45 protein-coding genes and 1 pseudogene (2 of these 46 running past the window's edge) are annotated in these 57,671 nt (G+C 61.5%); 28 read left to right on the top strand and 18 right to left on the bottom strand.

Annotated features, from left to right (window positions below; all coding sequences use genetic code 11):
• Positions 1–1,351: the 5' portion of a type VI secretion system-associated FHA domain protein TagH gene (tagH, locus tag AC19YS_RS07800; RefSeq protein WP_500601382.1), read on the bottom strand. The gene continues 14 nt to the left of window position 1, outside the view; only the first 1,351 of its 1,365 coding nucleotides appear in the window; the start codon lies at positions 1,349–1,351; its stop codon lies beyond the left edge, outside the window.
• Positions 1,352–1,755: 404 nt separating this feature from the next.
• Here tagH and tssA point away from each other — a divergent pair, with 404 nt between their 5' ends.
• From tssA to AC19YS_RS07870, 14 genes and pseudogenes are all read left to right on the top strand, one after another.
• A complete protein-coding gene (tssA, locus tag AC19YS_RS07805) occupies positions 1,756–2,775 on the top strand; it encodes a type VI secretion system protein TssA (protein WP_106575883.1) in 1,020 nt (339 codons plus the stop codon).
• A 54-nt stretch (positions 2,776–2,829) separates the two neighbouring features.
• Positions 2,830–3,336: a type VI secretion system contractile sheath small subunit gene (tssB, locus tag AC19YS_RS07810; RefSeq protein WP_017135823.1), complete on the top strand. Its 507-nt coding sequence runs from the start codon at positions 2,830–2,832 to the stop codon at positions 3,334–3,336.
• Positions 3,337–3,338: 2 nt separating this feature from the next.
• A complete protein-coding gene (gene tssC, locus AC19YS_RS07815; RefSeq protein WP_119737190.1) occupies positions 3,339–4,835 on the top strand; it encodes a type VI secretion system contractile sheath large subunit in 1,497 nt (498 codons plus the stop codon).
• A gap of 169 nt (positions 4,836–5,004) precedes the next feature.
• Complete coding sequence (locus AC19YS_RS07820) at positions 5,005–5,493, top strand: Hcp family type VI secretion system effector (RefSeq protein WP_005792512.1); 489 nt, start codon at positions 5,005–5,007, stop codon at positions 5,491–5,493.
• Positions 5,494–5,586: 93 nt separating this feature from the next.
• The gene (gene tssE / locus AC19YS_RS07825) at positions 5,587–6,102 is read left to right on the top strand and encodes a type VI secretion system baseplate subunit TssE (protein WP_005792513.1); all 516 of its coding nucleotides are present in this window, start codon (positions 5,587–5,589) and stop codon (positions 6,100–6,102) included.
• The gene (gene tssF / locus AC19YS_RS07830) at positions 6,099–7,958 is read left to right on the top strand and encodes a type VI secretion system baseplate subunit TssF (RefSeq protein ID WP_200622623.1); all 1,860 of its coding nucleotides are present in this window, start codon (positions 6,099–6,101) and stop codon (positions 7,956–7,958) included. Before tssE ends, tssF begins: the two co-directional genes overlap by 4 nt.
• Positions 7,922–8,965, top strand: coding sequence for a type VI secretion system baseplate subunit TssG (gene tssG / locus AC19YS_RS07835; protein ID WP_500601383.1), 1,044 nt, complete (start codon positions 7,922–7,924; stop codon positions 8,963–8,965). Before tssF ends, tssG begins: the two co-directional genes overlap by 37 nt.
• Complete coding sequence (tssH, locus tag AC19YS_RS07840) at positions 8,958–11,615, top strand: type VI secretion system ATPase TssH (RefSeq protein ID WP_500601385.1); 2,658 nt, start codon at positions 8,958–8,960, stop codon at positions 11,613–11,615. Before tssG ends, tssH begins: the two co-directional genes overlap by 8 nt.
• 158 nt (positions 11,616–11,773) lie before the next feature.
• A complete protein-coding gene (locus tag AC19YS_RS07845; protein ID WP_119737181.1) occupies positions 11,774–13,714 on the top strand; it encodes a type VI secretion system Vgr family protein in 1,941 nt (646 codons plus the stop codon).
• A 15-nt stretch (positions 13,715–13,729) separates the two neighbouring features.
• Positions 13,730–14,164: a DcrB-related protein gene (locus AC19YS_RS07850; RefSeq protein ID WP_500601386.1), complete on the top strand. Its 435-nt coding sequence runs from the start codon at positions 13,730–13,732 to the stop codon at positions 14,162–14,164.
• Between the two features lie 12 nt (positions 14,165–14,176).
• Positions 14,177–18,523 carry an RHS repeat-associated core domain-containing protein gene (locus AC19YS_RS07855; RefSeq protein ID WP_500601388.1) on the top strand — a complete coding sequence of 1,449 codons (4,347 nt, stop codon included), beginning with the start codon at positions 14,177–14,179 and terminating at the stop codon, positions 18,521–18,523.
• Positions 18,523–19,113: a hypothetical protein gene (locus tag AC19YS_RS07860; protein WP_200624079.1), complete on the top strand. Its 591-nt coding sequence runs from the start codon at positions 18,523–18,525 to the stop codon at positions 19,111–19,113. Before AC19YS_RS07855 ends, AC19YS_RS07860 begins: the two co-directional genes overlap by 1 nt.
• A 55-nt stretch (positions 19,114–19,168) precedes the next feature.
• Positions 19,169–19,695: pseudogene (locus tag AC19YS_RS07865) on the top strand (RHS repeat domain-containing protein); the annotation flags it as partial.
• Positions 19,696–19,920: 225 nt separating this feature from the next.
• Entirely contained in the window at positions 19,921–20,286 is a 366-nt protein-coding gene (locus tag AC19YS_RS07870; protein ID WP_500601390.1) for a hypothetical protein, read from the top strand.
• An 86-nt stretch (positions 20,287–20,372) separates the two neighbouring features.
• Here the strand turns inward: AC19YS_RS07870 and AC19YS_RS07875 are convergent, their stop codons facing one another.
• The 3 genes from AC19YS_RS07875 to AC19YS_RS07885 form a co-directional block, all read right to left on the bottom strand.
• Complete coding sequence (locus AC19YS_RS07875) at positions 20,373–20,648, bottom strand: HU family DNA-binding protein (RefSeq protein WP_003213368.1); 276 nt, start codon at positions 20,646–20,648, stop codon at positions 20,373–20,375.
• Positions 20,649–20,839: 191 nt separating this feature from the next.
• The gene (locus AC19YS_RS07880) at positions 20,840–21,988 is read right to left on the bottom strand and encodes an NAD(P)/FAD-dependent oxidoreductase (protein ID WP_106575895.1); all 1,149 of its coding nucleotides are present in this window, start codon (positions 21,986–21,988) and stop codon (positions 20,840–20,842) included.
• Between the two features lie 36 nt (positions 21,989–22,024).
• Entirely contained in the window at positions 22,025–22,192 is a 168-nt protein-coding gene (locus AC19YS_RS07885; RefSeq protein ID WP_003213373.1) for a rubredoxin, read from the bottom strand.
• A gap of 195 nt (positions 22,193–22,387) precedes the next feature.
• On the opposite strand from AC19YS_RS07885, the gene AC19YS_RS07890 reads away from it, so the two are divergent.
• Positions 22,388–22,951 (top strand): chorismate--pyruvate lyase family protein, encoded by a 564-nt coding sequence (locus tag AC19YS_RS07890; protein WP_119741104.1) that lies wholly within the window; start codon positions 22,388–22,390, stop codon positions 22,949–22,951.
• Positions 22,951–23,841, top strand: a complete 891-nt coding sequence (ubiA, locus tag AC19YS_RS07895) for a 4-hydroxybenzoate octaprenyltransferase (protein ID WP_106575897.1) — start codon at positions 22,951–22,953, stop codon at positions 23,839–23,841. Before AC19YS_RS07890 ends, ubiA begins: the two co-directional genes overlap by 1 nt.
• 233 nt (positions 23,842–24,074) lie before the next feature.
• Here the strand turns inward: ubiA and AC19YS_RS07900 are convergent, their stop codons facing one another.
• Positions 24,075–24,455, bottom strand: coding sequence for a COG4315 family predicted lipoprotein (locus AC19YS_RS07900; RefSeq protein ID WP_106575898.1), 381 nt, complete (start codon positions 24,453–24,455; stop codon positions 24,075–24,077).
• A 153-nt stretch (positions 24,456–24,608) separates the two neighbouring features.
• Between AC19YS_RS07900 and phoB the strand changes: the two genes are divergently transcribed.
• The 3 genes from phoB to AC19YS_RS07915 all read left to right on the top strand — a co-directional run bounded on the left by phoB (position 24,609) and on the right by AC19YS_RS07915 (position 28,329).
• Positions 24,609–25,298 carry a phosphate regulon transcriptional regulator PhoB gene (gene phoB, locus AC19YS_RS07905; RefSeq protein WP_003195617.1) on the top strand — a complete coding sequence of 230 codons (690 nt, stop codon included), beginning with the start codon at positions 24,609–24,611 and terminating at the stop codon, positions 25,296–25,298.
• 134 nt (positions 25,299–25,432) lie between these two features.
• Positions 25,433–26,719 (top strand): phosphate regulon sensor histidine kinase PhoR, encoded by a 1,287-nt coding sequence (phoR, locus tag AC19YS_RS07910; RefSeq protein ID WP_500601497.1) that lies wholly within the window; start codon positions 25,433–25,435, stop codon positions 26,717–26,719.
• A 269-nt stretch (positions 26,720–26,988) separates the two neighbouring features.
• Positions 26,989–28,329, top strand: a complete 1,341-nt coding sequence (locus AC19YS_RS07915) for a hemolysin family protein (protein ID WP_010207573.1) — start codon at positions 26,989–26,991, stop codon at positions 28,327–28,329.
• 179 nt (positions 28,330–28,508) lie between these two features.
• On the opposite strand, the gene AC19YS_RS07920 is transcribed toward AC19YS_RS07915, so the two are convergent.
• The 7 genes from AC19YS_RS07920 to AC19YS_RS07950 form a co-directional block, all read right to left on the bottom strand.
• Positions 28,509–29,405 (bottom strand): response regulator, encoded by an 897-nt coding sequence (locus AC19YS_RS07920; protein ID WP_106575900.1) that lies wholly within the window; start codon positions 29,403–29,405, stop codon positions 28,509–28,511.
• Positions 29,406–29,573: 168 nt separating this feature from the next.
• On the bottom strand, positions 29,574–30,335 hold the full coding sequence (gene phoU / locus AC19YS_RS07925) for a phosphate signaling complex protein PhoU (RefSeq protein ID WP_053258703.1): 762 nt from the start codon (positions 30,333–30,335) through the stop codon (positions 29,574–29,576).
• A 111-nt stretch (positions 30,336–30,446) separates the two neighbouring features.
• Positions 30,447–31,280 carry a phosphate ABC transporter ATP-binding protein PstB gene (gene pstB / locus AC19YS_RS07930; protein WP_056860879.1) on the bottom strand — a complete coding sequence of 278 codons (834 nt, stop codon included), beginning with the start codon at positions 31,278–31,280 and terminating at the stop codon, positions 30,447–30,449.
• A 206-nt stretch (positions 31,281–31,486) separates the two neighbouring features.
• Positions 31,487–33,157 carry a phosphate ABC transporter permease PstA gene (gene pstA, locus AC19YS_RS07935; protein WP_448198594.1) on the bottom strand — a complete coding sequence of 557 codons (1,671 nt, stop codon included), beginning with the start codon at positions 33,155–33,157 and terminating at the stop codon, positions 31,487–31,489.
• Between the two features lie 15 nt (positions 33,158–33,172).
• Positions 33,173–35,206, bottom strand: coding sequence for an ABC transporter permease subunit (locus AC19YS_RS07940; protein WP_200624195.1), 2,034 nt, complete (start codon positions 35,204–35,206; stop codon positions 33,173–33,175).
• A gap of 485 nt (positions 35,207–35,691) precedes the next feature.
• Complete coding sequence (locus AC19YS_RS07945) at positions 35,692–36,678, bottom strand: phosphate ABC transporter substrate-binding protein PstS (protein ID WP_106575903.1); 987 nt, start codon at positions 36,676–36,678, stop codon at positions 35,692–35,694.
• A 263-nt stretch (positions 36,679–36,941) separates the two neighbouring features.
• Positions 36,942–38,231: an MFS transporter gene (locus AC19YS_RS07950; RefSeq protein WP_200624083.1), complete on the bottom strand. Its 1,290-nt coding sequence runs from the start codon at positions 38,229–38,231 to the stop codon at positions 36,942–36,944.
• A gap of 454 nt (positions 38,232–38,685) precedes the next feature.
• Between AC19YS_RS07950 and AC19YS_RS07955 the strand changes: the two genes are divergently transcribed.
• Together AC19YS_RS07955 and AC19YS_RS07960 are read left to right on the top strand one after the other, a co-directional pair.
• Positions 38,686–39,090: an acyl-CoA thioesterase gene (locus AC19YS_RS07955; RefSeq protein ID WP_003176975.1), complete on the top strand. Its 405-nt coding sequence runs from the start codon at positions 38,686–38,688 to the stop codon at positions 39,088–39,090.
• Positions 39,091–39,147: 57 nt separating this feature from the next.
• Positions 39,148–40,047 carry a D-hexose-6-phosphate mutarotase gene (locus AC19YS_RS07960; RefSeq protein ID WP_500601394.1) on the top strand — a complete coding sequence of 300 codons (900 nt, stop codon included), beginning with the start codon at positions 39,148–39,150 and terminating at the stop codon, positions 40,045–40,047.
• A gap of 119 nt (positions 40,048–40,166) precedes the next feature.
• On the opposite strand, the gene AC19YS_RS07965 is transcribed toward AC19YS_RS07960, so the two are convergent.
• From AC19YS_RS07965 to AC19YS_RS07985, 5 genes are all read right to left on the bottom strand, one after another.
• A complete protein-coding gene (locus tag AC19YS_RS07965) occupies positions 40,167–40,703 on the bottom strand; it encodes a DUF3299 domain-containing protein (RefSeq protein ID WP_106575906.1) in 537 nt (178 codons plus the stop codon).
• Between the two features lie 77 nt (positions 40,704–40,780).
• The gene (locus tag AC19YS_RS07970; RefSeq protein ID WP_010168336.1) at positions 40,781–41,026 is read right to left on the bottom strand and encodes a GlsB/YeaQ/YmgE family stress response membrane protein; all 246 of its coding nucleotides are present in this window, start codon (positions 41,024–41,026) and stop codon (positions 40,781–40,783) included.
• A gap of 106 nt (positions 41,027–41,132) precedes the next feature.
• Positions 41,133–42,218, bottom strand: a complete 1,086-nt coding sequence (locus tag AC19YS_RS07975) for a 5-(carboxyamino)imidazole ribonucleotide synthase (protein WP_106575907.1) — start codon at positions 42,216–42,218, stop codon at positions 41,133–41,135.
• Between the two features lie 12 nt (positions 42,219–42,230).
• Positions 42,231–42,722, bottom strand: coding sequence for a 5-(carboxyamino)imidazole ribonucleotide mutase (gene purE / locus AC19YS_RS07980; RefSeq protein ID WP_003195648.1), 492 nt, complete (start codon positions 42,720–42,722; stop codon positions 42,231–42,233).
• A gap of 346 nt (positions 42,723–43,068) precedes the next feature.
• A complete protein-coding gene (locus tag AC19YS_RS07985; protein ID WP_106575908.1) occupies positions 43,069–43,992 on the bottom strand; it encodes a LysR substrate-binding domain-containing protein in 924 nt (307 codons plus the stop codon).
• 182 nt (positions 43,993–44,174) lie between these two features.
• Here AC19YS_RS07985 and aspA point away from each other — a divergent pair, with 182 nt between their 5' ends.
• The 7 genes from aspA (at position 44,175) to AC19YS_RS08020 (ending at position 56,700) form a co-directional block, all read left to right on the top strand.
• Positions 44,175–45,599 (top strand): aspartate ammonia-lyase, encoded by a 1,425-nt coding sequence (gene aspA, locus AC19YS_RS07990; protein ID WP_053258714.1) that lies wholly within the window; start codon positions 44,175–44,177, stop codon positions 45,597–45,599.
• 393 nt (positions 45,600–45,992) lie between these two features.
• Positions 45,993–47,444, top strand: a complete 1,452-nt coding sequence (locus AC19YS_RS07995) for an alanine/glycine:cation symporter family protein (RefSeq protein WP_106575909.1) — start codon at positions 45,993–45,995, stop codon at positions 47,442–47,444.
• 86 nt (positions 47,445–47,530) lie between these two features.
• On the top strand, positions 47,531–48,508 hold the full coding sequence (locus AC19YS_RS08000) for an asparaginase (RefSeq protein WP_169367864.1): 978 nt from the start codon (positions 47,531–47,533) through the stop codon (positions 48,506–48,508).
• A 50-nt stretch (positions 48,509–48,558) separates the two neighbouring features.
• Positions 48,559–49,551 carry an AraC family transcriptional regulator gene (locus tag AC19YS_RS08005; RefSeq protein WP_200624087.1) on the top strand — a complete coding sequence of 331 codons (993 nt, stop codon included), beginning with the start codon at positions 48,559–48,561 and terminating at the stop codon, positions 49,549–49,551.
• A 132-nt stretch (positions 49,552–49,683) separates the two neighbouring features.
• Positions 49,684–50,718: a histone deacetylase family protein gene (locus tag AC19YS_RS08010; protein WP_124418780.1), complete on the top strand. Its 1,035-nt coding sequence runs from the start codon at positions 49,684–49,686 to the stop codon at positions 50,716–50,718.
• Positions 50,715–51,806: a polyamine ABC transporter substrate-binding protein gene (locus tag AC19YS_RS08015; RefSeq protein WP_119741130.1), complete on the top strand. Its 1,092-nt coding sequence runs from the start codon at positions 50,715–50,717 to the stop codon at positions 51,804–51,806. Before AC19YS_RS08010 ends, AC19YS_RS08015 begins: the two co-directional genes overlap by 4 nt.
• Before the next feature lie 301 nt (positions 51,807–52,107).
• The gene (locus AC19YS_RS08020; RefSeq protein WP_500601397.1) at positions 52,108–56,700 is read left to right on the top strand and encodes a dermonecrotic toxin domain-containing protein; all 4,593 of its coding nucleotides are present in this window, start codon (positions 52,108–52,110) and stop codon (positions 56,698–56,700) included.
• On the opposite strand, the gene pdxR is transcribed toward AC19YS_RS08020, so the two are convergent.
• Positions 56,656–57,671: the 3' portion of a MocR-like pyridoxine biosynthesis transcription factor PdxR gene (gene pdxR, locus AC19YS_RS08025; RefSeq protein ID WP_500601398.1), read on the bottom strand. The gene runs 577 nt beyond the window's last position; 1,016 of the gene's 1,593 nt are visible here — the last part of the coding sequence; its start codon lies off the right edge, out of view; it ends in the stop codon at positions 56,656–56,658. The two genes, AC19YS_RS08020 and pdxR, sit on opposite strands and share 45 nt — an antisense overlap.

Genomic DNA, 57,671 nt, shown 5'->3' on the forward strand with positions numbered 1-57,671 from the left:
GTGCGCTGTGTTCTTCGTAGGCTCGGCTGAATTCGCGACCGAACAGGTCCTGGAAATCTTCCTGGGCTTCGCGCGAAATATTGCTGTAAAGCTCGGTGAACTGCTGCCAGTACTGGGCCTGGCGCGAGCCGTTGAAAATGCTCGACAGCCCGCCGGGCTTGCCCATGCGCTCTTCGAGTTGCGCCGGTTCAAAGCGCGCGAGCAAGTGCTTGATGGCTGCTTCTACACCGGCCATCACCGCCAGTTGATGGGCGCGCAGGTCGTCGAAACTGTCGCGCACAGCGATATCCGGCGCCATAAACGCTTGGTTTCCATGCCGAAGCAGCAGCAATAAGGCTTCGTCGGCATTGGGCGCGAACTTCAACGGATTGTTTTCGGCGGGCCGGATCATCGTCTGCTGCATACGGAACTCGCCCTTGAGGCTGGCGCGGGCGCGCAATACGTCGATCAGGCCTTCGACCATCAACCGGTAGCTGCGCCCGATGCTCTCCATCTGCGCGCAGGCGTCAGCCTTGTCCAGGCGCAGCTGGTCGAGGCCGGCGCCGCGCAGGAAGGCTTGCAACAGGTCGGGCTGTTGGCTGTCCGCCACGGGGAGCGCGGGCTCGAGCACGGGCGGCGACTGGATGACTGGCGGCGCGGGTGGCGACTGGATGACCGACGGCGCGGGTGGCGGTGCAACGGGCGTCGGGGTACTGGCCACAGGCATGGGTGTGTCGCCAAACACGTCCCAGTCTTCGGGAATCACCGAACCAGACACCGCCGGCTTCTCCACCACCGGCACGGCAACGGGGGTCGGCGGGCGAAAGTCGTGTTGCTCGGACGGCACATGGTCCGCCACGGTCGGTGGTGGCACGGCGGTGGGCGTGAGGAAATCGAACAGGTCCGGTAGCGTGTCCATCGACGAGGCGCCATGAAACTGCGGCGCGATCACCGGCGTCGGCGCGGGCGCGTTCACCACCGCGCCCATCAACGCCTCGAAGCTGTTCGGCGAATCGCCGGCAAACGGCTGGCTATCGATGGTTTGCACGTTGAAGTCGATACGCGCCTGGATTTCGTAGTCGCCGATGCGGATCAATTCACCGTCTTGCAACGGTTCGCTGTTCCCTCGGCGCATACGAATACCGGCGTTAACCAATTCAACGCCGTTGGTGCTGTTATCGGTTAAATAGTAACGGCCATCTTTGTATTGAATAACGCAGTGTTGCGAGGAGACAAGGCGCTCTGGATCAGGCAATACCCAGTCATTATCAGAACTGCGGCCAATAGCCATCACGCCCTGATTCATGGACTTTTCAGGGCATTGCCCAGGGGTGATCTTGTGATAACTAGTGATAGTCAAACACAGCGACATCTTGCCTCCTTGCTGATACATCGCGCGCGGTCTATCCAAGGGTCTACCTGAAGGAACCAGACTTCCCGAGAGATACCGCCAGTCGCGTTAACGACCGTAAAAATATGCTTTTACCAGCATGATCGCTGATCTTAACTGGCCTCTATGACAAAAATCCTGTCCCGGTGCGCAGTTCGACCCGCCAGTCGCGCAGGGTGTTAAGCACCGCACATCTGTCACAGAGGGCGAATAGCTTACCTTGACAAGGCGTAACTACTACACCAAAAATGCACAACTTCTTGAACATCAGTGGTGGCACGGTAGTGGCACTCTGACTGTATGATCAAGAAAACATGCAAAGTTCATCGCGCAACTAATGCATGCATTGCCCGGCATCTAACGGGCTGATAGGGAGATCGAATCAAGTGGATGTGCCGTTGCTGCTCGCCGCCGTTTCCGCGACTTCGCCATGTGGCGAAGACATGGAATATGACGCGCAATTTCTCCAACTGGAGCGTGACGCCAAGGGCCAACCCGAGCGCAGCATGGGCGACTCTATCCTGCCCGCGGAGCCACCGGAATGGCGCAGCATCCAGCAGCAAAGCCTCGACTTGTTGCAGCGCAGCAAAGACCTGCGCATCACCCACTTTCTGTTGCAAAGCTCCCTCGCCCTTCAGGGTGTGGCCGGGCTGGCCGAAGTCCTCACGCTGATCAACGCGCTGCTGCGCGAGTACTGGGCCGACCTGCACCCGCGCCTGGATGCCGACGACGATAACGACCCCACCGTACGCATCAATGCCTTATCCGGCCTGACCAGCGACGCAACCATTCGTCTACTGCGCGAAAGCATCCTCACGCGCTCGCGCACGTTCGGGCCGGTGAGCCTGCGTGCCGCGCTGAACGCCAGCGGCCTGATGAGCTTCCCCGATGAACAGCTCGGTGCCCAGCAACTCAACGCGGCATTTCTGGACAGCGATCCCGAACAACTGCAAGCCACGCGCGATGCCTTGAGCGCCGCGCGCGCCGCCTGCGAAGCCATCGAACAACAGGTCAGCGACCAGGTCGGTTCGGCCCAGGGCGTGGACCTCAGCCTGTTGAAGCAACCGCTCAAGCAGGCGCTGCAAGTCCTCAACCAATTCGTACCGAACAGTGATACCAGCAGCGAACCCGAGGCCGTCAGTGACGACAATGCCCCCTCGGTCGATTTCGCCGCTGCCCCCGCCGCACCGCGCCCCACTGGCGACATCGCCAGCCGCGATGACGTGCTGCGCAGCCTCGACAAGATCCTTGCGTACTACACCCGTCACGAGCCTTCGAGCCCGCTGCCGGTGCTGTTGAACCGGGCGAAGAATCTGGTGCACGCCGACTTCGCGGCCATCGTGCGCAATCTGATTCCCGACGGCATGTCCCAATTTGAAAACCTGCGCGGCCCGGACGGCGAGTAAGCCGCCCGGCTGTGCAGTAACAACACCGTCGCTCAAGCGACCAGGAGCAGCAACGTGGCGAAGCAAAGTTCTCAGAAATTCATCGCGCGCAACCGTGCGCCTCGAGTGCAGATCGAGTACGACGTCGAGCTTTACGGCGCCGAGAAAAAGGTCCAGCTGCCCTTCGTGATGGGTGTGATGGCCGACCTCGCCGGCAAGCCTGCCGAACCGCTCGCACCCGTGGCCGACCGCAAGTTCCTTGAGGTGGACGTCGACAACTTCGACTCGCGCCTCAAGGCCATGCAGCCACGCGTAGCGTTCCACGTACCGAACGAGCTGACCGGCGAAGGCAACCTGAGCCTGGACATCACTTTCGAAAGCATGGACGACTTCAGCCCGGCCGCCGTGGCCCGCAAGGTCGATTCGCTCAAGCAACTGCTCGAAGCCCGCACCCAGCTGGCCAACCTGCTGACCTACATGGACGGCAAGACTGGCGCTGAAGAAATCATCATGAAGGCGATCAAGGACCCGGCACTGCTTCAGGCACTTGCCAGCGCGCCTAAGCCTGCAGGGGACCAGTAATCATGACTGACAATACCGCCCGCGAAGGCTCCCAGATCCTGGGTGCCACCGAAGAAGCCAGCGAGTTCGCCAACCTGCTGCTGCAAGAATTCAAACCCAAGACCGAGCGTGCCCGCGAAGCCGTGGAAACCGCTGTGCGCACCCTGGCCGAACAGGCCTTGGCACAGACGGACCTGGTGTCCAACGACGCGATCAAGTCGATTGAGTCGATCATCGCCGCCATCGACGCCAAGCTCACCGCTCAGGTCAACCAGATCATCCATCACCCGGACTTCCAACAGCTGGAAAGCGCCTGGCGTGGCCTGCACTACCTGGTCAACAACACCGAGAGCGACGAGCAACTGAAGATTCGCGTGCTCAACATCTCCAAGCCGGACCTGCACAAGACCCTGAAGAAATTCAAGGGCACCGCGTGGGACCAGAGCCCGATCTTCAAGAAGATGTACGAAGAAGAATACGGCCAGTTTGGCGGCGAACCGTACGGCTGCCTGGTCGGCGACTACTACTTCGACCAGTCGCCACCCGATGTGGAGCTGCTAGGCGAGCTGTCGAAAGTCTGCGCCGCCATGCACTCCCCGTTCATCGCTGCGGCGTCGCCGACCGTGATGGGCATGGGCTCGTGGCAGGAACTGTCGAACCCGCGCGACCTGACCAAAATCTTCACCACGCCGGAATACGCCGGCTGGCGCTCGCTGCGTGAATCGGAAGATTCGCGCTACATCGGCCTGACCATGCCGCGCTTCCTGGCGCGCCTGCCGTATGGCGCCAAGACCGATCCGGTGGAAGCCTTCGCCTTCGAAGAAAACACCGACGGCGCCGACAGCTCCAAGTACACCTGGGCCAACGCCGCCTACGCGATGGCGGTGAACATCAACCGCTCGTTCAAACACTATGGCTGGTGCTCGCGCATCCGTGGCGTAGAGTCCGGCGGTGAAGTGGAAAACCTGCCAGCCCACACGTTCCCGACCGATGACGGTGGCGTGGACATGAAGTGCCCGACCGAAATCGCTATCAGCGACCGCCGTGAAGCGGAACTGGCGAAGAACGGTTTCATGCCGCTGCTGCACAAGAAAAACACCGACTTTGCCGCCTTCATCGGTGCCCAGTCGTTGCAGAAACCGGCTGAATACGACGACCCGGACGCCACCGCCAACGCCAACCTGGCCGCGCGCCTGCCGTACCTGTTCGCCACCTGCCGTTTCGCGCACTACTTGAAGTGCATCGTGCGCGACAAGATCGGTTCCTTCAAAGAGAAGGACGAGATGCAGCGCTGGTTGCAGGACTGGATCCTCAACTACGTCGACGGCGACCCGGCGCACTCCACCGAAACCACCAAGGCCCAGCACCCATTGGCTGCCGCCGAAGTGATCGTGGAAGACGTCGAAGGCAACCCGGGTTACTACAACTCCAAGTTCTACCTGCGCCCGCACTATCAGCTTGAAGGGCTGACCGTGTCGTTGCGTCTGGTATCGAAGCTGCCTTCGGCGAAAAGCGCGTAACCACGAATGAGCCGGCTCTTCTGTGGGAGCCGGGCTTGCCCGCGATGCAGGCGACACGGTCTGCCAGTCAGACCGCGTTGATGCAATCGCAGGCAAGCCAGCTCCCACAGAAAGCACTGCCCATTGGGCTTAAACAAATATCGTGGCTGAGTCCACACAGGGAGAAAACATGGCTGTTGATATTTTCATCAAGATCGGCGACATCAAGGGCGAGTCCATGGACAAGGCCCACAAGGACGAAATCGACGTGCTGAACTGGAGCTGGGGCATGGCTCAGTCCGGCAACATGCACGTTGGCGGTGGCGGCGGTGCGGGCAAGGTGAATATCCAGGACCTGTCGCTGACCAAGTACGTCGACAAGGCTTCGCCAAACCTGATGATGCACTGCGCCAGCGGCAAGCACATCGACAAGGTCAAGCTGACCGTGCGCAAGGCCGGTGGCGAAAGCCAGGTCGAGTACATGGTGATCAACCTGGAAGAAGTGCTGGTCACGTCCCTGAGCACCGGCGGCTCGGGCACCGATGATCGCCTGACCGAAAACGTCACCCTGAACTTCGCCCAAGTGATGGTCGACTACCAGCCGCAGAAAGCCGACGGCACCAAAGACGGCGGCGCGATCAAGTTTGGCTGGAACATCCGTTCCAACACCAAGCGCTGATAAACCCGGTGGCCGTGGCTCGCCGCCACGGCCCCAGGCATCGGCCCCTCGCAGAAACCGTCCCTCTCACAACCCGTCCGTGGAGCTGCTTTGGTGGTAACTGAAATCGCTTCCCGCGACCGTCTGCAACCGTCCCTGCTGGACCGGTTGACCGACGACGACCCAACCAATCCCAAGGAAAGCGCCGACAAACGCGTGCTCTCCCTGACCCAATTGAAAGCCTCGGTGCTGCGCGACCTGGCGTGGCTGCTCAACACCACGTCGTTGCTGGACGCCGATGCCACGCTGCACACCCCGGCCGGTACGTCGGTGGTCAATTACGGTTTGCCGGCACTGGCGGGCAACAGCGTTTCCAGTGTCGATATCAAAGCCCTGGAAGCCCTGATCTACCAGGCCATCGCCACCTTTGAACCGCGTATTTTGCGCCACACCCTGCGCGTCAAGGCCCGTGTCGGCCACGGCGAAATGAACCACAACGCGCTGAGCTTCGAGATCGAAGGCGACCTGTGGGCGCAGCCGGTGCCATTGCGCTTGCTGCTGCAAACCGACCTCGACCTGGAATCCGGCCATGTGCGCGTGGTGAACGCCGACCAGCGGAGGCGCCCATGAACCCGCGCCTGCTGGAGCTGTACAACCAGGAACTGCACCACGTGCGCGAAAGCGCCGCCGAGTTCGCCAAGGAATACCCGAAGATCGCCAGTCGGCTGACCCTGTCCGGTATGGACTGCGCCGACCCGTACGTCGAACGCCTGCTCGAAGGCTTTGCCTACCTCACCGCCCGCGTGCAACTCAAGCTCGACGCCGAGTACCCGACCTTCACCCACAACCTGCTGGAAATCGCCTACCCGCACTACCTGGCGCCGACGCCGTCGATGACCGTGGTGCAATTGCAGACCGACCCGGACGAAGGCTCGCTGGCCAGCGGTTTTCCGTTGCCGCGCGACACCGTGCTGCGTGCCGCGCTGGGCCGCGAAACCCAGACCTGCTGCGAGTACCGCACCGCGCACCCGGTGACGCTGTGGCCGTTGCAGGTCAGCGGCGCCGAGTACTTCGGCAACCCTGCCGCCGTGCTCGGCCGCCTGGCCGCCAGCGAGCCGAAGGCCAAGGCCGGTTTGCGCCTGACCCTGCGCACCGGCGCCGAATTGCCGTTCAACAGCCTCGGCCTCGACAACCTGCCGCTGTACCTCAGCGGCGCCGACGAGCAGCCGTTTCGCCTCTACGAACAATTGCTGGGCAACGCCTGCGCGGTGTTTGCGCGCAAACCCGGCGGTGATTGGGTCGAACGCCTGCCGCACGACGCGTTGCGTTCGCGCGGCTTTGACGACGCTGATGCGGCCATGCCGGTGGTGGCCCGGGCATTCCAGGGCTATCGCCTGTTGCAGGAATATTTCGCCCTGCCCCACCGCTTCCTGTTCGTCGAATTTGCTGAACTGAGCCGCGCGGTCAAACGCTGCGACGGTCAGGAGCTGGAACTGATCGTGCTGTTCGACCGCCACGAGCCGAGCCTGGAAGGCAGTGTCGGCCCGGCGCAGTTCATGCCGTTCTGCACGCCGGCGATCAACCTGTTCCCCAAACGCGTGGACCGTATTCATTTGTCTGACCGCGTTAACGAACACCACGTGATTGCCGACCGCACGCGGCCAATGGATTTCGAGATTCACTCGCTGAGCGGCATCACCGGCCACGGCACCGGGCCGGAGCAGCCGTTCCTGCCGTTCTACGCGGTGCGCGACCCGTCACGTTATGGGCGCGATCAGGCTTACTACACGCTGCGCCGCGAGCCGCGCGTGTTGTCCAGCGACCAACGCCGCAACGGCCCGCGCTCTACCTACGTGGGCAGCGAAACCTTTGTCAGCCTGGTCGACAGCCAGCAAGCGCCCTACCGCCACGACCTGCGCCAACTCGGCGTGACCGCGCTGTGCACCAACCGCGATCTGCCGTTGTTCATGAGCGTGGGCAACGGCAAGACCGACTTTACTTTGGCCGACAGCGCGCCCGTGTTGTCGGTGCGCTGCGTCGCCGGCCCGAGCCGCCCACGCGCCAGCCACGCGCATGACGCCAAGGCCTGGCGCCTGATCAGCCAGTTGTCGCTCAACTACCTGTCGCTGAGCGAACAGGGCCAGGGCGCCGGCGCTTTGCGTGAACTGCTGCGCCTGTATGGCGACAGCAACGACGCGGCGCTGCAACTGCAAATCGAAGGCCTGCGCGAAGTCAGCAGCAAAGCCGTGACCCGGCGCCTGCCGATGCCTGGCCCGATCGTGTTTGGCCGTGGGTTGGAAATTACCCTGGAATTCGATGAAAACGCGTTTCGCGGCACCGGCGTGTTTCTGCTCGGTGCGGTGCTGGAGCGCTTCCTGGCACGCTACGTGTCGATCAACAGTTTTACCGAGACGGTGATCCGTACCACCGAACGCGGCGAGATCATGCGATGGAAAGCCAAGCCCGGGCGGCGTCCGACCCTGTGAACACACTGGATGCGATGCATCAGGAGCCCTGGGAATACGATTTCTTCCAGGCGCTGCGGCGTATCGAGTGCGAATCGCCGCAGCTGCCGCGCCTGGGCCATTCCCTGCGCCTGGCGGATGACCCGTTGCGCCTAGGGCAACAGGCCGATTGCACCTTCGCCCCGGCCACTTTGGCCTCGGTCGATCCCGGTGGCGAGGGCAAACCAGCGCGGCTTGAGCAGTTCTTCTTCGGCCTCGGCGGCCCCAACGGCCCGTTGCCGCTGCACATCACCGAGTACGTGCGCGAGCGCCAGCGCAACAACGCCGACAGCACCAGCAAACAGTTTTTGGACGTGTTCCACCATCGCCTGCTCAGCCTGTTTTACCGGGCCTGGGCTGAGGCGCGGCCAACGGTCAGCCACGACCGCCCGAATGACGATTACTGGTCGGCACGCCTGGCAGCACTGAGCGGCCGAGGAATGCCGAGCCTGCTGAATCAGGGGCTGATTCCCGACACGGCGAAGCTGCATTACAGCGGCCACCTGTCAGCGCAAACCCGCTACCCGGATGGGCTGAAGGCGATTCTGAGCGAGTATTTCGGCCTGCCGGTTGAGATTGAAGAATACGTCGGCCAATGGCTGGAACTGCCCGAGCGCAGCCGCGTCAGCGTCAGCGCTAACCAGTTGGGAGTGGATTTTTGCCTCGGCAGCCACGTGTGGGACCGCCAGCATAAATTCCGCATCCGCCTCGGCCCGCTCACGCTGGATGACTACATGGGCATGCTGCCCGGCAGCCAGCCGTTCAACGAGCTGGTGGCGTGGGTGGCCGAGTACCTGGGCCATGAACTGGACTGGGACCTGAACCTGGTTTTGCAACAACCCGAAGTACCGGCGCTGCAGCTCAATAGCCAGTTCCGCCTGGGCTTCAACACCTGGCTCGGCCGACCCGAGCATGACGCCAACGACCTAATCCTGGCTCGGCATTACGCCGACCACGCCACCACCTCAAGGAATCCAGAGCATGGGTGAAATCAGTCGCGCCGCACTGTTCGGCAAACTCAACAGCGTGGCCTACAAGGCCATCGAAGCCGCCACTGTGTTCTGCAAACTGCGGGGCAACCCGTACGTGGAACTGGCCCACTGGTTTCACCAGTTGTTGCAACTGCAGGACTCCGACCTGCACCGTATCATTCGCCAGTTCAACGTCGAGCCCGCCCGCCTGGCCCGTGACCTGACCGAAGCACTGGACCGCCTGCCACGCGGCTCGACGTCGATCACCGACCTGTCGTCTCACGTGGAAGAAGCGGTGGAACGCGGTTGGGTCTACGGCAGCCTGATGTTCGGCGAAAGCCAGGTGCGCACCGGTTACCTGGTGCTCGGCATTTTGAAGACCCCAAGCCTGCGCCACGCACTGCTGGGCTTGTCGTCCGAGTTCGACAAAATCAAAGCTGAAGCACTGAGCGAACGCTTCGACGAATACGTCGGCGACTCGCCCGAAAATGCATTGAGTGCCAGCGACGGCTTCAATGCCGGCGCTGTACCCGGCGAAGCCAGCGGCGCCATCGCACCGAGCGCGATGGGCAAGCAGGAGGCGCTCAAGCGCTTTACCGTGGACCTGACCGAACAAGCGCGCAGCGGCAAGCTCGACCCTATCGTCGGGCGTGATGAAGAGATCCGCCAACTGGTGGATATCCTCATGCGTCGGCGCCAGAACAACCCGATCCTCACTGGCGAGGCCGGTGTGGGCAAGACCGCCGTGGTCGAAGGCTTCGCCCTGCGCATCGTCGCCGGTGACGTGCCGCCCGCACTCAAGGACGTGGAGCTGCGCAGCCTCGACGTGGGCCTGCTGCAAGCCGGCGCCAGCATGAAAGGCGAGTTCGAACAGCGCCTGCGCCAAGTCATCGAAGACGTCCAGGCCTCGCCCAAGCCGATCATCCTGTTCATCGACGAAGCCCACACGCTGGTGGGTGCCGGTGGCGCTGCCGGGACCGGTGACGCCGCCAACCTGCTCAAGCCCGCCCTCGCCCGCGGCACCTTGCGTACTGTGGCCGCGACGACGTGGGCCGAGTACAAAAAACACATCGAAAAAGACCCGGCGCTGACTCGCCGCTTCCAGGTCGTGCAAGTGGCCGAGCCGTCGGAAGACAAGGCGCTGTTGATGATGCGCGGCGTGGCCTCGACCATGGAAAAGCACCACCAGGTGCAGATCCTCGATGAAGCCCTGGAAGCTTCGGTGAAGCTGTCGCACCGCTACATTCCGGCGCGCCAGCTGCCGGATAAATCCGTGAGCCTGCTGGACACCGCCTGCGCTCGCGTCGCCATCAGCCTGCATGCCGTGCCGGCCGAAGTCGACGACAGCCGCCGTCGCATCGAAGCGCTGGAAACCGAGCTACAAATCATCGCCCGCGAGCATGCCATCGGCATCGCCATCGGCGCACGCCAGAGCAACAGCGAAACCTTGCTGAGCGCTGAACGTGAACGCCTGGCAACCCTGGAAAGCCGCTGGGCCGAAGAGAAAACCCTGGTCGATGAGCTGCTCGCCACCCGTGCAACCTTGCGCGAGAAAGCCGGTGTTGTGGACAGCGGCAACGATGAGTTGCGCGCACAGCTTGTGGACCTGCAACAACGCCTCACCGCCCTGCAAGGCGAAACCCCGCTGATCCTGCCGACCGTGGATTACCAGGCCGTGGCCTCGGTGGTCGCCGACTGGACCGGCATCCCGGTGGGCCGCATGGCGCGCAACGAACTGGAGACGGTGCTCAACCTCGACCAGCACCTGAAAAAACGCATCATCGGCCAGGACCACGCCCTGCAGATGATCGCCAAGCGCATCCAGACCTCTCGCGCCGGTCTCGACAACCCAAGCAAGCCGATTGGCGTGTTCATGCTGGCCGGCACCTCGGGTGTGGGCAAGACCGAGACCGCGCTGGCGCTGGCTGAAGCCATGTACGGCGGTGAGCAGAACGTCATCACCATCAACATGAGCGAGTTCCAGGAAGCCCACACCGTGTCGACGCTCAAGGGCGCGCCACCGGGCTATATCGGCTACGGCGAAGGCGGCGTGCTGACCGAAGCGGTGCGGCGCAAACCCTACAGTGTGGTGCTGCTGGACGAGGTGGAAAAAGCCCACCCGGACGTGCACGAGATCTTCTTCCAGGTGTTCGACAAGGGCGTGATGGAAGACGGCGAAGGCCGCGTGATCGACTTCAAGAACACCCTGATCCTGCTGACCACCAACGCTGGCACTGAGTTGATTTCGCAGGTGTGCAAAGACCCGGCGAATATTCCCGAGCCGGAAGAAATCGCCAAGGCGTTGCGCCAGCCATTGCTGGAAATTTTCCCGCCGGCGCTGCTCGGCCGTTTGGTGACGATTCCTTACTACCCGCTGAGCGACGAGATGCTCAAGGCAATTACCCGCCTGCAACTCAACCGCATCAAAAAGCGTGTGGAGAACACCCACAAAGTCGCCTTCGATTACGACGACGAAGTCGTCGACCTCATCGTGTCCCGCTGCACCGAAACCGAAAGCGGTGGGCGGATGATCGACACCATCCTCACCAACAGCCTGCTGCCGGACATGAGCCGCGAGTTCCTCACCCGCATGCTCGAAGGCAAGGCGCTGGCGGGCGTGCGGATCAGCACGCGGGATAACGAATTGCACTACGACTTCAACGATTGACCTGACGGAATGCGATCAAAACTGTGGGAGCGGGCTTGCTCGCGAAGACGGCGTATCAGTTGATGCATCCGGTGACTGATTCACCGCGTTCGCGAGCAAGCCCGCTCCCACAGTTGGAGCCGGTTCCTACAGTTATTACGCAATTTACGGGTTAACCGATGCTATTCAACCAAGCCTCACGCCTGGCCAAAGTCACCAGCCCTCTCGGGCCGGATGTGCTGCTGCTCAATGAAATGGGCGGCGGCGAAGAGCTGGGGCGGCTGTTCAACTATGAGCTGCAACTGACCTCGCTGGACGCCAATATCGACCTCAACCAGTTGCTGGGCAAGCCGATGAGCGTCGGCCTGCAACTGGCGGACGGTGGCGAGCGGCACTTCCACGGCATCGTCGCACGGTGCAGTCAGAACATCGACCAAGGCCAGTTCGCCAGTTATCAGGTGACGCTGCGCCCGTGGTTCTGGCTGCTGAGCCGCACATCGGACTGCCGGATTTTCCAGAACCAGAGCATCCCGCAGATCATCAAGCAGGTGTTTCGCGACCTGGGTTTTTCCGACTTCGAAGACGCCCTCAGCCGGCCGTACCGCGAGTGGGAATACTGCGTGCAGTACCGCGAGACCAGCTTCGATTTCGTCAGCCGCTTGATGGAGCAGGAAGGCATCTACTACTTCTTCCGCCATGAACCGGACCGCCATGTGCTGGTGCTGGCCGACGCCTATGGCGCCCACACCACGGTGCCGGGCTACGCGTCGATTCCGTATTACCCCAAGGACGAGCAGCAGCGCGAACGCGACCACATGCACAACTGGCACCTGGCGCACGAAGTGCAACCGGGCTCGCTGGAGCTCAATGACTATGACTTCCAGCGCCCCAGCGCCAGCATCGACGTACGCTCGGCGATGCCGCGCCCGCACACCGCCGGCGACTATCCGCTGTACGACTACCCCGGCACCTATGTGCAAAGCGAAGACGGCGAGCACTATGCGCGTACTCGCATCGAAGCCTTGCAAACCCTGCATGAACAGATCGAGTTCAGCGGCAACGCGCGTGGCCTCGGCTCAGGCCACCTGTTCAGCCTCACCGGCTTCAGCCGCCAGGACCAGAACCGCGAATACCTGATCGTCGGCTGTCGCTATTACATCGTTCAGGAAAGCCTGGAAAGCGGCGGCGGCTCGGGTTCGGCGCAATTCGAAAGCAGCCTCACGTGCATCGACGCCCAGCAAAGCTTCCGACCGCTGGCAAACACACACAGACCCATCGTCAAAGGCCCGCAGACCGCCTTGGTGGTCGGCCCCAAAGGCGAAGAAATCTGGACCGACCAATACGGCCGCGTGAAGGTGCACTTCTACTGGGACCGCCACGACCAATCCAACGAAAACAGCTCGTGCTGGATTCGTGTCTCGCAATCTTGGGCCGGTAAAAACTGGGGCTCGATGCAGATCCCGCGGATCGGCCAGGAAGTGATCGTGAGCTTTCTGGAGGGTGACCCGGACCGCCCGATCATCACCGGCCGGGTGTACAACGCCGAGCAAACGGTACCTTACGACCTGCCGGAAAACGCCACACAGAGCGGCATGAAAAGCCGTTCGAGCAAGGGCGGCACGCCGGCCAACTTCAATGAAATCCGCATGGAGGACAAGAAGGGTCTGGAGCAGTTGTACATCCATGCCGAGCGCAATCAGGACATCGTGGTGGAGGTGGATGAAAGCCACTCCGTCGGGCATGACCGCAACAAGAGCATCGGGCATAACGAGACGGTGACTATCGGGAATAACCGTACGCGCATCGTCAAGCAGCAGGACGTCCTCTTGGTCGGTCAGAGGAAGACCGACAGCATCAGCCAGAGCTACATCATCGAAGTGGGTGAAAACCTGCGCCTGGTCTGCGGCAAAAGCATCCTGGAGCTGAACGCCAGTGGGCAGATCAACCTCACCGGCGTGAATATCAGCTTTTATGCCAGCGGCGATGCCGAGTTCAACACCGGCGGCGTACTGCATCTGAACAACGACCACGGCCCCGGCGCCACGCCCGATGGCCAGGGCATCAAAAAAAGCATCGACGCCAATATTGAAGCCGTCTTCCCCGCGCCTAAAAGCTCCTGACGAGACCCGTTTGCCATGACGTACCGAATCAACGAATTCCAGTTCCAACTGCCTGCCGGCGAGCTGCAGGACGCGTCGATCAATATCCTCAAGTTTCCCGAACTGGGCACTTCATTGATCATCAGCCGCAGCTTTCTCGCCGAAGGCGAGACCCTGCACAGCAACTTCGATGACCAGCTCAAGCGCCTGGAAAAACAGGTGCAGGATTTGCGCTGCCAACCGAGCGTGACCGTGCGTTTGGGCGCCGCACAAGAGGTGGAAGGCATTGAGCTGCGCAGCCAGTTCAACAAGGGCAATGACAAGGTGTTCCAGTACCAGCTGGCGCTGGTGCTGCCGGGTACGCGCAAGATGCTCGCCTTGAGTTATGTGAAGGCGGACACGCTTGGGGATGCCGAGGCGGCGCACTGGGCATTGATAAAAAATTCGCTGTCGTTCGACGCTATTTCTTGATGAGCAGCCTGCATGTCTGACGCGTTATGGGCGGCCCGAATGGGCGATGCGCTGTCCCACACCTCGATGATGGCGGACATCCTCGGTGGTGTGTTGGAAGTGGCGGCCAATATCGCGATCACTGCGGTGGCGACGGCTGCCGTGGTGGCTGCCACCGGCATTACCGTGGTCACCGGCGGCCTCGGCTGCTTCCTGCTGGGCGCGGTAGTGGGCACGATTGTCGGCCTCGCCATGAGCAAGAGTGGCGCGGACAAAGGCCTGACCAAGATATGCGATGCCTTTAGCAACGCCCTGTTTCCTCCCTCGGTGCAGGCGAACATTCTCACTGGTTCCACCGATACCCTCACCAATAACATGCCTGCCGCCCGCGCGGCCGGGGCGATCAGCTCCCATGTCACACCGGCCGGCACCGAGCTGGAAGCGTCCAAGCCTGAACCAGAACCCAGCTACCTGGACATGGCCGAAGGTTTCTTCTCGCAGATGTGGCGCCCCACCGTCGCGACGCCCGCGCCGGGCGCCGTGCCGAAGCCGCTGGACCTGGTCGTGTGCATGAAGCACCCGCCAATGCCGCCGCAGTTTCTTGCCGAAGGTTCGGAAAAGGTCACGATCAACGGCCAACCCGCCGTGCGCAGTGGTGATCGCAGCACCTGCGATGCGACGGTAGTGTCGTCCGGCTTGATCTCATCCAACGTGGCCATCGGTGGCGGTTCGGTGGTGGTGCGTGAAATTCGCAGCGGCAAGACGCCGGGTGTCGGGCTGGCGGTCACGGCGCTGTTGATGCTCAAGGGTGGCAAGGGCAAGTTCTTCAGCAAGCTGCCGTGCATGTTGGTCAGCGGGGCGACCTCGATGGCCATCAGCAGCGCGATGGGGGCCGCGGCCAACGCCGCGATGGGCTCGTCGAACCCGGTGCATGCTGCAACGGGCGCGAAGATACTCGGCGATGTCGAGGAACTGGATTTCGTGCTGCCGGGTATCCTCCCGATTGACTGGCAGCGCTTTTACAACAGCCGTGATGAACGCCAGGGCAGCCTGTTTGGCGTCGGCTGGAGCGTGGCCTACGAAGTGTGCGTCGACATTCAGCCGCATCCCGAGGGTGGCGAAACGCTCGTGTATACCGACGAGCAGGGCCGGCCCATCGACATGGGCTCGATTCCGTTGGGCGGCGCAGTATTCAGTGCCGGTGAAGGGCTTGCGGTGCGGCGACACCTCAACGGGCAATTGCTGATCGAAAGCGACGACGGCATGTACCGTTTGTTCGAAGCTGCTCCAGCAGACCCGTCGCGACTGCGTCTGACCCAACTGGGTGACCGTAACGACAACCGCATCTACCTCGACTATGACGAAACCGGCCACTTGGTGCGACTGCGCGATACATTCGATCTGGTTCAGGTTGAGCTGATCCGTGATCAGGGTCATGTGGCTCATATTGAGCGCCTCTACCCGGATCAACGTCGCGAAGTGCTCGTGAGCTACGGCTATGACGCCGAGGGCAATCTGGCGCAGGTGCGCGACGCCACCGGCCAGGTGCAGCGACGCTTCGCCTACGATGCCGGGCGGCGTATGGTTGAGCATCAATTGCCCACCGGGTTGCGCTGCTTCTATGAGTGGGCGTTGATTGAAGGCCTGGAATGGCGCGTGGTCCGGCACTGGACCGATGAGGGCGACGCCTACCAGTTCGACTACGACTTGCAGGCGGGCCTGACCCGCATCACCGACGGTTTGCAACGCGTCAGCACTCGGCACTGGAACGCTCAGTACCAGATCATTCAATACAGCGGCAATCTCGGCCAGACCTGGCTGTTCGAATGGAACGACGAACGCCAGTTACTCAGCGCCACCGACCCGCAAGGCGGCCGCTATGAGTACAGCTACGATGAGAGCGGCAACCTGATCGGCGAAACCGACCCGCTCGGGCGCAGCGACTCCACCTTGTGGCTGGAACATTGGGCGTTACCGCTGGTGGAAACCGACGCCGCCGACAACAGTTGGAAGTATCGCTATGACCCGCGCGGCAACTGCATCGCCGAGACCGATCCGCTGGGTTACATCACCCGCTATCGTTATGACGCCCACGGCCAGGTCGTGGAAATCATCGACGCCACCGGCAAAAGCAAACAACTGCGCTGGAACCCGTTCGGGCAACTGGTCGAGCATATTGATTGCTCGGGCTACCCAACGCGCTTCAGCTACGACGAGCGCGGTTATTTGCAGCTCATCACCGATGCCCTCGGTGAACGTACCCAATTCAGCTACGACGCCCAGGGCCGATTGCTCAGCAGCCAACTGCCGGACGGCCGCACCGAACATTTCCAGCGCGATGCCAGCGGGCAGTTGGTGGGCTATACCGATCCCGCCGGGCACACCACGCTCTATCAACATAACCGGCGTGGCCAGGTGCGCCAGCGCACCGACGCCCATGGTCGCCAGGTGCAGTTCGGCTACGACAGCTACGGGCGGCTGCAAGCGTTGGTCAATGAGAACGGTGAAAGCTATCGGTTTGCGTGGGATGCCGGCGATCGGCTGGCTGAACAGCAAGACCTCGACGGCAGCGCCAAGCGCTACGACTACGACCGGCTGGACAACATCACAGCGGTGACTGCCGTTCCGGCGCCATATGGCAATGGCTTGGCGGTGGTCCCCGAAACGCCGCCAGCGCCCATCGTTCATCGGCTGGAGCGTGATGCGGTCGGCCGACTGGTCGCCAAGACCACCGACGATGGCCGCACTGAGTACAGCTACGATGCGGTGGATCAGCTCACGGCGGTCACCTTCACTGATCTGCAAGGCAATGCCCAGGCGTTGGGTTTCGCCTACGACGCTGTCGGCCAGTTGCTTGCCGAACAAAGTGCCGGCGGCAAGCTGCAACATCACTACGACGAACTCGGCAACCTGATCCAGACCCAACTGCCGGACGGGCGCTGGCTCAATCGCCTGTACTACGGCAGCGGCCACCTGCACCAGATCAACCTCGACGGCCAGGTCATCAGCGACTTCGAACGCGACCGCCTGCACCGCGAAGTGCTGCGCACCCAAGGCCAGCTCAGCACCCGCAGCGAATACGACCGCAGCGGCCGCCTGCGCTCACGCCAACGCCGCCTTAACAGCCAGCCATCGCTGATGCCTGCGGCGATGCAAAAGCAGTTCGAATACGACCCCGCCGACAACCTGATCGGCAAACTCGACCAGCAACCCGCCGCGCAACATCGTCAACTGCTGCACTACGACGCCACCGGCCGCATCATCGCAAGCCAGGACAACCTGCACGGCCAGCGCGAAACCTTCGCCTACGACACCGCCGCCAACCTGCTCGACGGCCCGCAGACGGGCGCCGGCTTAGTGGTGCATAACAAGCTGCTGACCTATCAGGACAAGCGTTATCGCTACGATGCGTTTGGACGGATGATCGAAAAACGCAGCGCCAAACGCGGCGTGCAGCGGTTTGTGTATGACGCAGAAAGCCGGTTGGTTGAAGTGCGTAATGAAAGCGGCAGCGTGGTCAGGATGGTCTACGACCCGCTGGGGCGGCGGGTTGAAAAAACCGAGCACGGCAGCGATGGGTATCCGTTGGGGGAAACCCGGTTCATGTGGGATGGGCTGCGGTTGTTGCAGGAGCACAAGCACAGTCAAACCAGTCTTTATGTGTATGAAGACGACGGCGGCTATCAACCGTTGGCCCGCGTCGACGGTGACGGCCCACTGCAGAAAATTCGTTACTACCACAACGACCTGAACGGGTTGCCGGAGCAACTGACCGAAGCTGACGGACACAGCGTCTGGCAGGCGACTTATCGGGTGTGGGGCAACACGCTGGAAGAGGTGCGCGAGCCTTATTACATCGAGGAGCAAAATCTAAGGTTTCAGGGCCAGTATCTGGACCGGGAGACGGGGCTGCATTTCAATACGTTCAGGTTTTATGATCCGGATGTGGGGCGGTTTACGACGCCGGATCCGATTGGGTTGGCGGGAGGACTGAACCTCTATCAATACAGCCCAAATCCCGTCGGCTGGATCGATCCTTGGGGTTGGAGTTGCGTTCAGTTCAAACGCTGGAAACGCGGCCAAGCCATAGACAAACCGTTGCCTAACGGCAAAGCTCCGGCTTGGGATGTGGTAAGAAATCGGTATTGGAAAAACCGCTATGAAGCTTCAAAAACATCTGGCGAATTCAGTCCGTCTAACATGAGCCGTATGAAGCGTGGTTCGGCACCCCTGGACGCCAACGGCAACTCAATGGAATTGCATCACCACAACCCTCAAAGAAACGGTGGTAGGGATGTGAACAATCCTCGAAACCTGCGTGAGGTCACTCGCGAGCAGCACGCAGCACTGGATGAATTCAGACAGTTAGGAAGCAAGTAATGACCGCTATAGACATCATTAAAAAATTCGTCGAAGGCTCTATTTCACCCAAGGAATTCGAAGAAAAAGTCTACGCAGATGCAACTGTCGAAGCGTTGCTGAAAGCTGAGAAAAACTTGCCAGCGTACGTCAGTGAACCTGATCTCTATACCTATGCAATCAGTCAGGACTTTGGAAATTTTGAGTGCATTTACAATGTTCAAACGCTTCTGTCGGGTGTTCTGAGCAAGCATGGCATTACTCACACGGTGGAAAAAAAGTACGAAAATCTATTTAACCTGACGCTAAAAGTTCAACCAAAGTGGCTGTCCCTATCATCCGACTATCTATCGAACCTAATCGAAGAGCAAAAAAGTCTGAGTCCGAAAGATTTGCAGTCGTGGTTGAAGGAAAAAATAAAAACTGATTTCCGGTGTTTGAAAACACAGCCAAAATGGCTTCAAAGCCCCGAATGGCCAATAGAAAGTGGAAAGCCGATGGTTTTCGTGGGGCAGCTCGACATTAGCGAATTGAGCCACGACAGCGCACAGGCTTACCTTTTTTTTGATGAAGATAAAAAGACCTTCCATACCATCACCCAAGCTTGCTGATGAGCAGTTAAGTGGGAAACATCTAAATTTACAATCAAATAAATCCCTACCCTTTGGCAATTCCCAAGCCCTGCGCTTCGCCTACGAAGTCCACGGTCAGTTGCTCGCCGAGCGAGTGCCGGCGGCCACCTGCACCAGATCAACCTCGACGGCCAGGTGATCAGCGATTTCGAACGCGACCGCAGCGGCCGCCTGCGCTCACGCCAACGCCGCCTTAACAGCCAGCCATCGCTGATGCCTGCGGCGACGCAAAAGCAGTTCGAATACGACCCCGCCGACAACCTGCTCGACGGCCCGCAGACGGGCGCCGGGTTGGTGGTGCATAACAAGCTGCTGACCTATCAGGACAAGCGTTATCGCTACGATGCGTTTGGACGGATGATCGAAAAACGCAGCGCCAAACGCGGCGTGCAGCGGTTTGTGTATGACGCCGAAAGCCGGTTGGTTGAAGTGCGTAATGAAAGCGGCAGCATGGTCAGGATGGTCTACGACCCGCTGGGGCGACGGGTTGAAAAAACCGAGCATGGAAGCGATGGGTATCCGTTGGGTGAAACCACGTTCATGTGGGATGGGCTGCGGTTGTACAACAAAAGAAGTAAGGGGTTGGATGCGTGACCCTGATAACTACGAGCTGGAATTATTCCCACAACCGATCCAAAGGCGCGCTGCTGACTGACAGGTACAAAGACCCCGGTGACTTTATCGGCCCCGCAGAAAAGCCTAAATATTATTAAGGATTATTGGCGGACGAGAATCCAACACTGACAGATGAGATCATGGTCACTATGGCGGCAGGTAACGATCTCGATGAACAAAACCTTAAAACTGAAGCGCACGCCCTACACCAAAAGGCATGGAGTTTACTGCCGGAACCAAAGCCTGAGTGGACCCCCTTATCGTCTTGGGTCACTGGCTCCCTCTTCAACCTTCACTTCGAAAATGGCGAGTTCAACGCAGCCGAGCCATGGGCTCAAAAGACTCTTGAGGGCAGAGTCGGATATAGATACTGGTCCATTAATTAATGTGGGGATGGTATCTCTCGAACTGGGAAGAAGTGCCGAGGCGTATAAATACTTTGATGAAGCTTATAAATTCGGTAAGGCACGCGCCTTTCAAGAAAGACCAAAGAAACATTTGAATTTCTATCTGGATGAAAATAAAAAGAAGCATTGATTGCTCGTCCCCACAAAAAATGAGCACCCAACCCAGTCGGCGTGCCCATTTTTTTCCAACCCGCCTCCCTTCAGACGGTACCGCTCTTACGGGTTGACGCTGTCTTTGAGCGACTTGCCCGGCTTGAACGCAACGGTGTTGCTCGCCTTGATCTTCACCGGCTCACCGGTTTGCGGGTTTTTGCCGGTGCGGGCGCCGCGGTGGCGTTGCAGGAAGGTGCCGAAGCCAACCAGTGTGACGCTGTCCTTGCGGTGCAGGGCGCCGGTGATTTCTTCGAGAACGGCGTTGAGTACGCGGTTGGCCTGTTCTTTGGTGAGATCCGCTTTTTCAGCGATGGCGGCTGCGAGTTCTGGTTTACGCATAAGTGAAGCCTCTTTGACGGTTTTTTGTTGTTATGTCCGTGCTGCTCTCTTATGGAGCAGCGCCCAAGGCGCCGCAGGCTCTACTCTGCGGCAGACGGGAGTGAGGATGGCATGCCCTCGCACGCTCCGCCAGTCTCGTGGCGACCTTTATAGAGGTAAGAACGTGCTGATTCCGACAGAACGACCGGTATTTACGCCAGTAACGGCGGAAGTTCTTTGTTCAAGGCCAGTTTTTCCATCACGGCGCTGCCGGTCAGCGCGTAGCCGAGCAGGCGGCCGCTGGCGTCGCGGCACAAGGCCTTGATGTCGGCGCCCTGCCCTTCGACGCTCCACACGCCTTCGGTGCCGCGTGGCGGTGGCGAAACCACCAGTGGGCAGATCGGGGTTTTCACGGTGATCGGCATCGGCCCGTAGCTCACGGCCGTGGCGTTGCCGGCCAGGGTCTGGGCCAGGGCGCGGGCGCAGCTCATCAGCGGCATCACATAGAGCAGGTTCAGGCCATCGACCTCGGCGCAGTCGCCCAACGCGTAGATGTTGGCGTGGGAAGTCTTGAGGTGGCGGTCGACCATGATTCCACGGTTGATTTGCAGGCCGGCGGCGGCGGCGAGGTCCACCCGTGGGCGCAGGCCGATAGCCGAAACCACCAGGTCGCAGTGAATCACTTCACCGTCGGACAGGTGCGCCTCCAGGCCGTCAGCCGTGCGCTGCAGGCGGTTGAGCACCGGGCCCAGGTGGAAACGCGCGCCAAGGCCTTCCAGCCCGGCCTGCACGGCAGCGGCTGCCGCCGGGTGCAGCAGGGTCGGCATGACCTGCTCGCACGGCGCCACCAGGTCGATTTCGTAGCCGCCAAGGATCAGGTCGTTGGCGAACTCACAGCCGATCAGCCCGGCGCCGAGCAGCAGCACCCGGCGTTTGCCGGCGGCGGCGGCACGAAAGCGTGCGTAATCTTCGAGGTCGTTGATGGGGAAAATCAGCTCAGCCGCGTCGCCTTCGACCGGGACACGCACGGTTTCTGCGCCCCAGGCCAGGATCAGGTCGCGGTAGATCACCGCTTCCTCGCCGATCCACAGGCGTTTGTGGCCCGGGTCGATGCCGCTGATGCGGGTGTGGGTGCGCACTTCGGCCTTGAGTTGCTCGGCCATGGCGCCCGGTTCGGCCATGCTCAGGCCGTCGGCTTCCTTGTTCTTGCCAAAGCCGGTGGAGAGCATGGGCTTGGAGTAGGAGCGCCCGTCATCTGCGGTGATCAGCAGCAACGGGGTCTCGCTGTCGAGCTTGCGAAACTCCCGGGCCACGTTGTAACCGGCCAATCCTGTGCCGATGATCACGACAGGTGCGTTCATTCCTTTCTCCTTGAAGTACATTTCAAAAATCGATGATTAACCGATTTCGATCATTTCGAAATCCATTTTGCCCACGCCGCAGTCCGGGCACAGCCAGTCTTCCGGAACGTCCTGCCACAGGGTGCCCGGCGCGATACCGTCATCCGGCCAGCCATCTTTTTCGTCATAGATCAGGCCGCAGACTACACATTGCCACTTCTTCATTACTTGCTTCCTCAGGGTCCAGGCATCTTGGCCGACGGTCGATAGACCAACGTTGCCGTGCGGCTCAGGGCGTTTTGTACTGATCGGAGCCGGCAGATGCAAGCATGTTCGGCGCAAACGGCCGGTTCAGCCCGGCAAAAGCTCAGGATGCCATGGTAAGCTCGCCGCCTCTTTTGCTGCCAATACTGACTCACCGTGCCGCACTCAATCGCCCGTCCCGATGCTTGCCAATGGCTGACCCAGAGCCTCCTGAGCCCACTGCCCGCGCCCTTGACCCTTGACTGGCTGTTCGACGAAGGCTCGCTGACGCGCCGGCTGACGGGGCTGTCCGACGATGGCTTCAGCGTGACGCCGCTGTTCGAAGGTTGGCAACCGCTGCGCGACGATGAATGCGCGGCGCTGAACCTGGCCCCGGCCACTGTCGGTTGGGTGCGCGAGGTGTATCTGCGCGGCCATGGTCAGCCGTGGGTGTTCGCGCGCAGCGTGGCGGCGCGCAGTGCCTTGCAAGGCGACGGGCTGCACATGGACGAACTGGGCAGCCGTTCGCTGGGCGAGTTGCTGTTTTGCGACCACGCTTTCACCCGCCAGGCCATCGAGGTGTGTCACTACCCACGGCAATGGCTGCCGACTGCGGATCAGGCCGACGGGTTGTGGGGACGCCGCTCGCGCTTTGATCGCGGGTCGCTGAGCGTGCTGGTGGCGGAAATTTTCCTGCCGGGCTTCTGGCAGGCGTTGCATGACCGTGCGGAGAACTGCTGATGTATCAACGTCTGCTCAAATCCCTGAACCACCTGAACCCCAGGGCCTGGGATTTCATTCAGTTGACCCGCATGGACAAGCCTATCGGCATTTACCTGCTGTTGTGGCCGACGCTGTGGGCGCTGTGGATTGCCGGCAAGGGCTCGCCGTCCTTGCTCAATATCGTGATTTTCGTGCTCGGCGTGGTGCTGACCCGCGCCGGTGGCTGTGTGATCAATGACTGGGCCGATCGCAAGGTCGACGGCCACGTGAAACGCACCGAACAACGCCCACTGGTGAGCGGCAAGATCAGTTCCAAAGAGGCGCTGGTGTTTTTTGCGGTGCTGATGGGCATCAGCTTCCTGCTGGTGTTGCTGACCAACGCCACCACCATCCTGCTGTCACTCGGCGGCCTGGCGTTGGCGGCGAGCTACCCGTTCATGAAGCGCTACACCTATTACCCGCAAGTGGTACTGGGCGCGGCATTTTCGTGGGGCATGCCGATGGCGTTCACCGCTGAGACCGGTCACCTGCCTGCCACGGCGTGGCTGCTGTACATCGCCAACCTGTTGTGGACGGTGGGCTATGACACGTATTACGCGATGACCGACCGCGACGACGACTTGAAGATCGGCGTGAAATCCACTGCCATTCTGTTCGGCGATGCCGACCGCGTGATCATCCTCACGTTGCAAGGTTTGTCGCTGGTCTGCCTGGTGCTGGCGGGTATGCGGTTCGAGCTGGGCGGCTGGTTCCACCTGGGATTGCTGGCGGCGGCAGGCTGCTTTGTCTGGGAGTTCTGGTACACCCGCGACAAGGACAGGCTGAAATGCTTCAAGGCGTTTTTGCACAACCACTGGGCCGGCTTGGCAATTTTTGTCGGGATCGTGGCGGATTACGCGTTTCGTTGACCCTGTGGCGAGCCGGCTTGTTGTGGCGAGCGGGCTTGCCCCGCGTTGGGCCGCGTAGCGGCCCCTCTCAGGGCCACTGTGTTTTGTCACAGAGACCGAGGCGTCAGGTTTCAGGGCTGCTTCGCAGCCCAACGCGGGGCAAGTCCGCTCGCCACGACAGGCCCTCACCCCACGACAAGCCCGTTGCTTTAACCGGCCTGCTCGCCACAACCAGCTCGCTGGCCGTTAGGTGGTCAGGGCTTGGCGACCTTCCAGGCACCGTCCATTTTGCCGTCACCGGTCATGTCACCGGCCTTCTTGTCCATCACGAAGGTGTAAAGCGGCTTGCCGCTGTAGGCCCATTGGCTTTTTTGATCATCACGGGTGATGACGGTCCACTTGCCCATCGGCTTGTCGGTGGATTCGGCCATCAACGGCGGCCAGTTGGTGGCGCACTTGTCGTTGCACATGGACTTGTCACCCGAGTCCTTGGCAAAGGTGTAGAGCGTCATGCCCTTGTGGTCCACCAGCATGCCGTCTTTGGTCATCGCCGGCTCCGCCGCAAACGCCAGTGTCGGCAGCGTCAACGCGGCCGTTACCAGCAGGGCTTTCCAGGAAAAAGTACTGTGAGTCATCGGAACCTTCCTTTTGTGGTTGTCAGGATTCGGACCCAAAGGGTAGTCCAGAGTGCCGAGAATTGCCCAAGCGACTAAATTACTGTCACACGACTGCAATAATTCCGTTATCTAATGCGGCGCAAGACAGTTAAATGACAAGAGGATTTAGGCATGGTTGGCAGGAGCATTCTGATCGTTGACGACGAAGCGCCCATTCGCGAGATGATCGCCGTTGCGTTGGAAATGGCCGGCTATGACTGCCTGGAGGCGGAGAACTCCCAGCAGGCCCATGCCATTATCGTCGACCGCAAGCCGGACCTGATCCTGCTGGACTGGATGCTGCCCGGCACTTCCGGCATCGAGCTGGCACGCCGCCTCAAGCGTGACGAGCTGACCGGGGACATCCCGATCATCATGCTCACGGCCAAAGGCGAAGAGGACAACAAGATCCAGGGCCTGGAAGTCGGCGCCGATGACTACATCACCAAGCCATTTTCCCCACGCGAGCTGGTTGCCCGCCTGAAGGCCGTGCTGCGCCGTGCTGGCCCTACCGATGGCGAAGCGCCGATCGAAGTCGACGGCCTGATCCTGGACCCGATCAGCCACCGCGTGACCATCGATGGCAAGCCAGCCGAGATGGGCCCGACCGAATACCGTCTGCTGCAATTTTTCATGACCCACCAGGAACGCGCCTACACCCGTGGCCAACTGTTGGACCAGGTGTGGGGCGGCAATGTGTACGTGGAAGAGCGCACCGTCGACGTGCACATCCGCCGCCTGCGCAAAGCCTTGGGCGACGCCTACGAGAATCTGGTACAAACCGTGCGCGGCACCGGCTATCGGTTTTCAACCAAAGGTTGAAAGCAGCTAAAAGCAGTTAGCTACAAGCGGAGTTGAAGCCCATCCGCTCTGACTTGAAGCTTGCAGCCTGAAAATTTTCACTGTCCGAAGGACCGATTGTGAACCAGAACTGGCATGGCACCCTGATCCGCCACATGCTGTTATTGATCACCGGCTGCCTGGTGGTCGGCCTGGTCAGCGGCCAATACGGCTGGAGCCTGGCCGTCGGCATCGGTCTGTACCTGGGCTGGACCCTCAAACAGCTGCTGCGCCTGCATGAATGGCTGCGCCAGCACAAACCCGACGAAGCACCGCCTGACGGCTACGGCCTGTGGGGCGAGGTGTTCGACAGCATCTACCACTTGCAACGTCGTGACCAACGGGTTCGCGGGCGCCTGCAGGCGGTGATCGACCGGGTGCAGGAATCCACCGCCGCACTCAAGGACGCGGTGATCATGCTCGACAGCGACGGCAACCTGGAATGGTGGAACCGCGCCGCCGAAACCCTGCTGGGCCTCAAGACGCCCCAGGACAGCGGCCAGCCGGTGACCAACCTGGTGCGCCACCCGCGCTTCAAGGAATACTTCGAGCAGGACAATTACGAAGAGGCCCTGGAAATCCCCTCGCCCACCAATGACCGCGTGCGCATCCAGCTGTACCTGACGCGCTACGGCAACAACGAGCACCTGATGCTGGTGCGCGACGTGACCCGCATCCACCAGCTGGAACAGATGCGCAAAGACTTCGTCGCCAACGTCTCCCACGAACTGCGCACGCCGTTGACGGTGATCTGCGGCTACCTGGAGACGCTGCTGGACAACGTCGACGAGATCAACCCGCGCTGGAGCCGCGCCCTGCAGCAAATGCAGCAACAGGGCTCGCGCATGCAGACCCTGCTCAACGACCTGCTGTTGCTGGCCAAGCTTGAGGCCACCGATTACCCGTCGGACAACCATCCCGTCGCTGTGCAGAGCCTATTGCAGACCATCAAGAATGACGCCCAGGCGCTATCCGGCGAGCGCGGGCAGCAGATCAGCCTGGACGCCGACCCGCTGGTGCTGCTCAAAGGCAGCGAGGGCGAGTTGCGCAGCGCGTTTTCCAACCTGGTGTTCAACGCCGTGAAGTACACCCAGAACAAGGGCAATATCCGCATTCGCTGGTGGGCCGATGAACACGGCGCACACCTGAGCGTGCAGGACTCCGGCATCGGCATCGACGCCAAACACTTGCCGCGCCTGACCGAGCGCTTCTACCGCGTCGACTCCAGCCGCAACTCCAACACCGGCGGCACCGGGCTGGGCCTGGCCATCGTCAAGCATGTGCTGTTGCGCCATCGCGCACGGCTGGAAATCAGCAGTGTGCTGGGGCATGGCAGCACGTTTACCTGCCACTTTCCGCCGACGCAGGTGACGCGTTCGCGGATGATCGGCACAGATGAATAACCCGAAAGCGACGCTGGGTTAAGTGTGGGAGCTGGCTTGCCTGCGATGACGGTGGGTCAGCTGAAAATACGCCAACTGACAGTCCGCTATCGCAGGCAAGCCAGCTCCCATACTGGACTTGCATCGTTTCCAGGAACGCATTCCTTGCCCCGCCCGGCAGCGGGCACTAGGCAAGCGCCCCGTCAGCCGCTACATTGGCCGACTTGCGCCTGCCTTTCAGGCCCTTCTGTCACTCCTTATTGAACACACGGAACCTGCAAAACCCCATCATGGACCCTTCCCCTGGTATCACCCTCGCCACACTCTTCGCCGACTTCGGCATGATTCTTTTTGCACTGATCCTGGTACTGCTCAACGGTTTCTTCGTTGCGGCGGAATTCGCCATGGTCAAACTGCGCGCCACCCGGGTCGAGGCCATCGCCCACAAGAATGGCTGGCGCGGGCAGATCCTGCGCACCGTGCACAGCCAGCTCGACGCCTACCTGTCGGCCTGCCAGCTGGGTATCACCCTGGCCTCCCTGGGCCTGGGCTGGGTCGGTGAGCCGGCTTTTGCGCATATCCTCGAGCCGTTGCTGGGCGCGGTGGGCGTAGAGTCGCCGGAAGTGATCAAGGGCGTGTCGTTCTTTGCCGCCTTCTTTGTGATCTCATACCTGCACATCGTGGTGGGTGAATTGGCGCCTAAATCCTGGGCCATCCGCAAACCCGAGTTGCTGTCGCTGTGGACCGCGGTGCCGTTGTACCTGTTCTACTGGGCGATGTACCCGGCGATTTACCTGCTCAACGCCAGCGCAAACGCCATCTTGCGTATTGCCGGCCAAGGCGAGCCTGGCCCGCACCATGAGCACCATTACAGCCGTGAAGAACTCAAGCTGATCCTGCATTCCAGCCGTGGCCAGGACCCGAGCGACCAAGGCATGCGTGTACTCGCCTCCGCCGTGGAAATGGGCGAACTGGAAGTGGTGGACTGGGCCAACTCTCGCGAAGACCTGGTCACCCTCGACTTCAACGCCCCGCTCAAGGAAATCCTCGCGCTGTTCCGCCGCCACAAGTTCAGCCGCTACCCGGTGTATGACGCGGTGCGCAACGAGTTTGTCGGCCTGCTGCACATCAAAGACTTGCTGCTGGAACTGGCGGCTCTGGACCACATCCCCGAGTCGTTCAACCTGGCCGAGCTGACCCGCCCGCTGGAGCGCGTATCGCGCCATATGCCGTTGTCGCAGTTACTGGAGCAGTTCCGCAAAGGCGGCGCGCACTTTGCTCTGGTAGAGGAAGCCGACGGCAAGATCATCGGCTACCTGACCATGGAAGACGTGCTGGAAGTGCTGGTCGGCGATATCCAGGACGAACACCGCAAGGCCGAACGCGGCATTCTCGCCTACCAACCGGGCAAACTGCTGGTGCGTGGCGACACGCCGCTGTTCAAGGTGGAACGCCTGCTGGGCGTCGACCTGGACCACATCGAAGCCGAAACCCTCGCCGGGCTGATCTACGACACCCTCAAACGCGTGCCGGAAGAGGAAGAAGTGCTGGAGGTTGAAGGCTTGCGCATCATCATCAAGAAGATGAAAGGGCCCAAGATCGTGCTGGCCAAGGTGCTGTTGCTGGATTGATCTGCAAAGGTGATGGCCGTGCACCTTCGGCCAAACAATGAAAATCAACCTGTGGGAGCGGGCTTGCTCGCGAAAGCGCTGGTTCAGTCGATGCATTCAATGACTGAGAGTCCGCATTCGCGAGCAAGCCCGCTCCCACATTTAGTGTGTGATGTTTATCGACAGCGTCTGCGCTGTGATCACGCACCCGGCACGAAGTGCTTCTGCGCCGTGCCGCGTGCGATCAGGCGGGAGATGTAGTCGAGTTTCTGCGCGTCCTGGTCGATAAACCGGAAGGTCAGCTGCAGCCAGTCGCTGTCGGGCTTGGGCTCGTAGGCGACGACGGCGTGCAGGTAGCCGTTGAGGCGTGCCACTTCGGCGTTGTCGCCTTGCTCAAGGTCGAGCACCGCGCTTTCCAGTACCTGCGGCAGGACTTCACCACGGCGCACCACCAGCAGCGCTTCCTTGATGCTTAGTGCTTTGATCACGCATTGCTGGGTGCCGCTGGACAGGCGCAGCTGGCCTTGGCCACGGCCGCCGGCCGGCGATGCCGCTGGCGTTTGCACCGGCGGGCTGTTGAGCAGGCCTTTGCTTGGCGCAGCCACCGGCGCCGGTTTCACGGCTTCAGGCTTGCCGCCGGTCAGGGCGCTCAGGGAGTCGTTGCCAAAAGCCGAATTCATTTTGGTCGGCGCACTGGCGATCAGCGCGTCGAGGCGACCGATCTTGTGCAGGGCCTGCTTGACCTTGTTCAGCAATTGCTCGTTGGTGAACGGCTTGCTGACGTAGCCGGAGACGCCGGCCTGAATGGCCTGCACCACGTTTTCCTTGTCGCCACGGCTGGTCACCATCACGAACGGCATGGCTTTGAGATGGGCCTGCTCGCGGCACCAGGTCAGCAACTCCAAGCCTGACATCTCGGGCATTTCCCAGTCGCACAGCACCAGGTCGAAGGTCTCGCGCATCAGGATGGATTGCGCCTTTTTGCCGTTCACCGCATCTTCGATCTTGATCCCCGGAAAGTAGTTGCGCAGGCACTTCTTCACCAGGTCGCGGATAAACGAGGCATCGTCCACCACCAATACACTGACTTTACTCATCGACCCTTCATCCTATAAAAACTTCGGCACGCAAAACGCCTGACTGATGGCATTTTGCCAAAACTCGCGGATCACAGAAGGACTTTATTGTTCCTGCCGCGCAAAAAATTCAGATGCCGCAAACGAAAACGCCCGACCAAAGGCCGGGCGTTAATTTCTCGGGCAACCTTACTTATCGTCAGATTCGCCCGGAACATTAGGGATTTGATCGGCTGTGCCTTCAACTTCGGCTTTCATGCGCTTGAGGCCCATGTGCCGCACGTCGGTTCCGCGTACCAGGTAAATCACCAGTTCCGAGATATTGCGCGCGTGGTCGCCGATACGCTCCAGCGAACGCAGCACCCAGATGATGTTCAAGACCCGCGAGATAGAGCGCGGGTCTTCCATCATGTAGGTCGCCAGCTCGCGCAGTGCGGTCTTGTATTCGCGGTCGATGGTCTTGTCGTACTGCGCTACCGACAATGCCAGCTCGGCGTCGAAGCGGGCAAAAGCGTCGAGGGCATCGCGCACCATGTTGCGCACCTGGTCGCCGATGTGGCGCACTTCCACGTAACCGCGCGGCGCTTCGCCTTCTTCGCACAACTGGATGGCGCGACGGGCGATCTTGGTGGCTTCGTCACCGATGCGCTCCAGGTCGATCACCGACTTGGAGATGCTGATGATCAAACGCAGGTCAGACGCCGCCGGCTGGCGCCGCGCCAGAATGCGCAGGCATTCTTCGTCGATGTTGCGTTCCATCTGGTTGATCTGGTCATCGATTTCACGCACTTGCTGGGCCAGGCCCGAGTCGGCCTCGATCAGCGCGGTGACGGCGTCGTTGACTTGCTTCTCCACCAGCCCGCCCATCGCCAGGAGGTGGCTGCGCACCTCCTCAAGCTCGGCGTTGAACTGCGCGGAGATGTGATGGGTAAGGCCTTCTTTGCTAATCATGGGTTTGCTCCGCAAAAGCTGTAAGCCGCAGGCTACAAGCTGCAAGCTGATGTGTGTCGTTGATCAAACTGCTTTTACTTGCCGCTTGAAACGTGCGGCGTGCAGCTGGGGCTAGCCATAGCGACCGGTGATGTAGTCTTCGGTCTGCTTCTTCGCCGGGTTGGTGAACAGGGTATCGGTGTCGCCAAATTCCACCAGCTTGCCCATGTACATGAACGCGGTGTAGTCGGAAACCCGCGCCGCCTGTTGCATGTTGTGGGTCACGATGACGATGGTGAACTTGGATTTCAGTTCGTAGATCAGCTCTTCGACTTTCAATGTGGAGATCGGGTCGAGTGCCGAGCAGGGTTCGTCGAGCAGCAGCACTTCCGGCTCCACGGCGATGGTGCGGGCGATCACCAGACGTTGCTGCTGGCCGCCGGACAAACCGAGGGCCGACTCGTGCAGGCGGTCCTTGACCTCATCCCACAGTGCCGCGCCTTTAAGCGCCCATTCAACGGCCTCGTCGAGGATGCGTTTTTTGTTGATGCCCTGAATGCGCAGGCCGTAGACCACGTTTTCGTAGATGGTCTTGGGAAACGGGTTGGGCTTCTGGAACACCATGCCCACCCGGCGGCGCAGCTCGGCCACGTCCTCGCCCTTACGGTAGATGTTGGTGCCGTAGAGGTTGATCGCGCCTTCTACACGGCAACCGTCGACCAGGTCGTTCATGCGGTTGAAGGTGCGCAGCAACGTCGACTTGCCGCAGCCGGACGGGCCGATGAAGGCGGTCACGCGCTGCTTGGGGATGTTCATGCTGACGTCGAACAGCGCCTGCTTCTCACCGTAGTACAGGCTCAGGCCCGGCACTTCGATGGCCACGGTTTCCTGGGCCAGGCTCAGGCTCTGCTTGTCGCGACCCAGGGCCGACATGTTAATGCCGTGGGTGTGGGTTTCGTGTTGCATGGGATGCTCCCTGTGCTACCAATTCGTTTCGTTGAACCGATGGCCCCATGATTGGGCCTGGCGGTTTATCTCAAATCTGTGTCCGGCGCGGTTCAGTGTGGGAGCGGGCTTGCTCGCGAATGCGGTCTGTCAGCCAGCCCAAGTGTTTCTGATACACCGCATTCGCGAGCAAGCCCGCTCCCACATTTAGTACGCGTTCACTTCAATTAGCTGTCCAGCGCCTTGTATTTTTCGCGCAGGTGGTTACGGATCCACACCGCCGACAAGTTGAGCGTGGCGATCACCAGCACCAGCAGCAAGGCGGTGGCGTAGACCAACGGCCGCGCAGCTTCGACGTTGGGGCTCTGGAAGCCGACGTCATAGATATGGAAGCCCAGGTGCATGATCTTCTGGTCCAGGTGCAGGTACGGGTAGTTGCCGTCCACCGGCAGCGACGGCGCCAGTTTCACCACACCCACCAGCATCAGCGGCGCCACTTCACCGGCGGCGCGGGCCACGGCGAGAATCATGCCGGTCATCATCGCCGGGCTGGCCATCGGCAGCACGATCTTCCACAGCGTTTCTGCCTTGGTCGCGCCCAGTGCCAACGAACCCTCGCGCACGGTGCGGGGAATCCGCGCCAGGCCTTCTTCGGTGGCCACGATCACTACCGGCACCGCCAGCAGCGCCAGGGTCAGCGAGGCCCAGAGCAGGCCCGGCGTACCGAACGTGGGTGCCGGCAGGGCTTCGGCGAAGAACAGACGGTCAACCGAGCCACCCAGCACATACACGAAGAAGCCCAGGCCGAACACGCCGTAGACGATGGCCGGTACGCCCGCCAGGTTGTTCACCGCAATGCGGATAATCCGCGTCAGGGTGTTCTGCTTGGCATATTCGCGCAGGTACACCGCCGCCAGTACGCCGAACGGCGTCACGATCATCGCCATGATCAGGGTCATCATCACGGTGCCGAAAATCGCCGGGAAGATCCCGCCTTCGGTGTTGGCTTCCCGTGGGTCATCGCTGAGGAATTCCCAGACCTTGCTGAAATAGAAGCCGATTTTGGTCATCGTGCCCATGGCGTTCGGCTGGTAGGCGTGCACCACCTTGCCGATGCCGATTTCCACTTCTTTGCCGTTAGCGTCGCGCGCCGTCAGGCTGTCGCGGTTGAACTGCGTGTGCAGGTCCGCCAGGCGCGCTTCGATGTCCTTGTAGCGGTTGTTCAGTTCTGCGCGGTCCGAGTCCATATCAGCTTGGGCGGTAGCGTCGAGCTTGCCTTCCAGCTCCAGCTTGCGACCGTGCAGGCGGATACGCTCCAGCCCGGCGTTGATCGCGCCGATGTCGGTTTTTTCCAGACTCTTGAGTTGCGCCGCCAGCTTGTTCACGCGGTCAACGCGGGCCTGCAGCTCCGGCCACGCGGCCGCGCCTTCGGCGATGACCTTGCCGTCCTGTTTGACGTTGACCAGAGTGCCGTAGAAGTTGCCCCATTCACGGCGTTCGATGGCCATCAGGTTGGCCGGCTTGGTCTGGTCCTTGAGCCACTCGCCGACGATCCAGGTGAAGTCGTTGCCGTTCAGGTCGCGGTTGCCGACCTTGATCAGCTCGCGGGTCATGAATTCCGGGCCTTGGTCGGGCACCGGCAGGCCAGCGCTTTTCAGGCGCTCGCGCGGCACTTCTTCTTTCTGCACCACTTCGCCGATGACGATGTGGTTTTCCTGGCCCGGCACGTTGTAGTTGGCTTGGATAAGGTCAGCCGGCCAGAAGTGGCCCAAGCCACGCACGGCGATCACGGCCAGCAAACCAATGGTCATGATGACCGCGATGGACACCGCGCCACCGCTGATCCAGACGCCGGGGGCGCCGCTCTTGAACCATCCATTCAGGGAGTTCTGTTTCACAGACTTCTACCTTTCTTAAAGCGACGAGTATTTCTTGCGCAGACGCTGACGAATCAGCTCGGCGAGGGTGTTCATGATGAAGGTGAACAACAGCAGCACCAGCGCCGAGAGGAACAGCACGCGGTAGTGGCTGCCGCCGACTTCCGACTCGGGCATTTCCACCGCGACGTTGGCCGCCAGTGTGCGCAGGCCTTCGAACAGGTTCATCTCCATCACCGGCGTATTACCGGTGGCCATCAACACGATCATGGTTTCACCGACCGCACGGCCCATGCCGATCATCAGCGCCGAGAAGATACCCGGGCTGGCGGTCAGGATGACGACGCGGGTCATGGTCTGCCATGGCGTGGCGCCCAGGGCCAGGGAGCCCAGGGTCAGGCCGCGCGGCACGCTGAACACGGCGTCTTCGGCGATGGAGTAGATGTTCGGGATCACCGCGAAACCCATGGCCAGGCCGACCACCAGTGCGTTGCGCTGGTCGTAGGTGATGCCCAGGTCGTGGGAGATCCACATGCGCATGTCGCCGCCGAAGAACCAGGTTTCCAGGTACGGGCTCATGTACAGCGAGAGCCAGCCCACAAACAGGATCACCGGGATCAGGATCGCGCTTTCCCAGCCATCCGGAACGCGCAGGCGGATCGACTCAGGCAAGCGGCTGAACACGAAGCCGGCGACCAGAATGCCAATCGGCAACAACATCAGCAGGCTGAAAATCCCCGGCAAGTGCCCTTCGACATACGGCGCCAGGAACAGGCCGGCGAAGAAGCCGAGGATCACCGTCGGCATCGCTTCCATCAGTTCGATCACCGGCTTGACCTTGCGGCGCAGGCTCGGGGCCATGAAGTAGGCGGTGTAGATCGCCGCAGCAACGGCCAGCGGTGCAGCCAGCAGCATGGCGTAGAACGCGGCCTTCAAGGTACCGAAGGTCAGCGGCGCCAGGCTCATCTTGGGTTCGAAATCAGTGTTGGCGGCCGTCGATTGCCAGACGTATTTAGGCTCGTCGTAGTTTTCGTACCAGACCTTGCTCCACAACGCGCTCCAGGACACTTCCGGGTGCGGGTTGTCCAGCAGCAGCGGTTGCAGCTTGCCGCCGGCTTCGACGATGACGCGGTTGGCGCGTGGCGACAGGCCGAACACGCCTTGGCCATCGACCACCGGGTCGACCAGCAGCGTGCGGTGCGCGGTGCTGTGGAACACGCCGAACTTGCCGGACGCGTCGAGGGCGGTGAAGCCTTTGCGACGTTCTTCAGCGGTGATTTCCACGATGGGCGCGGTGCCCATCTGGAAGGTACGGATCTGCTTCAGGCGTTGCTCGCCGTCCGGGTCACGGGCCATGAACCACTGGGCCAGGCCGCCTTTGGAGTTACCCAGGATCAGCGAGATACCGCCCACCAGCTGAGTGCTGGCGGTGATCTCGGCATTACCGTCTTCGAGCAGTTTGTAGCGACCATTGAGGCTCTTGTCGCGCAGGCTGAAGACGTCGGCAAGGGCACGACCGTTGATCACGTACAGCCACTGCTGGCGTGGGTCGATGAAGATCGCCTTTACCGGCTCGGTCATTTGCGGCAGCTCGATACGCTTCTGCTCGCTGGTGACTTCGCCAGTCATCATGTTTTCTTCGCGGCTCAGGCTCAGCACGTTCAAGTAGGAACCTGCGGAACCGGCAACGACCAGCGAGGAATCGGTGGCGTTAAGTGCGACGTGCTCCAGCGGGCGACCCTGCTCGTCGAGCACGATCGGCGTTTCGCCGTAAGGGTATTCAATCGCCGGGGTGATGGTTTTCTTGCCATCCGGGTAGGACACCTTATAGGTGTGGCGGAACACCAGGGACTGGCCATTCGACAAACCCAGGATCACCAGCGGGCTGCCCGGCTGGTCTTCACCAATGGACGCAACACTGGCACCGGCGGGCAGCGGTAAATCGACACGCTTGAGCTCGGCGCCGGTGCCCACATCAAAGAACAGCGCCTGGCCCTTGTCGGAAACCCGCATGGCGACCTGGTTCTGCTCTTCGAGGGAGATCATCAACGGCTTGCCGGCGTCCTGCATCCAGGCGGGCGTCAGCGCATCTTCCTTGGTCAGCGAGGCGCCCTGGAACAGTGGCGCGACGACGTAGGCAAGAAAGAAGAAAATCAGGGTGATGGCGCCGAGGACGGCGAGGCCGCCGATCAACACGTACCAACGGGTCAGGCGATCTTTGAGCGCGCGAATGCGGCGCTTGCGTTGCAGCTCAGGCGTATTGAAATCAATGCGCTTGGGGGGAGAAGTCGTCGTCATGGTGGAATTGGCCAGATCATTCATGCGCACACCCTAGCGATCCTGTATGACAGAAAGATGACAATGCAGTGACGCAAGAAATCCGCCGCGGAGCAGAGCTGGCAGCGGACTAAAAAATTAGGGGTGTAGACGGTTAATGTGGGAGCGGGCTTGCCCGCGATGGCATCAATACGGTTTCAACGCTACACCGTGTCGCCAGCATCGCGGGCAGGGCCCGCTCCACAAAAAAGCATGCATCTACACCAGGTATCGCAGGCTTAGTTGCCTTCTTTCAAACCCAGGTCAGCCAGGGCTTTGGCGGCCACTTTGGCTGGCAGCGGGATGTAGCCGTCTTTGACGACAACTTCCTGGCCCTGTTTGGACAGAACCAGCTTCACGAACTCAGCTTCCAGCGGCGCCAGAGGCTTGTTCGGGGCTTTGTTGACGTACACGTAGAGGAAGCGCGACAGCGGGTATTTGCCGTTCAGGGCGTTTTCTTCGCTGTCTTCGATGAAGTCAGTGCTGCCTTTCTTGGCCAGGGCCACGGTCTTCACGCTGGCGGTTTTGTAACCGATGCCCGAGTAACCGATGCCGTTCAGCGAGGAGCTGATCGACTGCACAACCGACGCCGAACCTGGTTGTTCGTTCACGTTTGGCTTGTAGTCGCCTTTGCACAGGGCTTCTTCTTTGAAGTAGCCGTAGGTGCCGGATACCGAGTTACGACCGAACAGTTGCACCGGCTTGTTGGCCAGGTCGCCGGTCACACCCAGGTCGCCCCAGGTTTTAACGTCAGCTTTGGCACCGCACAGACGCGTCGAGGAGAAGATCGCGTCGACTTGTTCCATGGTCAGGTGCTGGATCGGGTTGTCCTTGTGCACGAACACGGCCAGGGCATCCACAGCCACCGGGATAGCGGTTGGCTTGTAGCCGTACTTCTGCTCGAAGGCCGCCAGTTCGGTGTCCTTCATCTTGCGGCTCATCGGGCCCAGGTTGGAGGTGCCTTCAGTCAGCGCAGGAGGAGCAGTGGCGGAGCCGGCAGCCTGAATCTGGATGTTGACGTTCGGGTATTCCTTTTTATAGGACTCAGCCCACAGGGTCATCAGGTTAGCCAGGGTGTCGGAACCAACGCTGGACAGGTTGCCCGATACACCGGTGGTCTTGGCGTAAGCCGGAATTGCCGGGTCAACACCAGCGGCTACCGCGTTAGCGGTCGCAACGCCAGCAGCGACAAAAGTCATTGCCGCCATCAAACGTTTCAGTTTCATGCCTTGCTCCTAGCAGATAGGGATAGTTGGATCGGGGCCAAGTATCGGTAGGCCGTGTGAACACTCTATGTCCGCAATGTGACAATTAGATGAAAGGCCAGCATTTGTGAAAAACCTGACAGGAAGGGGAAAGATCAGTAAATCCGGGACTTGCGAGGAGGTTGAAGCGCATGAAGCGGTGTTTCAGAAACACTCTGTAATCGTTGGCCAACCATAAACCCTGTGGCGAGCGAGTGCCCTCGCCACAGCGTCATCACAAGGTTCTAGCGCCTCCGCTTCCACAGATAGCCACCCACCAGCATCCCCATTACGCACAGCACGGCGACATAGTAGGCAGGGCCCATCGGGCTTTCCTTCATCAGCAGCGACACCGCCAGCGGCGTCAAACCACCAAACACGGCGTAGGCGACGTTGTAGGAGAACGACAACCCGCTGAAACGCACCACTGGCGGGAAGGCTTTCACCATCACGTAAGGCACCACGCCGATCACCCCGACAAACAGGCCGGTCAGGGTATACAGCGGGAAGAGCCAGTTCGGGTGATCGATCAGGCTGTGGTACAGCGTCCACGATGTTGCCAACAACAACAGGCAACCGATGACCAGCACACGGCCAGCGCCAAAACGATCAGCCAGGGCGCCGGAAGCGATGCAGCCCAGGCTCAGGGTCACGATGGCCAGGCTGTTGGCTTGCAGTGCGATGGTCGGGCTGAAGTGGTAGACGGTTTGCAGCACGGTCGGGGTCATCAGGATGACCACGACAACACCGGCCGACAGCAACCAGGTCAACAGCATCGACAGCACGATGGCGCCACGGTGGTCGCGCAACACCGCGCGCAATGGCAGCTCGGCGGCCAAGGTTTTGCGTTGCTGCATCTCGGCGAAGATCGGCGTCTCATGCAGCCAGCGGCGCAGGTACACCGAGAGCAGGCCAAACACGCCGCCCAGCAGGAACGGGATACGCCAGGCGTAGTCGGACACTTGTTCCGGGCTGTAGAGCGAGTTGATGGCGGTGGCCACCAGCGACCCCAACAGGATGCCGGCGGTGAGGCCGCTGGTCAGGGTGCCGCAGGCATAGCCGATGTGGCGCGGCGGTACGTGCTCGGAGACGAACACCCAGGCGCCCGGTACTTCGCCGCCGATGGCCGCGCCCTGGATGACGCGCATCAACAGCAGCAGAAGCGGCGCCCACAGGCCGATCTGCGCGTAGGTCGGCAGCAGGCCCATGATCAAGGTCGGCACGGCCATCATGAAGATGCTCAACGTGAACATTTTCTTGCGGCCGAGCAGGTCGCCAAAGTGCGCCATGATGATGCCGCCCAATGGACGAGCCAGGTAGCCGGCGGCGAAGATGCCGAAGGTCTGCATCATGCGCAGCCATTCCGGCATATCAAGGGGGAAGAACAGTTTTCCGACCACGGTGGCGAAAAACACGAAAATGATGAAGTCGTAAAATTCCAGCGCCCCGCCCAAGGCAGACAGCGACAGGGTTTTGTAGTCGTTGCGGGTCAGCGGGCGCGACGGTTGCGCGCTGCTTGCGGGCACGGAGGACATGGGGAGGGTTCTCTTATAGTAATGACGGCAAGCCCGGGACTTGCGGCGGGTCTGGCAAGATAGCAAATCGTTTGAAAAAGCACAGCGTCCACCGAATAACAGTTCGCAGGCGCGCGTTATTCCCCGTTTCTTCCCTTTATTAGCCATCAGAAGCACAGTTGCAGGAAAAAGCCGCGTTACAGCCGGGATTTGCCGACCAAATGAGCGCTGGGAGGTCGTCGTGGCGCCAGCGTCTCGATATACTCGGCCCGTGCAAGCGCCAAACCCGCTGTCTTGAGGGGCTGCTGTGCCAAAACGTCGTTGGGTGCCATCCAGCCGATTTGGCAGAGTTTCCCTTTAGTACGCCTTACGAGAAACGCATCGAGCGGTGTATGTTGGTGCTGAAACGTTTTTCCAGAGACGGCTATCCACTTGAAATACCCATGAAGCGTCACGGGTCAGAGGCACCCTCGGCATGATCGAACTCGAACAAGAAGATCCTATCCCGCAAGGCGATCTCGCCCTGCAAATCACCGCACTCCCGCGTGAAACCAACGGTTTTGGCGACATCTTCGGCGGCTGGCTGGTCGCGCAGATGGACCTGGCCGGCACCGCCATGGCCAGCAAAGTGGCCGGCGGACGTGTCGCCACGGTGGCGATCGATCGCATGGCGTTCCTGGTGCCGGTGGCGGTCGGCGCGCAATTGTCCTTCTATACCCAGGCCCTGGAAATCGGCCGCAGCTCGATCCAGATGATGGTCGAGGTGTGGAGCGACGACCCGCTGTCCAGCGAATGGCGCAAGGTGACCGAGGCGGTATTTGTGTTTGTCGCCATCGACGGCAGCGGCCGTACCCGCTCGGTGCCATCGCGCGCGCGTTAAACATCGCCGGGTTTTGACGGTCAATTGCCCCATTGCCTGCCATGAGAGAGCACTGCTATGCCTACGCCCCACGTTGAAACCGTGAAGATCGACGAGCTGGACTGCTGGCGCGTCCGCCACAACGGCGCCGAAGTGATGGTGGCCCAACAGGGCGCGCACATCTTCAGTTACCAGCGCCAGGGCGAGCAGCCAGTGATCTGGCCGAACCCTGAGGCGGTGTTTAGACAGGGCAAAGGCATTCGTACCGGCGTGCCGGTGTGCTGGCCGTGGTTTGGCGTATTCGACCGTAACCCGCAAAGCGTGAAGGCGATGCGCCAAAGTGACCAACCCGCGGGGGCCCATGGTTTTGTGCGCACGGCACTGTGGGAATTGGCCGCGACCGAACTCGAAGGCGATGCATTGCGCGTCGATCTGGTATTGCCGGTGCCCGCGGGCGGCTTCCCCGGCTGGCCGCATCAGGTCGACCTGAAGCTGAGCCTGCTGCTGGACGATCAACTGCATATCCGCCTGACCAGCCACAACCGTGGCACCGACACCGTGACCCTCAGCCAGGCGCTGCACACCTATTTCGCCGTGAGCGACGTGCGCAATGTGCAGGTCGAAGGCCTGGACGGGCTGGGTTATATCGACACCGCCGACGGCTGGAGCCACAAACAGCAATCCGGCCTGCTGCACTTCATCGCCGAGACCGACCGCATCTACCTGGATACTCCGGCGCAGTTGAGCATTGTCGATAAAGACTGGCAGCGTCGTCTCCAGCTCACCAGCCAAGGCTCGAACTCGACCGTGATCTGGAACCCATGGACCGAACGCGCCAAGGCGTTCGACGACATGGCCGATGACGGCTGGCAGGGCATGCTGTGCATCGAGACGGCGAATGTGCTGGATGATGTGGTGGCATTGGCGCCCGGTGAAAGCCATACGCTTGGCGTAAGCATCACCCCTCTCGCCTTGTAAACCCAATCAAAAATGTGGGAGCGGGCTTGCTCGCGAATACGGTGTGTCAGCCACATATGCGCTGACTGACACCCTGCATTCGCGAGCAAGCCCGCTCCCACATTGGGTTCTGCGGCAAATTAAAGATCGGACTCTTTGACCGCCCGCACCTTGCCCGCGTCCAGCGCGTACGCCGCATCCGCCAAATCGTTATTAACCTTCTCGACTTTCAACGTGCCGGTAACCCACAACGGCGTGTAGATGTCATCCAGCTTCAACCCCTTGGGATAGCGCACCAGCACCAACTGGTTGGGCGGCGGCGGCGGCACGTGGATGCAAGCGCCTGGGTACGGCACCAGGAAGAACAGCGTGCTGCGGCCCTTGGCGTCGGTTTCCAGCGGCACCGGGTAACCGCCGATGCGGATATTCTTGCCATTCATGGCGGCCACGGTCTTGGTCGAATACATCACCGCCGGCAAGCCCTTGCTTTGCTTGAGGCCACCTTTGTCGGTGAACGTGCCTTGGGCTTCGGGGGAGTTGTGGTCGATCTCGGGCATGGCTTCGAGGGCTTTCTGGTCCGACAGCGGCATCAGGTCAAGCCAGTCGGTTTCCGGCAGTTCGCCGGCGTGCGCCAGGCCAGAGCCCAGCAAGAGGAGAGTCAACAGAAGACGGCGCATGGTGAGGCTCGGCAAGTACAGGTGGCGAGCATTCTAGCCCTCTGCGCCTGCGCAGCGCAGAGGGCTTTGTCGCTTAATTACTTTTTACGCAGCAGGCCGTAGATCACCAGCAGCACGATGGCGCCGATCAGCGCACCGATAAAGCCTGCGCCTTGACCTGCCTGGTAGATGCCCAGGGCCTGACCACCGTAAGTGGCGACCAGAGAACCTGCGATACCCAGCAGGATGGTCATGATCCAGCCCATGCTGTCGTCGCCAGGCTTGAGGAAACGCGCCAGCAGGCCGACGATCAAGCCGATAAAGATGGTTCCGATGATACCCATGGCATTTCCCTCTGATTGAATGTGAGTCATGCCAAAGCCTAGTCAGGCTTTGCCATCCTGCAATCAGAGAGACGGCGGTGACCAATGGTTCCCGCCGATCCTCGGGTTATTGCTCGGCGATCAGCGCTTCGACCTTGAGGATCTGGGCCTGCAGCGTCGCACGGTCTTTGCAGCGCAGGTTGGCGTGGCCGACCTTGCGTCCGGCCTTGAAGGCCTTGCCGTAGTGATGCAGATGGCAATCATCGATCGCGATCACGCGCTCAACCGGCGGCACAACGCCGATGAAGTTGAGCATGGCGCTTTCGCCGACCTTGGCCGTGGAGCCCAACGGCAAGCCCGCCACCGCGCGCAGGTGGTTTTCGAACTGGCTGCACTCGGCGCCTTCGGTGGTCCAGTGCCCGGAGTTGTGCACACGCGGCGCGATTTCGTTGGCCTTGAGGCCACCGTCGACTTCAAAGAACTCGAACGCCATCACACCGACATAATCCAGCTGCTTGAGCACACGGCTGGAATAGTCTTCGGCCAGGGCCTGCAGCGGGTGATCGGTGCTGGCCACGGACAGCTTGAGGATGCCGCTGTCGTGGGTGTTGTGCACCAACGGGTAGAAGCGGGTTTCGCCATCGCGGGCACGCACGGCGATCAGCGAAACTTCACCGGTGAACGGCACGAAGCCTTCCAGCAGGCAGGCGACGCTGCCCAGCTCGGCAAAGGTGCCGACCACATCGGCGGCGGTGCGCAGCACTTTCTGGCCCTTGCCGTCATAACCCAGGGTGCGGGTTTTCAGCACAGCCGGCAGGCCGATGCTGGCAACGGCAGCGTCCAGATCCGCCTGGGACTGGATGTCGGCGAAGGCCGGCGTCGGAATGCCCAGGTCCTTGAACATGCTCTTTTCGAACCAGCGATCACGCGCGATGCGCAAGGCTTCGGCGCTCGGGTAAACCGGTACGAACTGCGACAGGAAGGCCACGGTTTCGGCTGGGACGCTTTCGAATTCGAAGGTCACCAGGTCGACTTCATCGGCCAATTGGCGCAGGTGATCCGCGTCGCTGTAGTCAGCCCGCAGGTGTTCACCGAGGGCCGCCGCGCAGGCGTCCGGCGCCGGGTCCAGGAAAGCGAAGTTCATCCCCAGCGGTGTTCCCGCCAGGGCCAGCATGCGACCCAATTGGCCGCCACCGATTACACCGATTTTCATCAATCAATAACCTCAGGCGATGCGTGGGTCTGGATTGTCCAGCACGCTGTCTGTCTGCTCAGCACGGAATTTTTTCAGCACCGCGTGGAACTGCGGGTGCTTGGCGCCCAGGATGCTGGCAGACAGCAAAGCGGCGTTGATCGCGCCGGCCTTGCCGATCGCCAGGGTGGCCACCGGAATACCGGCCGGCATCTGCACGATGGACAACAGCGAATCCACGCCCGAGAGCATCGACGACTGCACCGGCACACCGAGCACCGGCAGGTGGGTCTTGGCCGCACACATGCCTGGCAGGTGCGCCGCACCGCCGGCACCGGCGATGATCACCTCGATGCCACGGGATTCTGCTTCATCGGCATACTGGAACAGCAAATCCGGCGTGCGGTGGGCAGAGACCACTTTCACTTCATACGGAATGCCGAGTTTTTCCAGCATATCGGCGGTGTGGCTAAGGGTGGACCAATCGGACTTGGAGCCCATGATCACGCCAACCAATGCACTCATCGTCGTGCCTCTTCTCTCTGGGCGCCCGCAGGCGCGTCAAAAAACAACAAGCCACGCGGGAAATCCGGCGTGGCTTGTTGTACGAAATTTGGCCGGTTGGACCGGCCGAAGGCCGCGCAGTATACCGTAATAATCCAGATAAACAGCCCCTGGAATGACCATCTGTCCAGTGGCGCAAACCAGCGGTTTTATTGACTTTCAGGTCAGCGAAAACACTGCCGATAAACCATGGAAACTGGATCAATGTGGGAGCTGGCTTGCCTGCGATAGCATCACCTGAATATGCCTGATGTACCGAGGCGTCTGCATCGCAGCGGTGCGGCGATCCGACAAGCCAGCTCCCACACTAACCACGTTCAACTGGAGGGGACTGCGCCGCCCCGCCTTCCAACTTGCGCCACAACAACCGTACGTTGGCCTTGCGCACCAACGCGCAGCGATACAAACGGATCTCCAACGGCACATGCCATTGCGGCCCGCCACACACCACCAGTTCGCCCCGCGCCAATTCGGCACGCACACTCAGTTGCGGCACCCAGGCAATGCCCAGCCCTTCCAGCGCCATGCTTTTGAGGCTATCGGCCATGGCGGTTTCGTAGATGGTGGTAAAGCGCAGGGAGCGCTGGCGCAGCAGCAGGTTTACCGAGCGCCCCAGAAACGCTCCGGCGCTGTAAGCCAGTAACGGCACACTGCCCTCGCCTTCCAGGTCGAACAGCGGCTTACCGTCGGCATCGGCGGCACACACCGGGAGCATTTCGGTGTTGCCCAGGTGCAGCGACGGGAAGATTTCCGGGTCCATCTGCATGGCCGCGTCAGGGTCGTAGAACGCCAGCATCAAATCGCAGCCGCCTTCGCGCAGTGCATGCACCGCGTCGCCCACGTTGGTGGCAACCAGCCGCGTGGCGATGTTCAGGCCTTCGTTGCGCAGTTGCGCGATCCAGCGCGGGAAGAAGCCCAGCGCCAGGGAATGCGCTGCCGCCACTTGCATGACCTCGCCCTGCCCGCCTTCCAGATGATGCAAATGGCGCAGCACTTCGCCGAGCTGCTCGACCACCGTGCGCGCGGTCACCAGAAACAACTGCCCCGCCGCCGTCAGTTCGACTGGCGTGCGCGAGCGGTTGACCAGGGTCAGGCCCAGCGCGGCTTCAAGGCTGCGAATACGCCGGCTGAATGCCGGCTGGGTGACAAAGCGCCGCTCCGCCGCCTGGGAAAAGCTGCGTGTCGCCGCCAAGGCGCTGAAGTCTTCCAGCCATTTGCTCTCAAGGTTCATCACTTCCTCCCACGGGTACGCACCATTTTGGCACACACGCCCGCCATGATAACCGGGTCACACCTACATTATGCCGTTTGTGCATAGGCCAGTGTTTAACAGCATTGGCCCAAAAACTCCCACAAGCCTAGCATTCGCAGCGTTCCGGCCAGTTCCGGGTTCATATCGAGATGATTTCCGTCATGTCCTCCGCTGCATCATTCCGCACAGAAAAAGACCTGCTTGGCGTACTCGAAGTACCGGCTCAAGCGTATTACGGCATCCAGACCCTGCGAGCGGTGAACAACTTCCGCCTCTCGGGCGTTCCGATTTCGCATTACCCGAAATTGGTGGTCGGCCTGGCAATGGTCAAGCAAGCGGCTGCTGACGCCAACCGCGAGCTGGGCCAGCTCAGCGAAGCCAAGCACGCTGCCATCAGCGAAGCCTGTGCCCGTCTGATCCGCGGCGATTTCCACGAAGAGTTCGTGGTGGACATGATTCAAGGCGGCGCTGGCACTTCAACAAACATGAATGCCAACGAAGTCATCGCCAACATCGCGTTGGAGGCCATGGGCCACAACAAGGGCGAATACCAGTACCTGCACCCCAACAACGACGTGAACATGGCGCAGTCGACCAACGACGCCTACCCGACCGCGATCCGTTTGGGTCTGCTGCTGGGCCATGACGCGCTGCTGGCCAGCCTCGACAGCCTGATCCAGGCGTTCGCCGCCAAAGGTGTTGAGTTCAGCCACGTGCTGAAAATGGGCCGCACCCAATTGCAAGACGCCGTGCCGATGACCCTCGGCCAGGAATTCCGCGCCTTCGCCACCACCCTCGGTGAAGACCTGGCCCGCCTGAAAACCCTGGCGCCAGAGCTGCTGACCGAAGTAAACCTGGGCGGCACCGCCATCGGCACCGGCATCAACGCCGACCCGCGTTACCAGGCCCTGGCCGTGCAACGCCTGGCGCTGATCAGCGGCCAGCCGCTGGTACCGGCCGCCGACTTGATCGAAGCCACCTCCGACATGGGCGCGTTCGTGCTGTTCTCCGGCATGCTCAAGCGTACCGCGGTGAAGCTGTCGAAAATCTGCAACGACCTGCGCCTGCTGTCCAGCGGCCCACGCACAGGCATCAACGAGATCAACTTGCCGGCACGCCAGCCAGGCAGCTCGATCATGCCCGGCAAGGTCAACCCGGTTATCCCGGAAGCCGTGAACCAAGTGGCGTTCCAGGTAATCGGCAACGATTTGGCCCTGACCATGGCAGCCGAAGGCGGCCAACTGCAGCTGAACGTGATGGAGCCGCTGATCGCCTTCAAGATCTTCGACTCGATCCGCCTGCTGCAACGCGCCATGGACATGCTGCGCGAGCACTGCATCGTCGGCATCACCGCCAACGAAGCCCGTTGCCGCGAGCTGGTGGAGCACTCCATCGGCCTGGTGACCGCGCTGAACCCGTACATCGGCTATGAAAACGCCACCCGCATTGCGCGTATCGCCCTTGAAAGCGGCCGCGGCGTGCTGGAACTGGTGCGCGAAGAAGGCTTGCTCGACGACGCCATGCTCGACGACATCCTGCGCCCCGAAAACATGATTGCCCCACGTCTGGTCCCACTGAAGGCCTGACGTTTGTTGCACCGCTCACCAGGTTGAGGGACTAGACACCTCTCACCTTTTGAGGGCCTGAAGGCTCCTTCTTCAGGCCCTTTTTTTTGCCTCAAGGTTGCGAAATGACGCCCATAAAAAATCCAATATCGCCCTGCAAACCCTCCTTGCCTGCAACAGCTTGGCTGAAACCTTTAATCGCCCCGTGCAGACGGATCACGCTCTCCTAGGTATAGTGCCGCCCCTCTTCGCGTCAGAGATCGTCGGTAACGAGGTCCTGGACAGCGCGAAACCGCATGAATAACAACACCCGCAAAAGGATTGGGGTCGAAGCGTCGTGCACTGCCTGGTGCCGAGCGATGCGTCGCACCGTCCTGCGTTTTTGCCATTAGAAAAATCAGCGAGGAACACTCCATGCTCGAAGTCATCAACGACTTCCTCTCAGGGAAAGTACTGATCGTGCTCATTGTCGGGCTCGGCGGCTATTTCACGATTCGCTCGCGTTTCGTTCAGTTGCGCCACTTTTTCCACATGTTCTCGGTGTTCAAAGACAGCCTGAAGAGCAGCTCCGGCCAGCTCAGCTCGTTTCAGGCGCTGATGCTCAGCCTGGCCGGCCGTGTGGGTGCCGGTAACATCGCAGGCGTCGGTATCGCCGTGACGCTGGGTGGCCCCGGTGCCGTGTTCTGGATGTGGGTCACCGCGCTGGTGGGCATGTCTTCGAGCTTTATCGAGTGCTCCCTCGGCCAGCTGTACAAACGCACCGACGCTGAAGGCACCTACCGTGGCGGCCCGGCGTACTACATTCAGCACGGCCTGCAGAAGCGCTGGCTGGGTATGGTCATGGCGTTCCTGTTGCTGGTGACCTTCGGTTTCGCCTTCAACGGCCTGCAAGCCCACGCTGTGACCCACTCGCTGAACAACGCGTTCGGCCTGGACACCACCTACACCGGCCTCGCGCTGGCGGTATTGCTGGGCCTGGTGTTCATCGGCGGGATCAAGCGTATCGCCTCGATCGCCGACCTGCTGGTGCCAGTCAAGACCCTGGTCTACATCGCCGTGACCCTGTACGTGATCGTGCTGCAATTCGACCACGTGCCGGCCATGCTCGCGACCATCGTCAAGAGCGCCTTCGGCCTCGACCAGGCCTTCGGTGGCCTGGTGGGCAGCGCGATCATCATGGGTGTGAAGCGCGGCGTGTTCGCCAACGAAGCCGGTTTGGGCAGTGCGCCTAACGTGGCGGCAGTGGCCTCGGTAGAACACCCGATCGCCCAAGGTGTGGTGCAGGCGTTCAGCGTGTTCCTGGACACCTTCGTAATCTGCACCTGCACCGCGTTGCTGATCCTGCTCTCCGGTTTCTACACCCCAGGCTTTGAAGGCGACGGCATTGCCCTGACCCAGAACTCCCTGGCGGCGGTCGTCGGCGACTGGGGCCGGATGTTCATCTCGGTGGCCCTGGCGTTGTTCGTGTTCACCTCGATCATGTACAACTACTACCTCGGCGAGAGCAACCTGCGCTTCATCGTGGGCGACAACCGCAAGGTGCTGATGGGCTACCGCGCGCTGGTGCTGGTGTTGATTTTCTGGGGTTCCATCGAGAACCTGAGCACCGTGTTCGCCTTCGCCGACATCACCATGACCCTGCTGGCGTTCGTCAACCTGTTCGCCCTGGCGTTCCTGTTCAAGATCGCCATGCGCATCCTGAACGACTACGACGGCCAGCGCGCGGCGGGCATCAAGACCCCGGTGTTCGACTCCAGCCAGTTCCCTGACCTGGACCTGGACCGCAAGGCCTGGCCTGCGAACCCGGTGAAGCCTGAGCCTGGCGCTCAAGCCTCGGCTGAACTGAACGCTCAAGCGCAACGCTGAGCGTCACAAGCCTAGATAGATGACACGCCGCCTGGCCTTGGGCATGCTCTGGGCCCGGCGGCGTTTTTCGTTCAGGAGAAGTCTCGATGTCCACAGCTAACACCATCATGGTGCTCTACACCGGCGGCACCATCGGCATGCAAGCCAGCGCCAACGGCCTGGCCCCGGCATCCGGTTTTGAAGCGCGCATGCGCGAACAGCTTGCCACCCTGCCACTGCCTGCCTGGCGCTTCCGGGAAATGGCGCCCCTGATCGACAGCGCCAACATGACCCCGGCCTACTGGCAGCGCCTGCGCGTCGCGGTGATTGAAGCCGTGGACGAGGGCTGCGATGCAGTACTGATCCTGCACGGCACCGACACCCTGGCTTACAGCGCGGCGGCCATGAGCTTCCAGTTGCTCGGCCTGCCGGCGCCGGTTGTGTTCACCGGTTCGATGCTGCCCGCCGGCGTGCCCGACAGCGATGCCTGGGAGAACGTCAGTGGCGCCCTGCACGCGTTGGGCGAAGGCCTGTCGCCGGGCGTTCAGCTGTATTTCCATGGCGCGCTGATGGCGCCGACGCGTTGCGCAAAGGTCCGCAGCTTCGGTCGCCATCCCTTCGCCGCGCTGCAGCGTAACGGTGGCGTCGCCAAGGCCCAGGCCATTCCCGCCGCCCTGGATTATCGCCAACCCAAGGCCCTGGCCAACGTCGGTGTGTTGCCGCTGGTGCCGGGCATCGCCGCGGGCCAACTGGACGCGCTGATCGACAGCGGCATTCAGGCACTGGTGCTGGAATGCTTCGGCAGCGGCACCGGGCCGAGCGATAACCCGGCGTTCCTCGCCAGCCTTGAGCGGGCGCAGGCGCTGGACGTGGTCGTGGTGGCAATTACCCAATGCCATGAAGGCGGCGTGGAGCTGGATGTGTACGAAGCCGGCAGCCGTTTGCGCGGCGTAGGCGTCCTGTCTGGCGGTGGCATGACCCGCGAGGCGGTGTTCGGCAAATTGCAGGCCCTGCTTGGTGCCGGGCTTGCGACCAGTGAAATCCGCCGCCTGGTGGAACTGGACCTGTGCGGCGAACTGAGCTGACCGGCATGTAACTTGCTCCCCTTCCAGCCATCCCCTGGCTGGAAGTTCCCATGCTGCACTCCCACCTCACCACCCTCAATGCGGTCTCGTTGGTGCTCAACACCTTCCAGGCCGAAGGTTTGCCGTTTGAGGCGCTGCTGGCCGGCAGTGGCATCTGCGCGGCGGACCTGAGCCGCTCCGACACGCGCATCACCACCAATCAGGAGATGCGCGTGTGTGCCAATGCCGTGGCCCTGCGCCAGGATGTCGGCCTAGAGCTGGGTCGCCAAATGCATGTTTCGGCCTACGGCATGCTCGGTTACGCCCTGCTCACCAGTGCCACCTTCGGTGACGCTTTGCGCCTGGCCCTGCGTTATCCGGCGCTGTTGGGAACACTTTTCGAGCTGAGCCTTGAAGAGGACGGCGATCGCATCTGGTTCACCGCCAGCGACTACCGCGAAAACCCTGCGCTGGAAATGTTCAACGTCGAACTGTGCCTGGCCTCGCTCAAGGTGATCTGCGATGACCTGCTCGGCCAGCCCTTGCCGCTGCTCGCCGCGCGCTTTGAACATGACGCCCCGGACTACCGCACGCGCTACACCGAGCGCTTCCCTTGCCCGTTGCAGTTTCAGGCCACCGCCAATGCCTTTGCCTTCGACAAGCACTGGCTCGACCGGCCGCTGCCGCTGGCCGATGCGATTACCCACCAGGCCATGGCCGAGCGCTGCCGCAAACAGAACCTGGAGTTCACCGGGCGCCAGGCCTGGCTGGGCAGGATTCGCCAACTGCTCACCGCCCAACTCAACGCAGCACCTGGCCTGGAAGGCCTGGCCGAGCAGATGAACTGTTCAGCGCGCACCCTGCGTCGGCATCTGCACGACCTGGGCTGCAGCTATCAGGAACTGCTGGACGAGCTGCGCTTTGAGCGCGCCAAGCAGCTGTTGGCTGAAAACCAATGGCCGATCTATCGGATTGCCGAGGCGTTGGGCTTCAGCGAAACCGCGAGCTTCAGGCATGCGTTTGTTCGCTGGAGCGGCGTGGCGCCGAGCCAATTTCGACCATGACGCCCCATTGAGGGGCGAATTTCGGACAGACAATTTGGCCATATTCATCCCCTTTTGGCCGCTCCTGCCATTCTCATAAACCGCGTCCGCCGCAAGACTGCATCCACCGATACAGCCTGCGGAGAACAACAAATGCTGACGATCTACTCGGACGATCACCACCTGCACCACGGCCGTTGCGAACTGATGGACGGGCAACTGATGCCCTGCTTTGAGATGCCCTCGCGTGCCGACCACGTGCTGCAACGAGTCAAGGACCGTGAACTGGGGCCGGTCAACGCGCCACAGGACTTTGGGCTGGCACCGCTGCAGCGCATTCACAGCCGTGACTACCTGGATTTTTTCAAAGGTGCCTGGGAGCGCTGGACCGAGTTTGGCCAGGACGGCGACCTGCTGCCCTACACCTGGCCCGCCCGCACCTTGCGCCGCGTGTTGCCCACCAGCCTGCACGGGCAGCTCGGTTACTACAGCTTCGACGGCGGCGCACCGATTACCGCCGGCACCTGGCAAGCGGCCTACAGCGCGGCGCAAGTCGCCCTCACCGCCCAGGCCGCCATCCAACAGGGCGCCCACAGCGCCTTCGCCCTGTGCCGCCCGCCGGGGCATCACGCCGCCAGCGATTTGATGGGCGGCTATTGCTACCTCAATAACGCCGCCATCGCGGCCCAGGCCTTTTTGGATCAGGGCCACAAAAAAGTCGCGATTCTCGATGTGGATTACCACCACGGCAACGGCACCCAGTCGATTTTCTATGAGCGCAGCGATGTGCTGTTCACCTCGATCCACGGCCACCCGGAAGCGGAATTTCCGTTTTTCCTGGGTTATGCCGATGAGCTGGGCGACGGCGCGGGTCAAGGTTTCAACTTCAACTATCCGCTGCCCGCCGGCTCCGGCTGGAACACCTGGAGCGCCGCGCTGGAGCAGGCCTGCCAGGAAATTACACGCTACGGCGCCGACATCATCGTCGTGTCCCTGGGTGTGGACACCTTCAAGGACGACCCGATCTCGCAGTTCAAGCTCGACAGCCCGGACTACCTGGCCATGGGCGCGCGTATCGCCCGGCTGGGCAAGCCCACGCTGTTTGTGATGGAAGGCGGCTATGCGGTGGAAGAAATCGGCATCAACGCCGTCAACGTTCTCGAAGGTTTTGAAGGGGCAGCCCAATGAACATGCTCAAGTCACTCGTGCTCTGCGCCGCCGTTATCAGTGGCGCGGCGCATGCCGAAGAGAAAACCCTGCGGGTCTACAACTGGTTCGACTACATCACGCCCAAAGCGCTGGATGACTTCAAGGCACAGCACTCCGACATCAAGCTGGTGTACGACATTTTCGACACCAACGAGGCGTTGGAAGCCAAGCTGCTTACCGGCAACTCCGGCTATGACGTGGTGGTGCCGTCCAACGTGTTCCTGGCCAAACAAATCGAAGCCGGCGTATTCCAGCCGCTGGACCGCAGCCAGCTGCCGAACTGGAACCACCTCGATCCCAAGCTGATGAAGCTGATCGAAGCCAACGACCCGGGCAATAAATTCGCCGTGCCCTACATGTACGGCACCATCCTCATCGGCTTCAACCCGGCCAAGGTCAAGGCCGCGCTGGGTGACAACGCGCCGGTGGACAGCTGGGACCTGATCTTCAAGGAAGAAAACATCAGCAAGCTCAAGCAGTGCGGCGTCGCGCTGCTGGACTCGCCTTCGGAGATTCTGCCGCTGGCCCTGCAACACCTGGGCCTTGACCCCAACAGCAGCAACCCCAAGGACTATGAAAAAGCCGAGGCGCTGCTGATGAAAATCCGCCCCTACATCACGTACTTTCACTCCTCCAAGTACATGGCCGATATCGCCAACGGTGACATCTGTGTGGCCGTTGGATATTCCGGCAGCTTTTCCCAGGCCGCCAACCGCGCCAAAGAGGCGAAGAACGGTGTGACCGTGGACATGCGCCTGCCCAAGGAAGGTGCGCCGATCTGGTTCGACATGCTCGCCATCCCCAAAGGCGCCAAGAACCCGCAGGACGCGTACACCTTTATCAACTACCTGCTGCAACCGCAGGTGATCGCGCCGATCAGCGATTTTGTCGGCTACCCCAACCCCAACAAAGACGCGACCGAGCAGGTGGACCCGTCGATTCGCAACAACCCCAACCTGTACCCGACCGAAGCGGCCATGGCCACGCTCTACACCTTGAAACCGCTGGGGCGCGACGCCGAGCGCGCTCGCACGCGGGCCTGGACCAAGATCAAGTCGGGCACCTGACACCCCACCGCCAACGGACAGTCAGTGACCACAGGACTGACTGTCCGCCACCCAACTGCTCGCAAGAGAACCTGCCGCCTGCGCAGCACCGCACGCCTGCCCGCCTGATTGCTGGGCCCATCGACCACAGGCCACGCCCACACCCCGCCGCCGCTAACTAAGTAATGCCCGGTCCCTCCTCATCGCGCCTAACGTGAGCGCGATCGTCGCCGCGAGATCAGCCAGAAACCGCTACAGCCAGGGATCTGCGCGCTGAGGCCCACGGGCGACCTCGCGTATTTCTCAAGGCCAAGGAGTGCCCATGAAAGACCTCGTTCCAACCGAAAACAGCGGATTAGTAGCGCAGCTGGCTACCGGCCCGTCCCTGCGTGAAGTGGCTTGCACCACCTTGCGTGCGGCGCTGCGCGAGCTGTATCCGGAATTGGATATCAACCCGGACCTGGCCATCGTCAACGCCCCGCAATGGCTCGAACTGGGCGGCGACATCATCCCCGCCAAGCCGGCGACGGACACCCTCACCGGCGCCCTGACACGCAGTGCAATTTCCCGCGTGCCCGTGACTTACCTTGATAGCGAACACTACCTGGCGTACCCCTCAGGCAATGGTCCTGACGTGCACCTGCCCGTCGGGATCGACGCAATAGGCCGACTGATCAATGAGCTCGCGCCGCTGCTGTTCGTGGCGTTCCAGGAGCAACAGATAGATTTCTGGAACCAGAGTGCAGGCACCAGCGGCCCACGCTGGCGGATATTTGCCCAGTCGCTGCGTGAGGTGTGGAACGTGCAAGAGGTTCATGGCTGGGACGCCGACGACTGCGCCGTGGCGCGGGCGGTGTTTCACTACCCCGAGTTCATCGAGCGCCAGCCCCACGACCCGTATGCGACACGCGCCTACCTGGTGGACATCGATGCGCAGGACAGCAGCGGCACCCAGCACATCAGCGTCATGGCCATGGCCGTGCTGATCGCGCGTCACGGTGAACAGACCCTCATCCTCAGCTACTCGATCGATACCGGCTATGCAAAATTTGCCAGCCTGGAGGCCTTCGGCCAGACACTGCTGCCCTATATAGCCGACTTGCCCGGCAAAACCCTGAACTGGCGCTTGCTGGAGCCGGACGGCAACTTTTTCGAACACCAGGCCTTCAGCCTGATCGGCTTGCAAATCGAAGCCATGGGCGATCTCGACCTTGCCGATGCGGACCCCAAATCGCTACTGCCCACCCGCACTGTCGGCGTGCAAGGGGTCGAGCTGGCGCTTCTCGATCAGTCGCGTATTGGCAGCGCGCGACGGGCGTTGCCGGCGTGGCTGCTGCAGGCCTCGGAAACCGACCAGTCAGCCTACGGGCGCTACATGATGGACCTGGCCGCGCTGAGCCTTCAAAGCAAAGGCAAGACCTTCATGGACGAGTTGCCAACCCTCACCGACTTCACCCGCACGGCCTTGCGCGCGGCGCTGATCAAGGATCATCCGCAGGCCTCCCGGCTGGACCTCGACCGCGTGACGATAACCATCACCAGCCAAGTCGTGTGGGGAACCGTCGCGCTGCCGGGCCAGACGCAAACCCTGACCTTGAGCCTGGTCGAGCTGGCCTTGCAAAACCTCGTCGCGCTGCCGCTGGGCAACAAGACGGTGAGTTACCAGGACGCCAGCCCGACACCCGCGTGGATGACCGCAGACTACCTGGAGCAACTGATCACCCAGGCAGACATCGGCAAGCACTACCCCGAGCGGGTCAGCACGCTGCTGCTGGACAATCCCGAGCAAGCGTTGCGGCGCCAACACTTGTACGCCGGACAATTGCGCCTGCAACTGCCCTTGCTGGCGTTGCAGTACAAGATTCGCGGCCTGTTCCACGTTGACGAACAGGGTTATCGCTACGCGCACGCGGTCATGGCCAGCAACGCGCAACACCGCCGCGTGGATGGCATCACCGTGGTGATCCGGCCGCTGGCACTGCGCCCCAAGTGGCGCGCGAGCGGGGCCACCGATAGCGTCGATAATATGTTCCTGATTGGGCCACAGGACCCTGCGAATGGTCCTTGCCTGTTGTATCGACCTCTGTCCAACGAACCCTTGATGCAGTTTCCCTCACAGGCCAACCTGCTTTACGCCATCAAGCAGGACACACCATTACGCCAGTCGGTACTGGCCTGGTTGCCCGACGCTGTGCGCCCGGATTACGCCCAGTTTGTCTTCCCCGGCAGCCTGCCTTCACCCTGGGTCCTGCCGACGCTGCTCAGCGAGCCGGTGAGTTCGATGGTAATGAGCGGCCCGATTGAATTCGGCACCCAGGCGCTGGGCGCGGACTGCCTGGCGGTGCTGTACACCGCCAACGCCCGCGCCCTGGTGACACTGGCCGACCGTCAATCGGTGTCCAATGCCGAGGCTCGCTGGGAAAGCTTCAAGCATGCCGGCTGGATCGTTCTGAATGCGGCCCTGCCGTTCATGGGCCGCACAGCGGGCGCCGCAGCCTGGATCTGGCAGCTCATGGATGACCTGCAGCAGGTTATCGAGGCCCGAGAAAGCGGCGATCAAACGGCGGGCGTGAGTGCTGCCGTGGACTTTTTTCTGACCCTGGGCATGGCCCTGGCGCTGCACATCAGTCTGCAGCACGCGCCGGCGCGTGCGCCTGAAAAAAGCCCGCCGCCGGCACCGCCGTTACCGGCCAAACCGTCGATCATCCAGCACCCCACGCTCGACACCGCCCACCTGCCGACTGAGCATGAAATCAACCTTCACACCCGCGGCGCCCTCACGCGTAGCCGCAACAGCCTGGGCGCGACACTGGACAGTTTCAGCCTGGCCAAACCCGAAGGGCTGGGCGAAATAATCACCCAGCCCGGGCCCCATCTGCACCTCTACCCCAAGGGCCAGGCGTGGTACGTCCCGGTGGCGCAGCGCTGGTTCGAAGTGGCGCTGGATGAAAACGACACCGTGATGATCATCGACCCCAAGGCCCCAAACCGCGAAGGCCCGGCCTTGATCGGCAACCGCCTCGGCCAGTGGTTTGTCGACACCCGGTTGCGCCTGCGCGGCGGCGGAATGCGCAGCCGGCGACAGAAAGGCCAGCGCCTGAGGCCGCCGAAAATTCGCGAACTGCGTGAGCAACTGGCGGCGTTCGACACGCAGGTCGATCGACGACGCCAGGACATGATGGGGTTGCAGCAGGCCATCGATCACGCGCCACCGGCCGATCGCGCAAACGCCCGCACCACCTACCTGACGCACGTCAGCAGGCGCCTGGAAGAATTGGACGTACCGATTGCTCAGCTCAAATCGCTGAACATCCTCGATACCGTGCCGACGTATCAGGAAGCCATGCTGGGCTACCTGCAAGACCAGATGGTCCTGGCGCGAAGTGCCACCGCCGAACAGATGATCCGCTTTCGAGACGGGCTGCACACCGTTTCTGAATACCTGGACAAAGAGGACTTGCCAGACACCCCGATGGCCCTGGAAGACTGCCGTGCCGTCGACGCGTCGACCGAGGCTATGGTCGAGCGCATCGGTTACCTGCAATCACGTTTCAAGGAAGCCCGCACCCTGGGAGTCAAAGGCGCGGAACTGGTGCTGCGCCACGAACAGGTGCTGCCCAAGATAACCCTGGATGATCTCAAGGCCTTCCGCATCACCCTGTCGCGCTTCCTTTGCGTGAATGAAGCCGCCTCGGCCAGCACAGACACCGCCCGCTCGGCGATCGCGCAGATGGTCGACCGGGCCGACCTGGCGGTGCAGAGCCTGTGCGAGGCTTTGCAGCCAGACAATCTGGCCACGCTGGATGAACAAATCGAAGTCCTCGACAGCCTGGTAGACCAGTTCACTGGCCTGGATCAAAGCCTGGCCGATTTGCCGGCCGATTTTCCACTGGACGTACATCGCCCGGCCCTGCAGACCTTGCAGCAGCTCACCGATGAATTCGCCCAACGGGCGATCAAGCAAATGACCACGCTGCTGCGCGAGCGCAAGGCGCTGGAGTCGGCGATTGCCGGCCCTTCGACGCCTGTGCCCAGACCGCAGAAAAAGGTGATCAAGACCCGCTTCCAGGGCATTGTGGTCGGCGAAGAACGCCCGCCACAACGGGGAGAACCGACCCCGTTGGTGGAGGTCAAGCAAGCACTGACCGGCAAGGTGATTGCCCTGTTTCATAAAAAGGACGGGGTATGGGTTGAGCGTGAGCGTGCGGTGGCGCGGCCCACTGCGCGGGCACAGTCGCGAAACGTGGCCGCCAGCATCGCCAGTGCCCAGGCGCTGCTCGACGATGTCGAACAGTTCATCACGCGCACCCAGCGCCTGGCCGGCGAGGCAAGACGCCTGCCCGTGGAGATCGAAGAGCGTTTTCACCGCCGCGCCGCGCAGCTGGCGCAGGCCGGCGAGGACATTGAGGAGGCATTGACCGCCAGCAACGTGACCGAAAGCGGCTCACCGTCGGCCGCCTTGATCAACCGCAGCCTCGATGCCGCGATCAAACGCCTCTACACCGAGGGCCTGCGCACCCGGCTCGACATGCTCAAGCAGCGCCCACCGACCGCGGCCCATGTCGAACTGCTGTACCGCGAACACGAGATCATCATCAAACCGCTGCCAGGCCCACGCAGCAAGCTATCCGGGCGCCACAAGGGCTATTTGAAAGAGTACGAAATCCTCGACGCCAAGCACTCGAATGCGCTGTGGTACGCCCACTTTCACTACAAGGACCTGGCAAGCCCCGAGGAGGCTTACACCGCCGCGCACCTCAAGACCCAATCGCAGCGGCGCCTGGGCGGCAAGTATGAAGCGCTGGCCAAGACCGATGACCGCGACAACATCGCGGTGTACCGCAGTGAGATCGGGCCGTTGCTGGCGCGGTCACTGTTCTTCAAGACTGCCGCCTTGCCGGTGCCCCGGCGCTGAAGGCGGCGGCTGGCAACCCCAGGCGCGGTACAACCGTCCAAGCGCCTGCGCGATGCTCGCCGGCGGCACGGCGGCAAACCCCAAGACCAGCCCGGCGCGCTGGTCGGCAGGTGTGCTGGAGTCCGGCAGCCAATAGGCGCTCAAGCCATTGACCTCGACCCCCGCGGCGTGGGCCTGCGCCACCAGTTGCTGTTCGCGGGCGAGGCTGTCCACTCGCACCGTGAGGTGCAAGCCTGCCGCGACAGTGGGCAGGCTGCTCACGCCCTGCAGCTGACCGGGCCAGCCGCTCAACAGCGCGTCACGTCGGCTCAGCGCGGCGCGTCGCATACGCCGGATATGCCGCTGAAAGTGCCCCGCCGCCATAAACTCCGCCATCACCGCCTGGGTACTGACCTCCGAGTGGCGCATGTCGACCGCACGGCGCCGCGCAAACGCATCCACCAGGGCCGGCGGCAACACCAGGTAACCCAGACGCAACGCGGGAAACGCCACTTTGCCGAATGTGCCCACATACAGCACCCGCCCCGTGCGATCCAGCGCGGCCAAGGGCGACAAGGGTGCGCCGCTGTAACGGTACTCGCCGTCGTAGTCATCCTCGATGATCCAACCACCCGTGCGCTCGGCCCAGGCCAGCAGTTCAAGGCGGCGGGCCAGGCTCATGACCACGCCCAACGGGTACTGGTGGGAGGGGGTGACATACGCCACGCGACAATCGCTCAGGGTATTGAGCACCTGGCAGTCAATGCCCTCGCCGTCCACGGGTACGCCGTGCAGGTGCCCACCGGCCAGGGCAAACGCGTGACCGGCGGCGCGGTAGCCCGGATTTTCTACCGCCACGCCATCGCCCGGCTCTACCAGCAACTGTGCACAAAGGCTGATCGCCTGCTGCGCGCCGCAGGTGATCACAATTTGCTCAGCCGCACATTGCATGCCCCTTGAACTGCGCAAATAAGCGGCAATCAGACCGCGCA

Source organism: Pseudomonas sp. MF08831 (genome assembly GCF_059862645.1).

Coding starts and splice junctions, on each gene's coding strand:
- tssH (WP_500601385.1), top strand. CDS start 8,958: ATGGGTGAAATCAGTCGCGCCGCACTGTTCGGCAAACTCAACAGCGTG.
- AC19YS_RS08015 (WP_119741130.1), top strand. CDS start 50,715: ATGAACATGCTCAAGTCACTCGTGCTCTGCGCCGCCGTTATCAGTGGC.
- AC19YS_RS07855 (WP_500601388.1), top strand. CDS start 14,177: ATGTCTGACGCGTTATGGGCGGCCCGAATGGGCGATGCGCTGTCCCAC.
- AC19YS_RS07885 (WP_003213373.1), bottom strand. CDS start 22,192: ATGAAGAAGTGGCAATGTGTAGTCTGCGGCCTGATCTATGACGAAAAA.
- pstB (WP_056860879.1), bottom strand. CDS start 31,280: ATGCAACACGAAACCCACACCCACGGCATTAACATGTCGGCCCTGGGT.
- AC19YS_RS07940 (WP_200624195.1), bottom strand. CDS start 35,206: ATGCAGGACGCCGGCAAGCCGTTGATGATCTCCCTCGAAGAGCAGAAC.
- AC19YS_RS08000 (WP_169367864.1), top strand. CDS start 47,531: ATGTCCACAGCTAACACCATCATGGTGCTCTACACCGGCGGCACCATC.
- AC19YS_RS07950 (WP_200624083.1), bottom strand. CDS start 38,231: ATGTCCTCCGTGCCCGCAAGCAGCGCGCAACCGTCGCGCCCGCTGACC.
- AC19YS_RS07960 (WP_500601394.1), top strand. CDS start 39,148: ATGCCTACGCCCCACGTTGAAACCGTGAAGATCGACGAGCTGGACTGC.
- purE (WP_003195648.1), bottom strand. CDS start 42,722: ATGAGTGCATTGGTTGGCGTGATCATGGGCTCCAAGTCCGATTGGTCC.
- aspA (WP_053258714.1), top strand. CDS start 44,175: ATGTCCTCCGCTGCATCATTCCGCACAGAAAAAGACCTGCTTGGCGTA.
- phoB (WP_003195617.1), top strand. CDS start 24,609: ATGGTTGGCAGGAGCATTCTGATCGTTGACGACGAAGCGCCCATTCGC.
- AC19YS_RS07860 (WP_200624079.1), top strand. CDS start 18,523: ATGACCGCTATAGACATCATTAAAAAATTCGTCGAAGGCTCTATTTCA.
- AC19YS_RS08020 (WP_500601397.1), top strand. CDS start 52,108: ATGAAAGACCTCGTTCCAACCGAAAACAGCGGATTAGTAGCGCAGCTG.
- AC19YS_RS07820 (WP_005792512.1), top strand. CDS start 5,005: ATGGCTGTTGATATTTTCATCAAGATCGGCGACATCAAGGGCGAGTCC.
- phoR (WP_500601497.1), top strand. CDS start 25,433: ATGCTGTTATTGATCACCGGCTGCCTGGTGGTCGGCCTGGTCAGCGGC.
- tssF (WP_200622623.1), top strand. CDS start 6,099: ATGAACCCGCGCCTGCTGGAGCTGTACAACCAGGAACTGCACCACGTG.
- phoU (WP_053258703.1), bottom strand. CDS start 30,335: ATGATTAGCAAAGAAGGCCTTACCCATCACATCTCCGCGCAGTTCAAC.
- AC19YS_RS07920 (WP_106575900.1), bottom strand. CDS start 29,405: ATGAGTAAAGTCAGTGTATTGGTGGTGGACGATGCCTCGTTTATCCGC.
- AC19YS_RS08010 (WP_124418780.1), top strand. CDS start 49,684: ATGCTGACGATCTACTCGGACGATCACCACCTGCACCACGGCCGTTGC.
- AC19YS_RS07995 (WP_106575909.1), top strand. CDS start 45,993: ATGCTCGAAGTCATCAACGACTTCCTCTCAGGGAAAGTACTGATCGTG.
- AC19YS_RS07870 (WP_500601390.1), top strand. CDS start 19,921: ATGAACAAAACCTTAAAACTGAAGCGCACGCCCTACACCAAAAGGCAT.
- AC19YS_RS07970 (WP_010168336.1), bottom strand. CDS start 41,026: ATGGGTATCATCGGAACCATCTTTATCGGCTTGATCGTCGGCCTGCTG.
- AC19YS_RS07955 (WP_003176975.1), top strand. CDS start 38,686: ATGATCGAACTCGAACAAGAAGATCCTATCCCGCAAGGCGATCTCGCC.
- AC19YS_RS07985 (WP_106575908.1), bottom strand. CDS start 43,992: ATGAACCTTGAGAGCAAATGGCTGGAAGACTTCAGCGCCTTGGCGGCG.
- AC19YS_RS07880 (WP_106575895.1), bottom strand. CDS start 21,988: ATGAACGCACCTGTCGTGATCATCGGCACAGGATTGGCCGGTTACAAC.
- tssC (WP_119737190.1), top strand. CDS start 3,339: ATGACTGACAATACCGCCCGCGAAGGCTCCCAGATCCTGGGTGCCACC.
- AC19YS_RS07975 (WP_106575907.1), bottom strand. CDS start 42,218: ATGAAAATCGGTGTAATCGGTGGCGGCCAATTGGGTCGCATGCTGGCC.
- tssG (WP_500601383.1), top strand. CDS start 7,922: ATGGAAAGCCAAGCCCGGGCGGCGTCCGACCCTGTGAACACACTGGAT.
- ubiA (WP_106575897.1), top strand. CDS start 22,951: ATGTATCAACGTCTGCTCAAATCCCTGAACCACCTGAACCCCAGGGCC.
- AC19YS_RS08005 (WP_200624087.1), top strand. CDS start 48,559: ATGCTGCACTCCCACCTCACCACCCTCAATGCGGTCTCGTTGGTGCTC.
- AC19YS_RS07875 (WP_003213368.1), bottom strand. CDS start 20,648: ATGCGTAAACCAGAACTCGCAGCCGCCATCGCTGAAAAAGCGGATCTC.
- AC19YS_RS07900 (WP_106575898.1), bottom strand. CDS start 24,455: ATGACTCACAGTACTTTTTCCTGGAAAGCCCTGCTGGTAACGGCCGCG.
- AC19YS_RS07915 (WP_010207573.1), top strand. CDS start 26,989: ATGGACCCTTCCCCTGGTATCACCCTCGCCACACTCTTCGCCGACTTC.
- AC19YS_RS07965 (WP_106575906.1), bottom strand. CDS start 40,703: ATGCGCCGTCTTCTGTTGACTCTCCTCTTGCTGGGCTCTGGCCTGGCG.
- AC19YS_RS07850 (WP_500601386.1), top strand. CDS start 13,730: ATGACGTACCGAATCAACGAATTCCAGTTCCAACTGCCTGCCGGCGAG.
- AC19YS_RS07945 (WP_106575903.1), bottom strand. CDS start 36,678: ATGAAACTGAAACGTTTGATGGCGGCAATGACTTTTGTCGCTGCTGGC.
- AC19YS_RS07845 (WP_119737181.1), top strand. CDS start 11,774: ATGCTATTCAACCAAGCCTCACGCCTGGCCAAAGTCACCAGCCCTCTC.